At 62.7% G+C, this 57,671-nt stretch carries 49 protein-coding genes and 1 pseudogene (1 of these 50 only partly in view); 16 read left to right on the forward strand and 34 right to left on the reverse strand.

All coding sequences use genetic code 11. The features are described from left to right. The first annotated feature begins 53 nt into the window (after positions 1-53). Positions 54-974, forward strand: a complete 921-nt coding sequence (locus CNX70_RS27310) for an AraC family transcriptional regulator (RefSeq protein ID WP_096238120.1) — start codon at positions 54-56, stop codon at positions 972-974. 35 nt (positions 975-1,009) lie between these two features. Here the strand turns inward: CNX70_RS27310 and CNX70_RS28650 are convergent, their stop codons facing one another. From CNX70_RS28650 to CNX70_RS27325, 4 genes are all read right to left on the reverse strand, one after another. After that, positions 1,010-1,171, reverse strand: coding sequence for a hypothetical protein (locus CNX70_RS28650; RefSeq protein WP_167389727.1), 162 nt, complete (start codon positions 1,169-1,171; stop codon positions 1,010-1,012). 70 nt (positions 1,172-1,241) lie between these two features. Next, entirely contained in the window at positions 1,242-1,517 is a 276-nt protein-coding gene (locus tag CNX70_RS27315) for a hypothetical protein (protein WP_096238121.1), read from the reverse strand. 9 nt (positions 1,518-1,526) lie between these two features. Continuing rightward, positions 1,527-3,428 (reverse strand): ferrous iron transporter B, encoded by a 1,902-nt coding sequence (gene feoB / locus CNX70_RS27320; RefSeq protein ID WP_096238122.1) that lies wholly within the window; start codon positions 3,426-3,428, stop codon positions 1,527-1,529. A 2-nt stretch (positions 3,429-3,430) separates the two neighbouring features. Next, the gene (locus CNX70_RS27325; protein WP_071075209.1) at positions 3,431-3,715 is read right to left on the reverse strand and encodes a FeoA family protein; all 285 of its coding nucleotides are present in this window, start codon (positions 3,713-3,715) and stop codon (positions 3,431-3,433) included. Positions 3,716-4,127: 412 nt separating this feature from the next. Here CNX70_RS27325 and CNX70_RS27330 point away from each other — a divergent pair, with 412 nt between their 5' ends. Next, positions 4,128-4,343 (forward strand): (2Fe-2S)-binding protein, encoded by a 216-nt coding sequence (locus CNX70_RS27330; protein WP_071075208.1) that lies wholly within the window; start codon positions 4,128-4,130, stop codon positions 4,341-4,343. A 17-nt stretch (positions 4,344-4,360) separates the two neighbouring features. Next, positions 4,361-5,062, forward strand: coding sequence for an energy transducer TonB (locus tag CNX70_RS27335; protein WP_096238707.1), 702 nt, complete (start codon positions 4,361-4,363; stop codon positions 5,060-5,062). Between the two features lie 222 nt (positions 5,063-5,284). On the opposite strand, the gene CNX70_RS27340 is transcribed toward CNX70_RS27335, so the two are convergent. Continuing rightward, entirely contained in the window at positions 5,285-5,965 is a 681-nt protein-coding gene (locus CNX70_RS27340) for a Fe2+-dependent dioxygenase (protein WP_096238123.1), read from the reverse strand. A gap of 398 nt (positions 5,966-6,363) precedes the next feature. Between CNX70_RS27340 and bfr the strand changes: the two genes are divergently transcribed. Next, positions 6,364-6,840, forward strand: coding sequence for a bacterioferritin (gene bfr, locus CNX70_RS27345; RefSeq protein ID WP_034745609.1), 477 nt, complete (start codon positions 6,364-6,366; stop codon positions 6,838-6,840). 55 nt (positions 6,841-6,895) lie between these two features. Here bfr and CNX70_RS27350 read toward each other — a convergent pair whose 3' ends face one another. The 5 genes from CNX70_RS27350 to CNX70_RS27370 all read right to left on the reverse strand — a co-directional run bounded on the left by CNX70_RS27350 (position 6,896) and on the right by CNX70_RS27370 (position 14,366). Further along, on the reverse strand, positions 6,896-8,224 hold the full coding sequence (locus tag CNX70_RS27350) for an MFS transporter (RefSeq protein WP_096238124.1): 1,329 nt from the start codon (positions 8,222-8,224) through the stop codon (positions 6,896-6,898). Then, entirely contained in the window at positions 8,221-10,095 is a 1,875-nt protein-coding gene (locus CNX70_RS27355; RefSeq protein WP_244198974.1) for an alpha-amylase family glycosyl hydrolase, read from the reverse strand. The genes CNX70_RS27350 and CNX70_RS27355 overlap by 4 nt, the downstream gene beginning before the upstream one ends. A 15-nt stretch (positions 10,096-10,110) precedes the next feature. Further along, positions 10,111-12,405, reverse strand: a complete 2,295-nt coding sequence (locus tag CNX70_RS27360; protein ID WP_096238125.1) for a TonB-dependent receptor — start codon at positions 12,403-12,405, stop codon at positions 10,111-10,113. Positions 12,406-12,715: 310 nt separating this feature from the next. Next, positions 12,716-13,744: a LacI family DNA-binding transcriptional regulator gene (locus CNX70_RS27365; protein WP_096238126.1), complete on the reverse strand. Its 1,029-nt coding sequence runs from the start codon at positions 13,742-13,744 to the stop codon at positions 12,716-12,718. Positions 13,745-13,751: 7 nt separating this feature from the next. After that, entirely contained in the window at positions 13,752-14,366 is a 615-nt protein-coding gene (locus tag CNX70_RS27370; RefSeq protein ID WP_096238127.1) for a glutathione S-transferase N-terminal domain-containing protein, read from the reverse strand. A gap of 277 nt (positions 14,367-14,643) precedes the next feature. Between CNX70_RS27370 and purB the strand changes: the two genes are divergently transcribed. The 6 genes from purB to CNX70_RS27400 all read left to right on the forward strand — a co-directional run bounded on the left by purB (position 14,644) and on the right by CNX70_RS27400 (position 20,833). After that, positions 14,644-16,023 carry an adenylosuccinate lyase gene (gene purB, locus CNX70_RS27375; RefSeq protein WP_096238128.1) on the forward strand — a complete coding sequence of 460 codons (1,380 nt, stop codon included), beginning with the start codon at positions 14,644-14,646 and terminating at the stop codon, positions 16,021-16,023. Positions 16,024-16,209: 186 nt separating this feature from the next. Further along, positions 16,210-16,734, forward strand: a complete 525-nt coding sequence (locus tag CNX70_RS27380; protein WP_070311507.1) for a cytochrome b — start codon at positions 16,210-16,212, stop codon at positions 16,732-16,734. Positions 16,735-16,775: 41 nt separating this feature from the next. Then, positions 16,776-17,330 (forward strand): YceI family protein, encoded by a 555-nt coding sequence (locus tag CNX70_RS27385; RefSeq protein WP_096238129.1) that lies wholly within the window; start codon positions 16,776-16,778, stop codon positions 17,328-17,330. A 33-nt stretch (positions 17,331-17,363) separates the two neighbouring features. Beyond that, a complete protein-coding gene (locus CNX70_RS27390; protein WP_096238130.1) occupies positions 17,364-17,939 on the forward strand; it encodes a YceI family protein in 576 nt (191 codons plus the stop codon). 166 nt (positions 17,940-18,105) lie between these two features. Continuing rightward, positions 18,106-18,375, forward strand: a complete 270-nt coding sequence (locus CNX70_RS27395) for a GlsB/YeaQ/YmgE family stress response membrane protein (protein ID WP_096238131.1) — start codon at positions 18,106-18,108, stop codon at positions 18,373-18,375. Between the two features lie 304 nt (positions 18,376-18,679). After that, entirely contained in the window at positions 18,680-20,833 is a 2,154-nt protein-coding gene (locus tag CNX70_RS27400) for a S46 family peptidase (protein ID WP_096238132.1), read from the forward strand. Between the two features lie 29 nt (positions 20,834-20,862). On the opposite strand, the gene CNX70_RS27405 is transcribed toward CNX70_RS27400, so the two are convergent. Then, positions 20,863-21,480 (reverse strand): hypothetical protein, encoded by a 618-nt coding sequence (locus CNX70_RS27405; protein WP_096238133.1) that lies wholly within the window; start codon positions 21,478-21,480, stop codon positions 20,863-20,865. 150 nt (positions 21,481-21,630) lie between these two features. Between CNX70_RS27405 and CNX70_RS27410 the strand changes: the two genes are divergently transcribed. Both CNX70_RS27410 and CNX70_RS27415 read left to right on the forward strand, forming a co-directional pair. Next, on the forward strand, positions 21,631-23,319 hold the full coding sequence (locus tag CNX70_RS27410; protein WP_096238134.1) for a M14 family zinc carboxypeptidase: 1,689 nt from the start codon (positions 21,631-21,633) through the stop codon (positions 23,317-23,319). Positions 23,320-23,409: 90 nt separating this feature from the next. After that, complete coding sequence (locus CNX70_RS27415; protein ID WP_096238135.1) at positions 23,410-25,560, forward strand: FUSC family protein; 2,151 nt, start codon at positions 23,410-23,412, stop codon at positions 25,558-25,560. A gap of 11 nt (positions 25,561-25,571) precedes the next feature. Here CNX70_RS27415 and CNX70_RS27420 read toward each other — a convergent pair whose 3' ends face one another. From CNX70_RS27420 to CNX70_RS27445, 7 genes are all read right to left on the reverse strand, one after another. Further along, the gene (locus tag CNX70_RS27420; RefSeq protein WP_244198975.1) at positions 25,572-27,533 is read right to left on the reverse strand and encodes a S9 family peptidase; all 1,962 of its coding nucleotides are present in this window, start codon (positions 27,531-27,533) and stop codon (positions 25,572-25,574) included. Positions 27,534-27,600: 67 nt separating this feature from the next. Continuing rightward, complete coding sequence (locus CNX70_RS27425; RefSeq protein WP_096238136.1) at positions 27,601-29,073, reverse strand: amino acid permease; 1,473 nt, start codon at positions 29,071-29,073, stop codon at positions 27,601-27,603. Between the two features lie 286 nt (positions 29,074-29,359). Further along, on the reverse strand, positions 29,360-30,790 hold the full coding sequence (locus CNX70_RS27430; RefSeq protein ID WP_096238137.1) for an amino acid permease: 1,431 nt from the start codon (positions 30,788-30,790) through the stop codon (positions 29,360-29,362). A 129-nt stretch (positions 30,791-30,919) separates the two neighbouring features. After that, positions 30,920-31,378: a RidA family protein gene (locus tag CNX70_RS27435; RefSeq protein ID WP_096238138.1), complete on the reverse strand. Its 459-nt coding sequence runs from the start codon at positions 31,376-31,378 to the stop codon at positions 30,920-30,922. Between the two features lies 1 nt (position 31,379). After that, positions 31,380-31,508 (reverse strand): hypothetical protein, encoded by a 129-nt coding sequence (locus CNX70_RS29170; RefSeq protein ID WP_257561118.1) that lies wholly within the window; start codon positions 31,506-31,508, stop codon positions 31,380-31,382. A 99-nt stretch (positions 31,509-31,607) separates the two neighbouring features. Further along, on the reverse strand, positions 31,608-33,227 hold the full coding sequence (locus tag CNX70_RS27440; RefSeq protein WP_096238139.1) for an ABC-F family ATP-binding cassette domain-containing protein: 1,620 nt from the start codon (positions 33,225-33,227) through the stop codon (positions 31,608-31,610). Between the two features lie 153 nt (positions 33,228-33,380). Continuing rightward, on the reverse strand, positions 33,381-34,493 hold the full coding sequence (locus CNX70_RS27445; RefSeq protein ID WP_096238140.1) for an NADH:flavin oxidoreductase/NADH oxidase: 1,113 nt from the start codon (positions 34,491-34,493) through the stop codon (positions 33,381-33,383). A gap of 161 nt (positions 34,494-34,654) precedes the next feature. Here CNX70_RS27445 and CNX70_RS27450 point away from each other — a divergent pair, with 161 nt between their 5' ends. Then, positions 34,655-35,260 (forward strand): glycine zipper 2TM domain-containing protein, encoded by a 606-nt coding sequence (locus CNX70_RS27450; protein ID WP_157751314.1) that lies wholly within the window; start codon positions 34,655-34,657, stop codon positions 35,258-35,260. A 6-nt stretch (positions 35,261-35,266) separates the two neighbouring features. On the opposite strand, the gene CNX70_RS27455 is transcribed toward CNX70_RS27450, so the two are convergent. From CNX70_RS27455 to CNX70_RS27500, 10 genes are all read right to left on the reverse strand, one after another. After that, complete coding sequence (locus tag CNX70_RS27455) at positions 35,267-35,776, reverse strand: DUF1993 domain-containing protein (RefSeq protein ID WP_086138669.1); 510 nt, start codon at positions 35,774-35,776, stop codon at positions 35,267-35,269. 109 nt (positions 35,777-35,885) lie between these two features. Next, on the reverse strand, positions 35,886-36,854 hold the full coding sequence (locus tag CNX70_RS27460; RefSeq protein ID WP_096238141.1) for a DUF2167 domain-containing protein: 969 nt from the start codon (positions 36,852-36,854) through the stop codon (positions 35,886-35,888). 147 nt (positions 36,855-37,001) lie between these two features. Beyond that, positions 37,002-38,021 carry a succinylglutamate desuccinylase gene (locus tag CNX70_RS27465; RefSeq protein WP_096238142.1) on the reverse strand — a complete coding sequence of 340 codons (1,020 nt, stop codon included), beginning with the start codon at positions 38,019-38,021 and terminating at the stop codon, positions 37,002-37,004. Next, a complete protein-coding gene (locus tag CNX70_RS27470) occupies positions 38,021-42,736 on the reverse strand; it encodes an NAD-glutamate dehydrogenase domain-containing protein (RefSeq protein WP_096238143.1) in 4,716 nt (1,571 codons plus the stop codon). Before CNX70_RS27470 ends, CNX70_RS27465 begins: the two co-directional genes overlap by 1 nt. Before the next feature lie 149 nt (positions 42,737-42,885). Continuing rightward, positions 42,886-44,226 (reverse strand): N-succinylarginine dihydrolase, encoded by a 1,341-nt coding sequence (gene astB, locus CNX70_RS27475; protein ID WP_096238144.1) that lies wholly within the window; start codon positions 44,224-44,226, stop codon positions 42,886-42,888. Positions 44,227-44,235: 9 nt separating this feature from the next. Beyond that, positions 44,236-45,717 (reverse strand): succinylglutamate-semialdehyde dehydrogenase, encoded by a 1,482-nt coding sequence (gene astD, locus CNX70_RS27480; RefSeq protein WP_096238145.1) that lies wholly within the window; start codon positions 45,715-45,717, stop codon positions 44,236-44,238. Then, complete coding sequence (astA, locus tag CNX70_RS27485; protein WP_096238146.1) at positions 45,710-46,774, reverse strand: arginine N-succinyltransferase; 1,065 nt, start codon at positions 46,772-46,774, stop codon at positions 45,710-45,712. The genes astD and astA overlap by 8 nt, the downstream gene beginning before the upstream one ends. A gap of 13 nt (positions 46,775-46,787) precedes the next feature. Continuing rightward, a complete protein-coding gene (locus tag CNX70_RS27490; RefSeq protein ID WP_071075183.1) occupies positions 46,788-47,819 on the reverse strand; it encodes an arginine N-succinyltransferase in 1,032 nt (343 codons plus the stop codon). A 107-nt stretch (positions 47,820-47,926) separates the two neighbouring features. After that, positions 47,927-49,168, reverse strand: coding sequence for an acetylornithine/succinylornithine family transaminase (gene astC / locus CNX70_RS27495; RefSeq protein WP_096238147.1), 1,242 nt, complete (start codon positions 49,166-49,168; stop codon positions 47,927-47,929). 140 nt (positions 49,169-49,308) lie between these two features. Continuing rightward, positions 49,309-50,253, reverse strand: coding sequence for a GlxA family transcriptional regulator (locus CNX70_RS27500; protein ID WP_071075181.1), 945 nt, complete (start codon positions 50,251-50,253; stop codon positions 49,309-49,311). A gap of 131 nt (positions 50,254-50,384) precedes the next feature. On the opposite strand from CNX70_RS27500, the gene CNX70_RS27505 reads away from it, so the two are divergent. From CNX70_RS27505 to CNX70_RS27515, 3 genes are all read left to right on the forward strand, one after another. Continuing rightward, positions 50,385-50,819 (forward strand): MarR family winged helix-turn-helix transcriptional regulator, encoded by a 435-nt coding sequence (locus CNX70_RS27505; protein WP_167389728.1) that lies wholly within the window; start codon positions 50,385-50,387, stop codon positions 50,817-50,819. 45 nt (positions 50,820-50,864) lie between these two features. Then, the gene (locus CNX70_RS27510; RefSeq protein WP_071075179.1) at positions 50,865-51,149 is read left to right on the forward strand and encodes a hypothetical protein; all 285 of its coding nucleotides are present in this window, start codon (positions 50,865-50,867) and stop codon (positions 51,147-51,149) included. A 153-nt stretch (positions 51,150-51,302) separates the two neighbouring features. Then, positions 51,303-52,148 carry an HDOD domain-containing protein gene (locus CNX70_RS27515; RefSeq protein WP_071075178.1) on the forward strand — a complete coding sequence of 282 codons (846 nt, stop codon included), beginning with the start codon at positions 51,303-51,305 and terminating at the stop codon, positions 52,146-52,148. Here CNX70_RS27515 and CNX70_RS28655 read toward each other — a convergent pair. From CNX70_RS28655 to secD, 6 genes and pseudogenes are all read right to left on the reverse strand, one after another. Beyond that, complete coding sequence (locus CNX70_RS28655) at positions 52,145-52,309, reverse strand: hypothetical protein (protein WP_167389729.1); 165 nt, start codon at positions 52,307-52,309, stop codon at positions 52,145-52,147. The genes CNX70_RS27515 and CNX70_RS28655 overlap by 4 nt on opposite strands. 185 nt (positions 52,310-52,494) lie before the next feature. Further along, positions 52,495-53,121, reverse strand: coding sequence for a glutathione S-transferase family protein (locus tag CNX70_RS27520; RefSeq protein WP_096238148.1), 627 nt, complete (start codon positions 53,119-53,121; stop codon positions 52,495-52,497). A gap of 74 nt (positions 53,122-53,195) precedes the next feature. Next, complete coding sequence (locus CNX70_RS27525; RefSeq protein ID WP_167389730.1) at positions 53,196-53,906, reverse strand: helix-turn-helix transcriptional regulator; 711 nt, start codon at positions 53,904-53,906, stop codon at positions 53,196-53,198. Next, complete coding sequence (locus CNX70_RS27530; RefSeq protein ID WP_157751316.1) at positions 53,903-54,652, reverse strand: hypothetical protein; 750 nt, start codon at positions 54,650-54,652, stop codon at positions 53,903-53,905. Before CNX70_RS27530 ends, CNX70_RS27525 begins: the two co-directional genes overlap by 4 nt. 75 nt (positions 54,653-54,727) lie before the next feature. Beyond that, a pseudogene (gene secF, locus CNX70_RS27535) lies at positions 54,728-55,749 on the reverse strand (protein translocase subunit SecF). Between the two features lie 90 nt (positions 55,750-55,839). Beyond that, positions 55,840-57,671, reverse strand: partial view of a protein translocase subunit SecD gene (secD, locus tag CNX70_RS27540; protein WP_096238150.1) — the 3' portion only. 34 nt of this gene lie beyond the right edge of the window; the window shows 1,832 of its 1,866 coding nt (coding positions 35-1,866); its start codon lies off the right edge, out of view; the stop codon is at positions 55,840-55,842.

Genomic DNA, 57,671 nt, shown 5'->3' on the forward strand with positions numbered 1-57,671 from the left:
GAATGGCGTAAAATCTTTAATACTATCGCCATCGTCCAGAATTGAAGCCCACCATGGATTTGCTCTCCGACGTACTCTCGCTATTTGATACGCGCAGTTCCTACTTTGCCGGCCTGAAGGCGGGCGGCGACTGGGCCATCGACTTTCCGCCGCCGGACGGCATCAAGTTCAACGCCGTCATCGAAGGCGGCTGCTGGCTGACCGTCACGGGCATCGACGCTCCCGTGCAACTGCGCACGGGCGACTGCTTCCTGCTGGCGCCGGGGCGCGCGTTTACCCTGGCCAGCACACCCGGCTTGCCGGCCGCGCCGGCGCTGGACGTGTACCGGCATGCGCAGCACGGCGTGGCCCACCACGGCACGCCGCAGCACGATTTTTTCCTCATCGGCGGACGCTTCAGCTTTGGCGACGAAGCGGCCATCCTGCTCGACTGCCTGCCGCCGCTGCTGCACGTGCGCGGCGATACGGACCAGGCCAGCGTGCTGCACTGGGCCTTGCAACGTCTGGCGCAGGAACTGCAGGCGACGGCGCCCGGCGCGGCGCTGATGACGCGCCACCTGGGCCACATGATGCTGCTGCAGATGCTGCGCCAGTATCTGGCAACGCAAGCGTCGCACCCGGCAGGCTGGCTGTTCGCGCTGGCCGATCCCCGCCTGCGCGCGGCCATCGAGGCGATGCATGCGCAACCGGCGCAGCGCTGGACCTTGGCGCAACTGGCCGCCGTCGCGGGCCAGTCGCGCTCCGCCTTTGCGCTGCACTTCAAGAACAGGGTGGGCGTGACGCCGCTCGACTACCTGCTACGCTGGCGCATGCGCCTGGCCACGCGGCGCCTGAAGGACAGCGGCGCACCCATCGCCGCAATCGCGCAGGCGCTGGGCTACGATTCCGACAGCGCCTTCAGCCATGCTTTCAAGCGCGTCATGGCCTGCTCGCCGCGCCAGTACCGGCTGCGCCATGCGGGCGGGCAGGCGTAAAAAAACCCGCATCTGCGGGTTTTGAAAATACAGGGTCAGGCTGTCGGCACAGGCGGCAGAGCTGCCACCGCCAGCAAGGCAAACGGCCCGAGGAACAGGCCGATACCGAACCAGACGCCGCCATTGCGCCCACGCCGGCTGGCCAGCAGCCAGGAGGCGATCGCAAACAAAAACATGAAGATCAACAGTATCGCCATTGCCACTCCTTGCCATGTGGAAAGCCCAGTGTAGCCCACGGGCGCACCCGTGCCTAGACGTATATCAGATCTAGCGCTGTACCTGCATCAGGATCACGCGCTTGCTGCTGCCGTCGGCCGGCGGCGTGGCCGATGGCGGCGGCGGACTGTCGCAGGAGCCGCAGGAACCGCAGCCGCTGCCGCAGCCGGGCGCCACCTTGAAGAAGGCTGACATTTTCGCCTCATCGAGGCCGCAGCGCACCAGGCCCCGCACGATGGCGCGGCGCACGCCCGCCGGCAGGTACTTGGTCGAAAAATGCAACAGCGCGGCTGCGACGATCAGGGCGACGATGAGGGTTTGCCACATGCTTTTCTCCTAAGCGCCCAGCATCAGGGCGACGCGATACGTGATGAACGAGGCGGCATACGCCAGCGCGAACATGTAGCCGGCCATCAGCAGCGGATAGCGCCAGCCCCCCGTCTCGCGTTTCACCACGGAGAGCGTCGACAGGCACTGCGGCGCGAACACATACCAGGCCAGCAAGGACAGCGCGGTGGCCATCGACCATGAATGGGCGATCAGCGGCTCCAGGGTGGTGGCCAGCGCGTCGCCCGTTTGCGACAGCGCATACACGGTGCCCAGGGCGCCGACGGCCACTTCACGGGCCGCCATGCCGGGCACCAGCGCGATGCAGATCTGCCAGTTGAAACCGATGGGCGCGAAGATCACTTCCAGGCCGCGGCCCAGGATGCCCGCCAGGCTGTAATAGATCGGCGGATGGATCGCGTTGTCCGGCGCGCCGGGGAAGGTGCTGAGGAACCACAGGATGATCATCAGGCTCAGGATGATGGTACCGACGCGCGTGAGGAAAATCTTCGCGCGCTCCCACAGGCTGACGGCCAGGTTGCGCAGGTGCGGCCAGTGGTAGGCCGGCAGTTCCAGCATCAGCGGCTGGTTGCCGCGCACGCCCATGCCGCGCTTCATGACCCAGGCCACGGCCATGGCCGAGATGATGCCGGCGAAGTACAGCACGAACAGCACCAGGCCTTGCAGGCTCAGATAGCCCCACACCTCGCGCTGCGGGATGAAGGCGGCGATGATCAGCGCATACACGGGCAAACGCGCCGAGCACGTCATCAGCGGCGCGATCATGATGGTGACGAGGCGGTCGCGCGGGTTCTGGATGGTGCGCGCCGCCATCACGCCGGGAATGGCGCAGGCAAAACTCGACAGCAGCGGGATGAAGGCACGGCCCGACAAGCCCACGCCGCCCATCAGCCGGTCCAGCAAAAAGGCCGCGCGCGGCAGGTAGCCGCAGTCTTCCAGGCTCAGGATAAAGAAGAACAGGATCAGGATTTGCGGCAGGAAGACCAGCACGCTGCCGACACCGCCGATGATGCCTTCCACCAGCAAGCTTTTCAGGTGGCCATCGGGCATGTTCGCCGTCAGCAGGGCCCCCAGGTGGCCCACGCCATCGGTAATCATTTCCATCGGCGTGGCGGCCCATGCAAACACGGCCTGGAAGATCAGGAACATCAGCACGGCCAGGATGAGGGGGCCGAACACGGGGTGCAGCACCACGTCGTCGATTTTTTCCGTCAGGTTGCCCGTGTCGCTGCTGTCATTGCTGACGGCGGCCAGGATGCGGCGCACTTCGCGCTGGGTTTCTTCGACGCTGACGGCATCGATGGCCGCCAGCGGTTTCGCTTCCACGGCCGGCAGGGGCAGCATGGCGTCGATGGCGTTCAACAGGGCTTTTTCGCCATCGTGCTGCACCGCGACGGTTTCCACCACGGGCATGCCCAGTTCCTGCGACAGCCTGGCCGTATCGATCAGCATGCCGCGCTTGCGCGCCACGTCCGTCATGTTCAGCGCCAGCAGCATGGGCAAGCCCAGGCGTTTGACTTCCAGCACCAGGCGCAAGTTCAGGCGTAAATTGGTGGCATCGACCACGCAGATGATGGCGTCCGGGCGCGGATCGCCCTTGCGCAATCCCCCCACCACGTCGCGCGTGATGGCTTCGTCGGGCGTGGTAGCCGACAGGCTGTAAGCGCCCGGCAAATCGAGCAGGCGCACGGGCGTGCCGGCGGGCGAAGTGAAATGGCCTTCCTTGCGCTCGATGGTCACGCCGGCGTAGTTCGCCACTTTCTGGCGCGCGCCCGTCAAACGGTTGAACAGGGCGGTCTTGCCGCAGTTCGGATTGCCCAGCAAGGCAATTTGTGGCTGATGCGGCGGCTTGTGCACGCCCGCATCGACGATAGTTTCGACAGCACCCATGGTTATTCCGGTTGAAGCAGCGGTTGAATCGTGATCAGCGCCGCTTCGAAGCGGCGCAGTGCGAACGTGGCATTACCCACCTTGATGGCCAGCGGGTCGCCGCCGGGAATACCGCGCTTGAGCATGCGGATATGTTCGCCGGGAACAAATCCCAGCTCCATCAAGCGGCGGGCGAGGTCCACGCCATCTTCCGTCTGTCCTGCCGTGTGGGGCGTGATATGCAACACCGTGCCGCTTTGGCCGACTGCCAGCGCGTCGAGCGTCATCAAGGGTGGAACTAGAGTCATGAGCAAATTCCGTTCAAATTAAGAACACCGGGACAAACTGCTGCGCGTGGCGCATCGCGTTTGACTGGGGTGTTGTGAGGTAAAACGCAACTGTTGCGCATTACCGACAAGCGGCCTTTCAAACTGTCCGGACGGCGACCGTCCGAGACAATACCAGCATTATAAACATGAATGCGAATTGTTTTTATTTAGCCCGGAGAGTGGCCCCTGTCAAGGGCTACGCCATGCGCACGCAGGCCATATCCACACGCCGCGCCCAGCCGCCAGGCGCCGCACACTTGAGCAAAATCGCTTGCATTGTCCCTCGCTTTGCGCGACAATGAAACGTAATGATAATGATTCTCATTAAAACACTAGCAACAATGCTTCAAAGCACTAGTGTCTGTTCATCCTCCAGCCAGAAGGTGTAGCTATGATTGTATGTGTCTGCAACAACATATCTGATCGTGAAATCCGTCAAGCCGTCGATCTTGGCCTGTCCAGCATGGCCGAACTGCGCCGCGACCTGGGCGTGGCCACCTGCTGCGGCAAATGCCATACCTGCGCGCGGGAGGTGCTGAACGATCACCTGAGCGCCACCGTAGTGCTGCAAGAAACCGTATTGATGCGAGCTGTACTGACAAACTAAAGAAAGCGATGAACGCCATGACGATGATGCCCCCGCCCGTAACGGTGCAGGCCGTGCAGCAATTTGCCGACTTCGACAAGAAGCGCAACAAATTCGCGCCGCTGATGGCCATCCTTGTCCTGCATCTCGCCGGCTTTTACGCCATCCAGAGCGGCTTGCTGAGCCGCGTCGTCACGGCGGCCATGCCGACCATCACCACCATCAGCATCATCGCCCCGCCGGCGCCACCCAAGCCGCCGGCACCGTCGGTGCCGAAAACCGTGGAACTGAGTGCTCCCGTGCCGCGCGCCGTCATCCCGCCGCTGCCGCTGATCGCCGTGGCACCGAGCGAACCGACGATCACGCCGCCGCAGCCGACGCGCGCCGAAGCTGCCCCCGTGGCCACTGCGGCGCCGACTGCGCCAGCCGCACCGTCGCCGACGCCACCGGCGCCGTCCACGCCGCGCACCGTCAGCAGCGTCGAATACATCAAGGCACCGCAACTGATCTACCCGAATTTGTCACGCCGCCTGGGCGAAAGCGGCACCGTGGTATTGCGCATCCTGATCAATGAAAAGGGTTTGCCGGAGCAAATCCTGGTCCATAAATCGACCGGCTACGGCAACCTTGATGAAGCGGGCCGCCAGGCGGCGCAGCGCGCGCTGTTCAAGCCGATGATCGAAAACGGCAAGCCCGTGCCCGTCTACGTTTTAGTACCGCTGACCTTCCAGCTGAGCTAGCCTTCCGGCGGCCTTCGCGCCGCTGCCAGCCCGCAAGCACCGCACCCTGTGCCCTGCTTGCTTTTTTGCGCCCTGTTTTCTGTACCAGTCAAGCAACTGCTTGTTTCAGTCTGCCAGCCTACATCCCCGGGCCAGGCAGACTTTTTTTTGCCGGTGCTTCACGCAGTATCGTAGGTCGGATTAGCGCAGCCAAAGGCCACGCGTAATCCGACACCGCCACGATCACATCTCCGCCCACATCCGCAGCAGGTTGTGATAATGCCCCGTCAGCCCCACCGTCGCGGGCGAATCGCCGTGTTCTGCGCGCACGCTCTGGATGTTCTGATCGAGCTCGAACAGCATGCTGCGTTTCCAGTCCTCGCGCACCATGCTTTGCGTCCACAGGAAGGAGCAGATGCGCTCGCCGCTGGTGACGGGCAGCACCTGATGCACGCTGCTCGAGGGATACACGATCACGTCGCCGGCCGGCAGTTTTACCTCATGCGTGCCGTAGGAATCGACCACCACCAGCTCGCCGCCTTCGTACTCGTCCGGCTCGCTCAGGAACACGGTCGAGGAGACGTCGGCGCGCATCGACTGCAGACCGTTTTTCGGCGTGCGGATGGCGCCGTCGATATGCAGGCCATAGTGCTCGCCGCCCGCATAGCTGTTGAAGAACGGCGGCAAGATGCGCAGCGGCAGCACGGCGGCAAAGAACAGCGGATTGGCCATCAGCGCGCGGCTGACGATCTCGCCCAGCTCCAGTGCCAGCGGCGAACCTTCGGCCAGCTGGCGGTTGCGCTTGACCTGCGCCCCTTGCGCCCCGACGCTGGCACGCCCGTCGACCCAGTCCGTTTGCGCCAGGCGCTGGCGAAACTGCGTCACCTGTTCCGGCGTCAGCACGCCGGGTATATGCAGCATCATCTTGCTATCCTTTTCAGTAAAAATCGCTGCCTGATTATCGCATCGCCGGCAGCGGCCAAGAAGACACAAAAGCAAGAACGGAGCAACATTTCCCGCCTTTTCAGCGCAGCCAAATAGCAGCATGAACGCGAATGAGAATGGCCTGCATTTTCCTTAACAAATAAAAAACGGGAAAATGTGGCAATCCATTTGAGAATGGGTTTTATTCGCACGATATTTAGGTTAAAAAGACGGAAAGACACCGTTTCGCAGCAAAAAACGCCCATATTTTGCGCTATCATGCGGGCATAGCGAAACCGGCAACCTGCGCGCCACCAGGCAGCCCTGCGCCACCCGGCAGTGAACGCCAGCAGCCTGCGGTTTCATCATCGAACGCGACACAGAACAAAGGAATTCCCATGAAGGGCGATAAAGAAGTCATCCGCATGCTCAACGCACAGCTCACCAACGAACTGTCGGCCATCAACCAGTACTTCCTGCATGCGCGCATGTACAAGCACTGGGGCCTGGAAAAGCTGGGCAAGAAGGAATACGAAGAATCGATCGGCGAAATGAAACACGCCGACAAGCTGATCGACCGCATCCTGATGCTCGACGGCCTGCCTAACCTGCAAGCGCTGCACAAGCTGCTGATCGGCGAGAACACGCCGGAAATGCTGGAATGCGACTTGAAGCTGGAGCGCGCCGCGCACGCCACCGTCAAGGAAGGCATCGCCATCAGCGAAAAAGCGGGCGACTACGTTTCGCGCGACCTGTTCCTGATGATCCTGGAAGACACGGAAGAGCATATCGACTGGCTCGAAACGCAGATCGACCTGATCGCCAAAGTCGGCATCCAGAACTACCTGCAAAGCCAGATGGCGATTGAAGAGTAATCGTTTCGCAGCATCGTAAAAAAACCGGCAATTGCCGGTTTTTTTACGTCCGTCCTCAAGTCTTTGTGGCCTGCTGCGGGCGCAGCTTGACGAACAGCACCGCCACCGCCGCACACAGCAACAGGGCGCCGGCCAGCCGGATGACGTTTTCCGGATTGCCGCCCAGCCAGCTGCGATAGTACAGGGGCAGAGTAAATATCTGGATGATCATCGGGATGACGATGAACATGTTGAAGATGCCCATGTAGACGCCCGTGCGCTCGGGCGGAATGCAGCCGGCCAGCATGATGTAGGGATTGCCCATGATGCTGGCCCAGGCCAGGCCCACGCCCAGCATGGGCAGCAACAGCAGCGCCGGGCTGTGGATCAGCGGGATGCTCAGCATGCCGATACCGGCCGCGCACAGGCACAGGCTGTGCATGCGCTTGGGGCCGAAACGCCGCGTGAACGGCACCAGCGCAAAGGCGGCGATAAAGGCGACGAAATTGTAGAAGGCGCCCACCTGCCCGTTCAGCAGGCCCGCGTCGCGAAAGCCTTGCGACGCCGGGTCCGTCGTGTGGAACAGGGTCGCCGCCAGCGACAGCGCAATGTACTGCCAATAGCAGAACATGGCGTACCACTGGAACAGGTTGACGAGGGCCAGCTGCTTCATCGTCGGCGGCATCTCGCGCAGGGCCGCGCCGATATCGGCCAGCGTATGGCGCCAGCCCGGCGGGCGGCTGCGGATGGCCGCCAGCTCGCTGGCAGTGAGCGGGTTTTCCGGCGTCGTCTTCAGGGTCCACAGCACCGAGGCCAGCGAGAACACGGCACCGATCAGGAAGGCGGCGATGACGATGTGCGGGATATGGCTGCCATTGACGGCATCCTTGTTCATGCCCAGCATGACCAGCAGCGATGGCGTCAGGTAAGCCAGCGTTTGCCCCAACCCCGTAAACGCACTTTGCGTGAGAAAGCCCAGCGAATGCTGCTTCTTGTCGAGCTTGTCGCTGACGAAGGCGCGGTACGGCTCCATCGTCACGTTGTTCGCTGCGTCGAGTATCCACAGCAGGCTGGCGGCCATCCACAGGGTGGGACTGAAGGGCATGGCCAGCAAGCCCAGGCTGCACAGGATGGCGCCGATCAGGAAGTACGGCGTGCGGCGGCCCCAGCGCGTCACCGTGCGGTCGCTCATGGCGCCGATCAGCGGTTGCACGAGCAGCCCCGTCATGGGACCGGCCAGCCACAGGTACGGCAGGCTCGCTTCATCAGCGCCCAGGTATTTGTAGATGGGGCTCATGCTGCTTTGCTGCAACCCAAAGCTGAACTGGATGCCGAAAAAACCGACATTCATGTTGACGATCTGCCAGAACGACAGATGCGGACGGTGCGTGCTGGCGTCGCTCATGGCTGCTCCCGATCTTGCTCCCGCTCCAGCCACAACATATGCCAGGGTTGCAGGCCCACCGTGCCGGCCAGCACGCTGCCATCGAGGCAGCTGCGCCACTCGCCTGCGGGCAAAGTGAAACGCTGGCTGGCGCCGCTGAAGTTGCTCAGGTTGAGAAAGGCGTCGCCGCGCAGCAGCGCCAGCACGGCCGGCGTGTCGGCGGGCAGCACGCTGCGCGGCGCGGCGGCGGTCAGGGCAGGCAAGCGCCGGCGCACGTCGATCAGCTGGCGCAGCGCCGGATACAGCCGGCCGCTGGCGCTCACGCCATCGTGGCGCCATGCCAGCAGGCTGTCGTCGAACGCGGGACGCTGCAGCCAGCGGCTGTCCATCGCCCGGTCGGCGCGCTGCGTGTAGCTGTGATCGTTGGTCATGCCCAGTTCATCGCCCATGTACAGCACCGGCAAGGCGCCAAAGCTCAAGGCCAGGCCATGCAGCAGCAGCAGGCGCCGCAATGCATATTCCTGCTCCTGCACCGTGGTGGCGCTTTCCAGGCCGGCCAGCGAGGCGGCCATGCCGTTGCTGCCATGCGCCTTGTCGGCACTGCTGCTCTGGAAGGCGGCGCCGCGCGCATAGCTGCCGGGCGCACCGGCAAAGAAGCGGGCGATGCGCGCCAGGCGCGCCGGCCCGTTCGCACCCGCTTCGTTGAGCAGCACGTTCCAGCCGATGTCGTCGTGGCAGCGCACATAACTGAGCCAGCTGGCGGCCGGTGGCAACGGCGGGGTGGCGGCGATCACCTGCTGCAGCAAGTCCGTGCTTTCCTCGGCCAGCGCGCCCCAGCCGGCGGCCATCAGGCTGCTGTGATAAGCGATATGGCATTCGGGCGCGGCATCGCTGCCAAAGTAGGCAGGCAGCTTGGGCGTGGGCACGATGGCTTCGGCCTTGAGCAGCGCACCCGGCGCGACGAGGGCGGCAATCGCCCGCAAGGCTTGCAGCAGGCTGTGGGCTTCGGGCTGGTTCATGCAATCGCTGCCTTCGCGCTTCCACAGGAAGGCCGTCGAATCGAGGCGGAACACCTCGATGCCCTTGTTGGCCAGGCCCAGCATGGCGCCGGCCATGGCCGCGAAGACGGCCGGATTGGCGTAGTTCAAATCCCATTGATACGGATAGAACGTGGTCCAGACCCAGCGCTGGAGCTCCGGCACGAAGGTGAAATTGCCGGGCGCCGCCTGCGGGAAGACCTGGCCCACGGTGCGCTCGTAGCGGTCCGGCTGCACGCGGTCGGGATAGGTATGGAAAAAATCGCGCAGCAGCGGGTCGCCCGCCTTGGCGCCAATTGCCCATGCATGGTCGTCGGCCACGTGGTTGAGGATCAGGTCCGAGCACAGGCTGATGCCGGCCGCGCGCAGCTGCGCCGTCAACGCCAGCAAGTCGGCATTGCTGCCCAGTGCGGGGTCGACTTCCTCGAAGCTGGCGACGGCAAAGCCGCCATCGCTTTCGCCGGCGCGCGCACGCAAAAAGGGCAGCAAATGCAGATACGTCACGCCCAGTTCACGCAGGTGGGCAATGCGTTCGGCCACGCCTTGCAGGTTGCCGCCGAAGCGCTGCACATACGCGCTGTAGCCCAGCATGGACTGGCTGGCAAACCAGTCCGGCTGCGCTTCGCGCTGCGCATCTTGCCGCCGCAATTCGGGCGCGCGCGCCGCGTACAGCCGGCCCACGCTTTCCATCAGGTCGCCCAGCCAGGGCAGGAAGTCCGGCCGCTGGCCATACAGGCTGCCCAGGCGGTCGAGCAAAACCGCCTCCTGGCGCGCATAGCGGCGCGCCGCATCGGCGCGCAAGTGCGTGGGGAGCGGCGCCAGCAGGCGCGCCAGGGGGCTGCGTATCGACATCATGAATCCTATCCTTGCTTAAAATGCGTATTTCAGGCTGACCTTGACGGCGCGCCCCGTGATCGAGCGGGCCGCATGGCCATCGCCCTCGACTTCCGTGTAGCCGATCTTGTTGAACAGATTGTTCGCCGTCAGCGCCACCTGCATCTGCGGCGTCAGCTGGTAATTGACGAAGGCATTGAGCACCTGGTAGGCGGGCAAGGTGATCGTATGCGCATCGTCGCCCCATGACTTGCCCGTGCCGACCAGGCTGGCGCCGAAGGTGGCCGGTCCCCATTCATAGGTGGGCGCGAGCTGGTACACGACACGCGCCTGGCGCCGCGGCGTGTTGCCGATCAGTGCCACGTCAGCCGCCGCCGTGCCCGTGATCTCGGCATCCGTGAACGTCAGGCCGCCATTGATGCGGAAGTCGCCGGCGCTGTAGGCCGCTTCCAGCTCCACGCCCTTGGCTTCATAGCTGTTGGCCGTGCGCAGCTGGGTGGTCGCCTCGTAGTTGCTTTCCTTGGTCTTGGCCTGGAACACGGTCACAAAAGTGCTCAAGGGGCCTCGCCGCCATTTCACGCCCCCTTCAAGCTGGCGCACGGTGTTCATCGCCACCGGCACGCTGCCATCCAGGGGAGTGCCGAACAGGATGCGGTCGGCATTGAAGGCCACGCCTTCACTGACGCGGGCAAACACGGCCAGGTTGGCTTGCAGCTTGTAGTTCGCGCCCAGCGAGTACGAAGTGTGGCCCAGGGTGTAATCGACCTGCTGCAGCGTCGACGGCAGATAGGCTTGCGCGCCGGTCGCCTGATTGGCCGTGCCGCTGGCATGCTGGCGGTCGCGCCGCAAGCCGCCGTCGAGGTTCAGCGCGCCACTTTCCCAGGCCAGGTTCAGGTAGGGCGACGTCGTGCGGTACTCCATGTCGACGGCGCGCGAGCAGCAGGCGCCGAAGGCGGGGCCAATGAAGCCTGGCGTGCTGCTGGCCGTCTGCAGCAGCGCGGGCTGGTCGCCCGTGGCCTGCATCAGGTATTCATTGAAGTTCCAGGTCAGGCCCAGCTTTTGCTGCGACAGGTACAGGCCTGCCGTGGTGGTCAGCTTGCCGCTGTCAAGAACAAACGTCTTGGCCAGCTTGGTGTCGCTCAGGGTATTGCTGGCGTCGTCGATCGAGGTATTGAACACCACGGCGGAAAACGCGCGGCCCGTGTAAGGCTTGCCCTGATTCGGGCCGCTGGCAAACACATAGCTGCCGTCGCTGCCGTTATTCGACGGGAACACGCCCGTGAAGCGGCCCGAATTGTCCGCGTAGCGGAAGTTTTCGCTCACGCTCCAGCCCTGCCCCAGCTTGAACGATGCTTCCAGGCCCACGGTATCGCTTTTGACGTGCAAGCCGTCGTTGACGCGGGTGGCCACGCGCTGGTTATCCTTGTTCAGCACCATGTCGGGCACCCAGTACGGCGAATAGAAACTGGCCTTGCGCGGGTCAATGCCGGCGATTTCCGTGATGCGGCCATTGCGCACGCTGACCGGCACCGGCAGGGCTGTGGGCGACTGGTCGTCGAGGTGCTTGAACGACAGGCGCACGAAGCCGCTGTCGAATTCATGCGTGACATTACCGCGGATCTGGCCGCCCTTTTCGCTATTGACGCCACTGTGGCGGATGCCTTCGCCCGTGCGCCAGGAGCCGCCGATGAAGAAGCGCGTGCGCTCCGAAACCGGCGCGCCATAATCAAAATCGACGCGCGTCTGGTCGTAGCCCAGGCCACGGCTGATGGCCACGCTGCCACCCTGCTCCTTGCCATTCTTGCTGATGAAATTGATGATGCCGCCCGGCGAGTTGGTGGCCAGGGTGGAGGCCGAACCGCCGCGCACCACTTCCAGGTGGTCCAGCGTGGAATCGATTTTCACGAAGCTGTCGGGGGTGGTGAAGTTGAAGTCGCCGAACTGCAGCACCGGCAAGCCATCTTCCTGGATCTGCACATAGCGCGCGCCGCCGGCGGAAATGGGCAAGCCGCGCACGGTGATGTTGGCATTGCCTTCGCCACCCGAGGATTCGGCCCGCAAACCCGGTACCGAGCGCAGGACTTCGGCGGCGCTGGTCGGCGCGTTGTGCAGGATGGTGTCGAGTTCCATGCTGCTGACGGAATTGCTCGATTTCATTTTGGACGTACCGCCGGTGGTGCCCGTGACCACGATGCGTTCCAGGTTCAGGCCATCGGCGGGAGCGGCGCTGGCGGTGTCGCCGGCGGACTGTGCCTGGGCGGCGCCCAATTGCAGCATGGCCAGGGCGACGGCGGCGGCCATGCAGCCGCGTTGAGCAGTACGTGTTTTCATCTTGTCTCCAGTGTTGTATGCCGATACATCGAGGTATCGGCTTGTTATGAGTCCTGGCCGCTGCATGCCGTGGCGCGCTGGCTGAGCCGGTACGTCATTATTCAACGAATAAGAATTTATTGCAATCGATTGCAATCGAGCGCTGCAACATGAAAATATTGTTGTTTTTAAGAGAATATTACGGGCAAATCAGAGGGAAACAAGCGGGATGCAAGGCAAATGCAGCGTTTTTTATGCTGCGATGCAGCATAAAAATAGATGGGGAAATTTGAAATTATTGCAATCGGTTGCAGCCGCTGGCAATGGTGCTTCAGCTGCCCGAGGCGCGTACGATCAGCTCGGTTGGCAATTGCCGCGATGGCGCAGGCGCGCCGTCGACCAGCGCCAGCAGCGAGGCCACCAGCGCGCGCCCGGCGGCGCGGATCGGCTGGCGCACGGTGGTCAGCGGCGGGTGGAAATACGCGGCCAGTTCGATATCGTCGTAGCCGACCACGGCCACCTGTTCCGGCACGGCCACGCCGCGCGCGCGCAGGGCGCTGATGGCGCTCATGGCCAGCAAGTCGCTGCAGGCAAAGATGGCATCGAACGGCAGGTGGCGGTCCAGCAATTCCTGCACGTCCGTCGCGCCGCCCTGCGGCAGGAAGGAACCGGCCACGTACAGCTGCGGGTCGGGCGCCAGCCCTTGCGCGGCCAGCGCCTGCGCATAACCCTGGTGGCGCTGCGCCACTTCGGGCAGCTTGGCGTCGCCAAAGAAGGCGATGCGCGTGCGCCCCGCCGCCAGCAAGTGTTCCGTGGCCAGCCTGCCGCCGGCGACGTTGTCGCCGCCGACGGTGCAATACAGCTGCTGCGGCAATTGCGCGCCCCACACGACGATGGGCACCTGGCGCGCGGCCAGCTGGTTCAGCTGTTCATGGTGGCGCCACTGGCCGATCAGGATGATGCCGATCACGCGGCCGCTATCGAAGGACTGGGCGGCCGCATCGAGCGTTTCGGCATCCACGCGCGAAATGAGCATGTCGAAGCCCTGCTCCGTCAGCGCATCGGCCAGGCTGCCCAGCATGCTGAGGAAAAAAGGATCGGACAGGTGCTGGCGCGTGGCAGCGTCATACGGCACCACCACGCCGACCGTGCGGTTCTGTTTCAGGCGCAGGTTTTGCGCGCCGATATTGATGGAGTACTTGAGCGAACGGGCCAGCGCGATGACGCGCGCGCGCGTCTCTTCGTTGACCAGCGAACTGCCGCTCAGCGCGCGCGACACGGTGGACGTGGACACGCCGGCCAGGCGCGCGATATCGGCCATTTGCAGGCGTTGCTGCGCCTTTGAATCGGTACCGGTCATCGTGCGCTCACTGCGGCACGGTGTCCTTGAACGATGGCCGCTCGGACAGTTTGTCGAACAGGCGCGCCAGCGCGGGATGCTCGGCGCGCCAGTCGATTTCCGGGAAGCGGAAGCTGAGCCAGCCCAAGGCGCAGCCCACGGCCACGTCGGCCAGGGTGTAGTTCTTGCCGGCGCAATACGCGCTCTCGCCCAGGCGTGCTTCCAGCGCGGCCAGACCCAGCGTGATTTTGTCGAGCTGGCGCGCGATCCAGGCCGCGCTTTGCTGCTCGGGCGGGCGCTGCGTGCGCTCCAGGCGCACCAGCACGCCCGCGTCGAGAATGCCGTCGGCCAGCGCTTCCCAGTTCTTGATATCGGCCCGCTCGCGGCCATTGCCGCCGGCCGGCAGCAGCTTGCACACGGGCGTGAGCGTGTCGAGGTATTCGACGATGACTTTCGAATCGATGAGCGTGCTGCCGTCCTCCATCACCAGGCAGGGCACCTTGCCCAGGGGATTGGCCTGGGCGATGCGGGTTTCCGGCACCCACACGTTTTCCAGCTCAAAGACATAGTCGAGCTTTTTTTCCGCCAGCACGATACGGGCTTTGCGGACATACGGGCTGGCGAGGGAGCCGATCAGTTTCATAGGTACTTTAAGGTAAAGGAGCAGCAAGCAGTATAGCATCGGCGGCAGCGGCGTTTGGCAGCACGCACCCGGCGCTCCCCGCAGTGTGGCAGGCATGCAGCATCGGGGCCGGATTCGGCCAGATTGCGGTGCGCTGGCGGCCGACGGGCGGCTGGCCAGCGGCCAGCGGTGGTAAAATCGCCCTTTACTGTGGCGCCGTCAGTGTTGCTGTATTGCAATAGCCCTGCCCTCCCCGCGCGCCACACGCCAACCGTTTCTTTAACTTGCGTCCGCTCTCATGACTTCTACACCTCCGTATTCCACGCTGTCGGCCCTGTCTCCGCTCGATGGCCGCTACGCCAGCAAGACCGATCTGCTGCGCCCGATCCTGTCCGAAGCCGGTTTCATGCACCACCGCGTGAAAGTGGAAATCTCCTGGCTGCAAGCGCTGTCGCAAGCCGGTTTCGCCGAGATCAAGCCTTTCTCGGCAGAAGCGAGCGCCCTGCTCGACAAGATGGCAGCCGACTTTTCGGAAGCCGACGCGGCCCGCATCAAGGCCATCGAAGCGGTCACCAACCATGACGTCAAGGCTGTCGAGTACTGGCTGAAGGAACAAGTGGCGGACGTGCCGGAACTGGTGGCGGCGTCGGAATTCATCCATTTCGCCTGCACCTCGGAAGACATCAACAACACCTCGCACGGCATGATGCTGAAAGCCGCGCGCGATGGCGTGATGCTGCCGGCATTGACCGGCCTGGTGGCCAAGCTGACGCAGATCGCGCACGACAATGCCGACGTGCCGATGCTGTCGCGCACGCACGGCCAGACGGCCAGCCCGACCACCCTGGGCAAGGAAATGGCCAACGTCGTGGCCCGCTTGCAGCGCGCCGTGAAACGCATCGAGCAAGTGGAAATCCTCGGCAAGATGAATGGCGCCGTCGGCAACTACAACGCCCACCTGTCCGCCTACCCAGGCTTCGACTGGCCGGCATTCTCGCAGGCCGTCATCGAACAGCGCCTGGGCCTGGTGTTCAACCCGTACACCATCCAGATCGAGCCGCATGACTACATGGCCGAGCTGTTCGACGCCTTTGCGCGCGCCAACACGATCTTGCTGGACTTGAACCGCGACATCTGGACGTATGTCTCGCTGGGCTACTTCAAGCAGAAGCTGAAAGCGGGCGAAATCGGTTCGTCGACCATGCCGCACAAGGTCAACCCGATCGACTTTGAAAACTCGGAAGGCAACCTGGGCCTGGCCAACGCCGTGCTGAAACACCTGTCGGAAAAACTGCCCGTCTCGCGCATGCAGCGCGACCTGACCGATTCGACCGTGCTGCGCAATATCGGCGTGGGCCTGGGCTACACCCTGCTGGCCTATGACAGCTGCCTGCGCGGCCTGAACAAGCTGGAAGTGAACCACGCGCGCCTGGCGCAAGACCTGGACGCCACCTGGGAAGTACTGGCCGAGCCCGTACAAACCGTGATGCGCCGCTACGGCATCGAAAACCCGTACGAGCAACTGAAAGAGCTGACGCGCGGCAAGGGCATCTCGAAAGAAGCGCTGCAGGAATTCGTCAACGGCCTGGCCATCCCGCAGGATGCCAAGGAAGTGCTGCTGACCATGACGCCGGGTAACTACATCGGCATCGCGGCGCAATTGGCCAAGGCAATCTAAGCCACAATCTGTACCTGGATCAAGCAGATCCACATCCACGGGGCGGCCGGCACACAAATGCTGCCCGCCCCGCAGTTTTTCCGGCAATCTTTCTTGTAGAATCTGCAGCACGCAGCGTAAATTGCTTTTCTTTGGTATATTAGGCCGAATTAGTCCTAATACGTACTACATTCAAGAAAGCCGCCGATGCAACGCTACACCACCACCGCCATCATCTTGCACTGGCTGACCGCCCTGCTGATCATCAGCGCCTTCGTCATGGGCCTGGTCATGACGGACATTCCCGGCCTGACACCCACCAAACTCAAATATTTCTCCTGGCACAAATGGCTCGGTGTGACCGTGCTGGCCATCGCCGCCATCCGCCTGCTGTGGCGCAAGGCCAACGTGCCGCCGCCGCACCCGGCCAGCATGGTTGCCTGGCAAAAGAAGGCGGCCGACGCCATGCACGTGCTGCTGTACATCCTGATTTTCGCCGTGCCCATCTCCGGCTACCTGTACACCCTGGCCGCCGGCGTGCCGGTGGTCTATCTGGGCCTGTTCCAGTTGCCGGTCATCATGGCGCCGAACCCGGAACTTAAGCCACTTTTAAAAGAGATTCATTATGTTCTGAACATGACGATGGCCGCCGCCGTGGCCGCCCATGTGCTGGCGGCGCTGAAGCACCAGTTCATCGACCGCGATGGCGTCCTCAAGCGCATGTTGCCGTAACACCGACTTCCCTTGCTCACTGAAACTCCAGGAAAAATAAGATGAAAACCACCCAACGCATCGTCCTCGCTTCCCTGCTGGGCCTATCCGTGGCCGCCACCGCCGCCACCTTGCTGAAAGTCGATCCCGCCAAGACCAGCGTGTCGGCCGTGTTCAAGCAAATGAACGTGCCCGTGGAAGCGAAGTTCAAAAAATTCACTATCGCCATCGATTACAACCCGGCCACGCCGGACGCCTCGAAGGCATCGGTGGACATCGAGACGGCCAGCATCGATATCGGCGACCCCGAGTACAACAAGGAAGTGGCGAAGAAAGAATGGTTCAATTCGGCCCAGTTCCCGAAAGCCACCTTTGTCTCGAGCAGCATCAAGGCCGCCGGCGCGGGCAAGCTGACGGTGACGGGCAAGCTGAGCATCAAAGGCAAGACCACCGACGTGACCTTCCCACTGACGGTGAAGACCGACGGCGGCAAATATGCGTTCGACGGCGCCCTGCCGATCAAGCGCCTGACCTACAACATCGGCGAAGGCGAGTGGAAAGACACGAGCATGGTCGCCGATGAAGTCACCATCAAATTCCATGTTTCTGCTCAGTAATCGCTATACCCCTTGTTCAACCTTAGGATATTCATGACATTCAAGCATTTGATGATCGCCGTGCTGGCAGCCGCCGGCGCGGGTTCGGCCATGGCCGCTACCGACACCTACAACCTCGACCCGACGCACACCTTCCCCAGCTTTGAAGCCGATCACATGGGCATGTCCGTCTGGCGCGGCAAGTTCAACAAGACCAAGGGAACCGTGACCCTGGACCGTGCCGCCAAGACGGGCAGCCTGGACCTGGTCATCGATGCCGATTCGATCGATTTCGGCCTCGACGCCATGAACACGCACGCGAAAAAAGCGGACATGTTCAATGTGGAAAAATTCCCCGCAATCACCTACAAGAGCAAGTCGTTCAAGTTCAATGGCGATCAGCTGGTGGAAGTCGATGGCGAACTGACCCTGCTGGGCGTGACCAAGCCCGTCAAATTGAACGTGAGCAAATTCAAGTGCATCATGCACCCGCGCTACAAGCGCGAAGTGTGCGGCGCCGATGCCAGCGCTGAATTCAAGCGCAGCGACTTTGGCCTGAACTACGGCATGCCGGCGTTCTCGCCGGAAGTCAAGCTGGCCATCCAGGTAGAAGCGATCAAGGCCGACTAAACACGGCCTTGCCGCATGCCTAGCCCGCCTCGCTGCCCGCAGCCAGGCGGGCTTTTGCATGCGCGACGCAAATCCGCTGGACTTTTCTATCGTGCGGCATCAGTATCACCTGGCATGATGTTTTTCTAACATGACACCCCCACTCACCCATCGCGCGGAGGACTACATGAATTTCATTATCTGGATCGTTATTGGCGGCGTCATCGGCTGGCTGGCCAGCATGGTCATGAAAACCGATGCGCAACAAGGCATCTTCCTCAATATCGTCGTCGGCATCGTGGGCGCCTTTCTGGGTGGCTGGCTGCTGGCGCCACTGTTCGGCACGGGCACCATCAATAGCGACAATTTCAGCGTGTCTTCGCTGCTGGTCTCGTTCCTGGGCGCCGTGATCCTGCTGGGCATCGTGAATCTTTTGCGCCGCGGCAAAATCCGCTAGACCGGCGACACGCCGTGCCTCACGAGGTGGTCGGGCCGCGCAAGCGCCGGGCCACTTTTATTGCTGCTAAGACACGTATGGACAATACGACAGTCGCCGCACGGAAAAATGCGGGCTGGCGGCCGGTTCCTGCCCCTACATCACCGAAATTCATGCTATTTATACAATTATGCAAGAACATGCCGCCCGGAAAATGTGATTGACTAGTGCGAGTTCGATACGGATACTCTAGGTCGCCCGCTGAAAAAAACACTGGGTACACGTTGGTTCCGACTTCCCACCATGTAAAAAGACTAGAACTCGAATGAAAAAATCGTTAATCGCGCTCGCCATCCTGAGCAACTTCGCACACGCCGACGAAGGCATGTGGATGCCCCAACAGCTGCCACAAGTAGCCAAGGAACTGAAAGCGGCCGGACTGAAACTCGATCCGACCACCCTGACCAAGCTCACCGAGTTCCCGATGGGCGCCATTGTCAGCCTGGGCGGCTGCTCGGCCTCGTTCGTCTCGCCGCAAGGCCTGGTTGCCACCAATCACCATTGTGTCTACAACAGTGTGGCGGTCAATTCGACCAAGGAACGCGATTTGCTGGCCAACGGCTTCCTGGCCAAGACCTTCGCTGAAGAATTGTCGGCCGCCCCAGGCAGCCGCATCTTCGTCACCTCGGCCGTGACCAATGTCAGCGACAAGATCATCACCGCCGACGTGGCCAAGCTGCAAGGCAAGGCACGCATCGACGCGATCGAAAAAAATCAGAAAAAACTGGTCGCCGAATGCGAAAAAGAAGCCGGCTTCCGCTGCACCGTGTCGAGCTACTACGGCGGCCTGGAGTTCTACCTGATCAAGCAACTGGAAATCCGCGACGTGCGCCTGGTACACGCGCCTCCAGCGGGCGTAGGCAAATTCGGCGGCGACACCGACAACTGGATGTGGCCACGCCACACGGGCGACTACGGTTTCTACCGCGCCTACGTCAGCCGCGATGGCAAGGCTGCCGACTTCAGCAAGGACAACGTGCCGTACCAGCCAAAACACGTGCTGAAACTGGCCAAGGATGGCTTGAAAGAAGGCGATTTCGTGATGGCGCTGGGCTACCCTGGCCGCACCAACCGTCACCGCCTGCCATCGGAAGTGGCGTTCACGTTTGACTGGAACTATCCGGCCTTCGTGAAAGCGTCGGGCGAAACCCTGGCCATCATCGCGCGCGAAACCCGTGACAACAAGGACGTTGCCCTGAAATACGCGGGTCAGGTCGCTGGCGTGAACAATTACTACAAGAACCGCCAAGGCATGCTCGATTCCTACGCCGGCAGCGACTTCCTGGCGCGCAAGACGACGGAACACGAAGCCCTGAAAACCTGGGTCAACGCCAATGCTGCCCGCAAGGCGGAGTTTGCCGGCGACATCGAGCAAGTCGAAAAGCTGATCGCCGAACGCGATGCCGACACCAAGCGCGACTTCTTCCTGGGCTACGCACAGCCACGCCTGCTGAACACGGCACGCAGCCTGTATCGTTTGTCCAACGAAAGCACCAAGGCCGATACGGAACGCAAGTCCGGCTACCAGACGCGCGATTTGCCACGCATGGAGGCGGGCATCACCTCGGTCGAGCGCACCTACGATGAAAAAGTCGACAAGGCGCTGGTACTGAACAGCCTGACCAAGTACGCCGCGCAACCGGCAGCACAGCGCCGCGCCAGCTTTGACGCCGCCATCGGCATCAAGGATGGCATGTCGCCAGCCGACTTGTCCGCCGCCCTGGACAAACTGTATGCGGGCAGCAAGCTGGCCGACAAGGCCGAGCGCGCAGCATGGCTGAAACGCACGCCAGCCGAATTCCAGGCCAGCAAGGACAGCTTCATCCAGGCAGCCGTCGCCATGTATCCGGATTCCCTGAAAAACGAAGCGGAAGACGAAGAACTGGCCGGCAAGATCCAGCAAGCCTACGCCAACTACATGAAAGCAAAAATTGCCTTCATGAAGAGCAAGGGACTCGCCGTCTACCCTGACGCCAACAGCACCTTGCGCGTAACGTTCGGCAAAGTTGCCGGCCGTGACCATGGCGCCGACGGCACCACCTGGACTGCCTTCACCACCGTCAATGGCGTCGCGGCCAAAGCCACGGGCGAAGGCGAGTTCAATGCACCAGCGAAACAACTGGCGGCGATCAAAGCCAAGGACTTCGGCAAATTTGTCGATGCTAAGCTGAAAACCGTGCCGGTCGACTACCTGGCCACCCTGGATATCACCGGCGGCAACTCCGGTTCGGCTGCCTTGAACTCGAAAGGTGAATTCATCGGCCTGGCCTTCGACGGCACCTTGGACTCGATCATCTCCGATTGGGACTACAACAAGGCCAACACCCGTTCGATCCAGGTCGACCTGCGCTACATGCTGTGGAACATGAAACACATCGACCACGCAGACAACCTGCTGAAAGAAATGGGCGCTGAATAACAACAAGCCATAACCCGGCAACGGGCGCTTTAGCCTGAGCCACTCCCGCGGGAGTGGCTTTTTTTCGCCTGGCGTTTGATCTTTGAAAACCGGTAAGGCACGGCTTGCTCCGCGCCAAACACTGGCGCGCGACCGCTTCCCAGCGGCAACATGACCCGCCGGCCATCCTGCAGCAGCAAGGCCAGGTCGGCGCCAGGAAAGCGCTGCGCCAGCAGCGAATAGGCTGGCCGGGCTATGCTGGCGGCGGGAATCACGATGCGATAATCGGCCTCGCCAAAATCGAGCAGCAGCGCGGGAAGTTCATCCGGTCCCGGCAGCGCCGTGATGCGCAAGCGCGTGCCTCCCTTGACGAGCTCGAAGGCTGACCACAGGGGCAAGCTGCGCCGCATGGCGCCGACCTGCAGCTGCGGCGCCTGGCCCGCAGCGGCCGACGTCAGCAAGACATCGGGCCGCTCTTCCGATACGGCCCCATCGACGGCCAGCAGCCAGCCCCGGTAGCGTATCAGCGCCCCTTGCGCAGCGGCCATCACGGCCCCGCCCTGCGCCACCGGCCCCTTGCTTGCTGGCAAGCGCAATGGCGCCGCCTGTGCCGCCAGGCAAGCCCACCACACCAGCGCCACCAGCGCTGCCATCACTGCCTTGCCCATGCCGCCTCCCCTTGCGCGTGAAACGTACTCATAACACAAGTACTGCAGCAAGCCCCTGCGGCGCCTCAAGGCAGAAGCGCCGGTGCTACAATTGGCCCCTAACGGGCGTACTTACCCAGCGCGCCTTCCCCCTCCCAGACTCAGACCGCTATGCCACCAGACTTGCGCACGACCTACGAACTCGGTAACCACAACCAGACCACGACCTGGCTGGAATGCATCACTTTCTACAAGGATCTCGCCGCACGCTACCCGCACGTGCTGCATTTCGAACAGATCGGCCTGTCCGACTCGGGCGTGCCCATCCACGCTGGCGTCGTCAGCGCCGATGGCGTGTTTGACCGCGAGCAAATCAAGCGCACAGGGCGCACCGTCTTTTTCAACAACAACGGCATCCACCCGGGCGAACCGGAAGGCATCGACGCCTGCATGGCCATCGTGCGCGACCTTTGCACGCAGCCGGAGCGCCTGGCGGCGCTGGGCAGCACCGTGCTGCTGTTCATTCCGATCTACAACGTCGATGGCAGCCTGAACCGCGCTAATACCTCGCGCGTGAACCAGGATGGGCCGGAGCAATTCGGTTTCCGCGGCAACAGCCGCCACCTGGACTTGAACCGCGATTTCATCAAGTGCGACAGCCTGAACGCGCAAGTGTTCAACCGCCTGCTGGCCAGCTGGGACCCGGACGTGATGGTCGACACGCACACGTCGAACGGCGCCGACTATCCGTACACGATGACCCTGATCCACACGCAGACGGATAAGCTGGGCAATAGCCTGGGCCCCTTCCTGCAAGACACCATGCTGCCGCACATCTTTGCGGCCATGGAAGGCGCCGGCTGGCCCACCTGCCCGTACGTGAATCCCGTCAAGGATAGCCCGGAGCACGGCATCGCCGAATTCCTCGAAGTACCGCGTTTCTCGACCGGTTTTGCCGCCCTGCATCACGTCATCGGTTTCATGCCGGAAACGCACATGCTCAAACCGTTTGCCGACCGCTACGCTTCCATGCGCGCGCTGCTCGACATCACCATGGCGTTTACCATCGAGCATGGCGAGACAATCCGCCAATTGCGCGCGCAAGCCAAGGCGGCTGGCCGCACGCAAGCCGAGTGGCCGATCCACTGGGCCATGAACGAAGAGCAACCGTCGACCTTCCTCTTCAAGGGCTACGCGGCGCAATACACGCCGAGTATCCTGGGCGACTACCAGCGCCTGTCCTACGACCGCTCGCAGCCGTGGGAGCGCGATATCGCCTACTACAACCGCTTCGATGCGGACGTCACCGTGGCCGCGCCGAAAGCCTATGTGGTGCCGCAAGCCTGGCGCGAAGTCATCGAGCGCCTGCGCTGGAACGGCGTAGAAATGAGCCGCATCACCGCCGAACAGACGCTAACGGCACGCTACTACCACATCACCAACGTCGGTACGCGCGCCACCGCCTACGAAGGCCATATGTTCCACGATACGGTGGACGTGGAAGCGCGCACGGGCCAGTTCACCTTGCAGGCGGGCGATTATGTCATCAGCCTGCAGCAGGACAACGCGCGCTACGCCGTGGAAACGCTGGAACCGCAGGCGCACGACAGTTTCTTCCGCTGGGGCTTCTTCAACAGCGTGCTGGAGAAGAAAGAAGCGTTTTCCGATTACGTGTTCGAAGACATGGCATCCGAACTGCTGCGCGATGAGCCGGCACTGGCGGCCAAGTTTGCCGAGTGGAAAGCAGCCAACCCGGCCCTGCTGAGCAATCAGGAAGCCGTGCTCGATTTCATTTTTGAGCACTGCCAGCGCTTTGCCGAGCCGGAATGGCGGCGCTATCCCGTCATTGCCCTGATGTAATTCGGGGCTGTAGCGAATGCAACATCCTGGCGCCGCATCGGAGACCCCGGTGCGGCGCCTCTTTCTGTGCCCTGCCCACAAGGTAATCCCATGCACTACGCACTGAACCTGCGCACCTTTATTTACAGCCATTATTTTTACCTGGGCTTGCGCGTGGCCATCGGCCTGGTCGGCCTGACCCTGCTGACGCTGGAAATCAGCGACAGCGCCACCGCCATGACAGTATGCATCGGTGCCCTGTGCACGACCCTGATGGACATGCCCAGCCCGCTGCGCCACAAGTTCAACGAAATGCTGGCTTCCGTGCTGCTGTGCAGCGCCGTCACCTTGCTGATCAGCCTGTGCGGACCCGTGCAGTGGCTGTTGATGACGGTACTCGTCCTCGTGAGTTTTCTCGCCAGCATGATGGTGGTGTACGGCAAGAAATCCATGCCCTTGCAACTGGCTGCCCTGTTCATCATGACCATGTCGATGGAACACCAGATGACGTGGCAGCAATCGTTTCACCACGCGGGCCTGTTCATGCTGGGGGGCTTGATTTATCTGGCCTATGCCATGGCCATCGCCTGGGTCTTGCGCCACCGCATCAAACAGCAAGTGCTGGCCGAAGCCCTGTTCGAGCTGGCCGCCTACATCGACATCAAGGCCGATTTCTACGACACGCGTTTCAACCTGACGGAGCAATTCAACAAGCTGGTGCGCCATCAAAGCATTTTGGCCGACCGCCAGCAAGCGTCGCGCGATTTGATCTTGCGCAGCCACAAGAACAGCAAGGATGCCATCGTGGTGCAAGTGCACGTGTGCATGCTCGATTTATATGAACTGATCCTTTCCACGCACACGGATTACGCGCTGCTGCGCCAGCACCTGGCCGACTCCGAGGTACTACAATCCTTGCATGACCTCGCCTATAAGGCGGCGCGCGATATCGAAGCCGTGGCGTATGCCGTCACGCGCAAGCGCGCCTCGTATGCGCAGATCAGCTACGACAAGGAATGGGCCGATATCGAAGGAGAAATTGCCCGCCTGCACGCACAAGGCGACGCTGCGCAGGAAGCGCTGGCGACCCTGCGCGCGCAGCGCAACAAGATCCGCGCCATTTTAAAAATGATCGCGGAGCTGCACCTGGCGACGCAAAAAGTCTATGCCGACGTGCCGTTCTGGAGCGGCGCGGACATGGCGCCATTCTTGTCGCAGCAGAAATACGAACTGAAGACCCTGCTGTCGAATTTGCGCCTGGACTCGCCCGTGTTCCGCTTCGCCCTGCGCGTCTCGATGGCCATCTCGGTTGGATTGCTGATCGGCCACTGGCTGCCGTATGCGGCGCACAGCTACTGGATCGTGCTCACCATCGTCATCATCCTGCGCCCCACCTTCAGCATGACGCGCCAGCGCCGCGCCGACCGCATCATCGGCACCATCATCGGCTGCGTGGTCACGGCCATCGTGATCCGCTTTGTGCACAGCAATATCGTGCTGATGGCCATTTTATTTCTCTCCATCGTGGCCACGCCCACTTTTATTTACTTGCGCTACCGCTACACGGCCATCGCCGTCAGCCTGATGATCTTGCTGCAAATGCACCTGGTGGCGCCCAGCAACCCGAACCTGGTCAGCGAACGCCTGATCGACACGCTGATCGGCGCGGCGGTCGCCACCGTGTTCAGCTTCGTGCTGGCCAACTGGGAATACCAGAGCCTGCCACGCCTCGTGCGCCAGGTGCTGAATGTGAACCTCAGTTATATGCAGGCCAGCTTCGCGCTGCTGCAGGGAAAATGTTTCGATGATTTCGCCTACCGCATCGAGCGCAAGCGTTTGATGGACAGCCTGGCCGCGCTCAGCTCGGCACTCGTGCGCATGCTCGATGAACCGGCCAGCAAGCAGCGGGCAGTGGAAGACATCAACCTGTTCATCGTGCAAAACTACCTGCTGGTGGCCCATGTGGCGGCACTGCGCTCGATCCTGGGCCGCCACGCCAGCCAGTTACCCGTCGCGCCCGTCAACGCCTTGCTCAGCCACAGCCACACGCAAGTGTGTTTGACCCTGTCGCGCGCGCTGGAGCAACTTGACGACAAGGCGGCCATCAGCGCCCCGCTGGCCGCTCCTGCCGCGCCGCCCGTCAGCGACGTAGCCTGGTCGGGCTGGCCACTGGTCAAAAGACGCATCCGGTTGTTGCAGGCAGATGCGGACAAGATCGTGATACATAGCGCAGCGATCGTGCATATCGTTTCGCCACGCTAAACCGCAGCGATTTATTTCAGATAGCGTTCAAACCAGCCGATGGTGCGCTGCTGCAAGTCGCGCTGGTGTTCGGGCTTGCGGAAGGAATGGCCTTCGCCGTCGTAGATGAACAGGCTGGACGGCACGCCCATGGCGCGCAAGCCGTGCCAGAATTCCAGCGACTGGGCGGCCGGCGTTTCCACGTCGCGCTCGCCCACATAGATCAGGGTCGGCGTCTTCGCCGCCTTGATCGATTCGATGGGCGAGGCACGGCGGTAGACGGCAGGATCGTCATAGGCGGAGGCGCCGAAGAACGGGATCATCCACTGGTTGATGCCGTTCTGGCCGTAATAACTGATCCAGTTCGACACGCCCGCCCCCGCCACGGCCGCCTTGAAGCGGTCGCTGTGCGTGACGCCCCACATGGTCATGAAGCCGCCATACGAATGGCCGATCAGACCCAGGCGCTGGCCGTCGACGGGCGCCACTTTTTCCACCGCATCGATGCCTGCCAGGATATCGCGCCAGTCGCCGCCGCCAAAATCGGCCATGTTGGCGCGCGTAAACGCCTGGCCCTGGCCAAAGCTGCCGCGTGGATTAGGCAGGAAGACGAAATAGCCTTTTAGCGTCAATTCCTCGATCACGGTGCTCGCAGCCACATAACGGGGCGAGGCGGCAGCGCCCGGGCCGCCATGCACGTTGACGATCATCGGGTAGCGCTTGCCGGCCTCCACCGACAACGGTCCCAGCAACCAGCCCTGCACCTTGTATTGCTCGTTGGTCCAGCCCACGTTCTGCACCGTCAGCTGCGGCGCAAAACCGTCATTGTCGCGCGTGATCTTTTTCAGCTGGCCCACCGGTCCCGCCACCAGGTAGCTGGCGTGCGTAAAATCTTCCTGTGCGGCAGCCGCTTGGCGCCCATCGGCGCTGAACGACAGACGGCCATCGCTGCCGCTGCTGCTGATCTCACCGAGCAGCACAGGTTGGCTGGGGCCGGTCTGCGCATCGACGGGCACCAGCGCCAGCTGCGAATCGATCAGGGCAGTTGCCAGCAAGCCGGTGCCGCGCCAGACGACGCCATTGAAGGTGCCACGGTAGTCTTGCGTGAGATTGCGCGGCGTGCCGCCGGCCAGCGGTACGGTATAAATATCGCCGCCGATGGAGCCGAAGTCGCTCATCAGGCCACCGATGAAGGCCACCGTCTTGCCGTCCGGCGAGACAGAAGGCAGGTTCAGCTGCATGGCCGGTGATGCGATCACGCGCAGGGCGCCCGTGGCCGCGTCAATATGGCTGAGTTTGGCGACCCACCAGTTGCTGTCGCCATTGCCTTGCGCGCTGGTGGCGACAAAGCCGCGGCCATCGGGCGTCCAGCTGTATTCATACACATAGGTGTCGCCTGGTGACAGCAAACGCGCTTCGCCGCCGCTGGCAGGCACGACGGCGATGCGCTGGGCATCGTCTTCGCTGCCCACTTCACCCACCTGGCGCGCGCCCGCCTCCACGGCGCCGGCCAGCTTGCGCGCGCCCACCGTGGCGAGCAAGGCCAGCTGCATGCCATCGGGCGACCAGCGCGCCGTGCTGGCTACACCCTTGATACTGGTCAACATCCGCGCTTGAGCCTGCGACAGGGTGGCCAGATACAGCTGCGCCGTGCCCGCCTTGGCATCGTAACCCACGAAGGCCAGCTGCCTGCCGTCCGGCGACCAGCTGGGCTTGTCGTAAGAGCACACGGTGCAAGGATCGAATTGCTGCACGATGGCGCCGTTGGCGGCGTCACGCACGACGATGACTGCATGCGGGCGCTGCGGCTGCGGCTGTGGCTGTTCCGCCGCCTTGCTCGATTCGATGGCGGCGATGTGCAGGCCATTGGCCGACAGGGCTACGGCGCGGTAATCGCGCAATGCCGGCTCGGTTGCCGGGGCGGCCTGCGCCACGCTCCCCAGAAGGCTGCTTGCCAGCAAGCCGCAGGCGGCCAGATCAGTTATTTTCATCATGTAAATTCCGGTTAGAAATAAAAAAAACCGCCGGCAAGCGCGGCGGTTTTGGCTGGAACAGGCGGCACTAGCGGGCCTTCTTGCCCAGGTGCGAATGCCGCATGCTGTACAAGAAATAAATGGCCACCGTTACCGCCATCCACACGCTGAACACGACAAACGTCGTATGCGGCAAATCGCGCATGATGTACAGGCAAGCCAGGATGCTCAGGCCGGGAATCACGTACGGGCCGAACGGCACGCTGAAGCCTTCGATGCGGTTGGCGCCCTGCTTGTGGCGCAGCACGGGCACGGCAACCGAGACGACCATGAAGGCGGTCAGGGTGCCGATGCTGACCATGTCCCACAAATAAGTGGCATCGATGGAGCCGGCCACCACGGCCACCACCAGGCAGACGATGATGGTATTGCTGACCGGTACCAGGGTGCGTGGGTGGATCTTCTGGAACGACTTCGGAATCAGGCCGTCGCGGCTGACGGCAAACAGGATACGCGTCTGGCCATAGATCGTCACCAGGGTTACGCTGAAGACGGAAATGACGGCGCCGGCCGACAGCACCAGCGCGGGCCAGGTCTTGCCCGTGACGTTTTGCAGGATCACCGCCAGGCCCGCTTCCTGGCCTTCGAACAATTTCGCCTGTTGCGCACCGAGGGCGGCCACGGCCACCAGCAAATAAAACACGGTGACGATGAGCAAGGCGCCGAGGATGCCGCGCGGCACATTGCGCGTGGGATTTTTCACTTCGTCGCCTGCGGTGGCCACCGTATCGAGGCCGATGAAGGAAAAGAAGACGGTGCCGGCCGCGGCGGTGACGCCCGTCATGCCGGCAAAGCCCTTGCTATTGTCAGTATTAAAGAAGGGAAAAAAATTGTCGGCATTGAATCCGGAAAACGCGATGACGACAAAAAACACCAGGATCGCCAGCTTGATGATGACCATGATGGCGTTCATCAGGGCCGATTCCTTGGCGCCACGCAGCAGCAAGAAGCCGCACATGCAGATCAAAAAGATCGGCGGCAGGTTGATGTGGCCGGCATGAAACTCCATGCCATGCGGGCCGGAAACGATCATCGGCGTGCGCAGCATCTCGGGAATATGCCAGCCGAAGGCATTTTCCAGGAAGTTGTTCAGGTAGGACGACCAGCCGATGGCCACGGCACTGCCCGCCAACCCGTATTCGAGCAGCAAGCAGGCGGCCATGATGAAAGCAAGAAACTCACCCACGGTGGCGTAGGCAAACGAATACGAGGAGCCGGAGGCGGGAATGCGGAACGACAGCTCCGCGTAGCACAAGGCCGTCAAGCCGGCCGTGATGGCGGCGATCAGGAAAGACAGGACGACCGAAGGGCCCGCCTTGGGCACGGCTTCGACCATGGTAAAGAAAATGCCCGTGCCGATGGTGGCGCCGACGCCGATCATGGTGAGGGAAAACAGGCCGATGGACCGGCTCAAGCCACTGCTGCTGAGGCCTTCACCATAGTCGACCGTGGTATCGATCGGCTTGGTGCGGCAAAGTTTCTGGACCAGGGTTTGGCTCACTAGCATTCCTTTATGAGGCACACATATTCGTATGACGGGTAAAAACAAATAGCGCTCCGGCCCTACCTGGCAAAAAACCGGAAAGATCGCGTCCATTTTCAAAACTAAGCGATTATAGGGCTTTCATCGGCTCAGCTAAACAGAACTTTGATGCAAGGAAACAACGCCAGGCGTGCGCCGGTAAAGCCACAGGAGTGCTGGCGAAGAAGAAATTGCTTATATGAAAGAAAAAGCGCGCCGCTGCAGGAGCAGGGGCGCGCTTTTGACTCAGCTCAACTACGCTGGCTTACTTCTTGACGTGTGGCGCATCGGCCGGCGGCCAGCCTGCTTCATAGCCTTGCGGCACGTCGTCGCGCCGCTCTTTCGGCGCCAGACCCAGCACGTAGTACAGCACCGTCAGCAGGATCAGCCAGGCTGGTCCGACCATCAGGGCGATGCGTGTATCGGGGAAATACGCCATCAAGCCGATTACCAGCGCCAGGAAGGCCAGCGAAATCCAGGAACCGTAGGGTGCGAACGGCATGCGGAAGGCCAGGTTCTTGATTTCCAGCGGCGTCAAGGTCTTGCGGAACTGGATCTGCGTGACCAGGATCACGCCCCAGGTCCAGACGGCGCCGAAGGTGGAAATCGAGGTGACCCAGATAAACACTTTTTCCGGCACCAGGTAGTTCAGCAGCACGCCCAGCAACAACGCGAAGACGGACACCAGGATAGCGCGGCGCGGCACGCCGCTGGCCGTGGTTTCCGCAAACGCCTTCGGCGCCTGGCCTTGCAGCGCCAGGTTGTACAGCATGCGACCGGTGCTGAAGATGCCGCCATTGCACGACGACAAGGCTGCTGTCAGCACGACGAAGTTGATGATGCCGGCGGCCGTCTTGATGCCCAGGCGTTCGAACGTCATCACGAAGGGGCTGCCGGTGGTGCCGATTTCATTCCATGGGTAAATCGACAGGATGACGAACAGCGCGCCGACATAGAAAATCAGGATGCGCCAGAACACCGAATTGATGGCGTCGGGAATCGATTTCTTCGGGTTGGCCGCTTCGCCGGCCGTCAGGCCGATCATTTCCACGCCCAGGTAGGCAAACATCACCATCTGCAGCGACATCAGCACGCCTTGCGCGCCATTCGGGAAGAAACCGCCATGCGTCCACAGGTTCGAGATGCCGATGGCCACGCCATCGTTGCCCAGACCGAAGACGATCATGCCCGTGCCGCCGATGATCATCAGGATGATGGTGACCACCTTGATCAGGGCGAACCAGAATTCGAACTCGCCGTAAGCTTTCACGGCCAGCAGGTTGATCGCGCCCATGGAGCCGAGGGCCGCCAGGGCCCAGATCCAGCGCGGCACGTCGGGGAACCAGATGCCCATGTAGATGGCGACGGCGGTAATTTCCGCCACGCACGTGACAAGCCACAGGAACCAGTAGTTCCAGCCCGTCAGATAACCTTGCAGGGGACCCAGATAATCCTGGGCATAGCGGCTGAAAGAACCGGCCACGGGATTGTGCACGGCCATTTCGCCCAGCGCGCGCATGATCATGAAGATGACCGCGCCACCGATGATATACGACAGCATGATGCCTGGACCGGCCATCTTGATCGCGTTGCCAGAACCCAAAAACAGGCCCACGCCAATCGCGGCGCCCAGCGCCATCAGGCGGATTTGCCGCTCGCCCAGGCCGCGGTGCAAGCCTTGTTCACTCGTTTTCATTACGTGTCTCCGTTTTTTTCTTGAATACACCGATCCCTCGCCCCAGTGGCGGTTCCGCTCTTGCTGGAAAGGAGGAAAGGGCTGGCCGGCGGCTGAGCGCCGGCATGCTCATGTGGTCAGGCTACTGCGTCAGGCCAGTTCGGCGATCAGTTCGATCTCGACGCAAGCACCCAGCGGGATTTGCGCCACGCCGAAGGCGGAGCGGGCATGCTTGCCGCTGTCGCCGAAGACTTCGACGAACAGTTCCGAGGCGCCATTGGTCACCAGGTGCTGTTCCGTGAAGGTGGAGGTGGAATTGACCAGGCTCATGACCTTGACGATGCGTTTGACCTTGTTCAAGTCGCCGCCGCACGCGTCTTGCAGGGTGGCGATCAGTTCGATGGCGATGCCGCGCGCTGCGATCTTGCCTTCTTCCGTGGTGACGTCCTTGCCCAGTTGACCGACCCAGACCTTGCCATCCTTCTTGGCCAGGTGGCCGGACAGAAAAACCGTGTTGCCCGTACGGGCATGCATCACGTAAGCAGCAGCTGGTGCGGCAACGACTGGCAATTCGATGTCGAGGGCCTTGAGTTTTTCGTAAAACGACATGCTATTTCTCCAAGAAAACAATATAAACGAAACCGAAATTCATCAACAGCAGGAACAGGATGATGGCGGGATGACGGCGCCCTGGCAGCGCGGCAGTGACCGACAACAGCGCCAGATTAAACGTCATCATATTGGTGAACGAGCAGTTTTAGTTCACAAATAGGCCCGGTTATTCAGTGGATTATACCGACAATCAAACAAAATTCAGCATTGCTTCATGAAGCATGCTCTACAGGCATCGAGCGTGACTATTTTCACTTGATTGTCTTTTATGCATTGTCAAGCCCTCTGGGTCAAGCTTCAGGCCATCCAGAAATGCGCGGTCGTGCGATACCACAAGTAACGCCCCCTGATATTGCAGCAGCATCTGCTCCAGCGCCTGCAGGCTGGCCAGGTCCAGATGATTGTCGGGTTCATCGAGCAACAGCAGTTGCGGCGGCGCCTGCGCATACAGTTCGGCCGCCAGCGCCACCTTCATGCGCTCTCCGCCGCTGAGCAAACGGCTGGGCATGGTGGCGCGCGCGCCGGCAATGCCCAGCAGCGCCAGCCGCGTGCGCAGCTCGCCTTCCGGCAAGATGCTGTTGCGTTCCTGCAAGCGTTGCACGGCGCTCCGCTCGCCTTCCCGCAGGCCCGCGTGCTGGTCCAGCCAGGCCACCTGCGCATGGCAGCGCAGCTCGCCGCTGGCCGGTGCCAGCTGTCCGGCGATCACGCGCAGCAGGGTTGACTTGCCGCTGCCATTGTCGCCCGTCACGGCCAGGCGGCGCGGCCCGCTGAGCAGCAAGTTGATCGCGTGCGCCTGGCCATGCGGCAAGACCACGTCGCGCAATTCCAGCAGCAATTTACCATTCGGCACCAGGCTCCCGGGCGCCAGCAGCAGCCGTTCGACCTCGGGCGCACAGCGGGCGCTGGCATCCATCACGCGCTGCTGGCGCGCCTGCTGCGCCTCTTGCGCACGCAGGCGCAGCTTGCCCTGGCTATCCTGGCTTTTCTCCTTTTTCGCGTCGAGCAGCAGCTTGCTTTGATTGCCTTCGCGGCCCTCGCGCTCACCGCGCGTCACCCGTTTATGTTGCCGTTCTGCCTGCTGCTGCGCCTCGCGCTGTTCACGTCTGGCACCGGCCTTTTCCGCTTGCAGGGCAGCAACGTAGCCGGCCTGCTCCAGTTCCCGCTGCTGCGCATACAAGGCGTAGTTGCCGCCATAGCTGCGCAAGCCCTGCGGCGACAGCTCGACGATGGCATCGACGTGCTGCAGCAAGGCGCGGTCGTGGCTGATCAACAGCAAGCCGCCGGGCCAGCGCGCCATCTGCGCCACCAGGCGGGCGCGCTGCTGAGCATCAAGGTGGTTGCTCGGTTCATCGAGCACCAGCCAGTCCGCCTGCGACAGCCAGGCGCCTTGCAAGGCGATGCGCTGGCGTTCGCCACCGCTGAGGCGACTCGTCGGCGTGTCCGCATCGACATGGCGCAAATCGAGCGCATCGAGCGCCTGGCGCAGGCGGGCGGAGGCATCCCAGCGCTCGCCCACCAGGGCGTAGTCGGCCTCGTCGATGCTGCCGGCGGCGATGCGCGCCAGCGCCGCCAGCACCTCCTGCATGCCGGCGAGCGCCGCCACGCTGGGGTAGCGCTGCGGATCGAGCTCCTGCGCCACGTAATGCACGCTGCCGTCGCAGCGCACGGCGCCAGAAGACGGCTGCGCCTGGCCCGCCAGAAGGCGCGCGAGAACGCTCTTGCCCACGCCGTTATCGCCGACGAGGCCGATACGTTGCGGGGCAAAGGCAAATTGCAAATCGGAAAACAGGGTGCGGCCATCGGGCAGCACGAAGGAAAGACGGTCGAGTTGTAGTAATGCAGGCATGGATACTCCTTGAGCAAGGCTGGCGAACCCGCGCGGCGCAATGCTGCGCTGGCGGGAAGAGCGAGGCCGTGCACAGCACGGCAGTATCAATGGCGCATGTCGAAGCGTCCTGGAGAAAGGGGGAAGAAGCGTCAGTGTAGCAGAGCTGGCTTGTCAGCGCTGGCCCAGGGTCGTGTCGCCGAACAGGTTCTTGAATTCGCGCGGCTGCGAGCGCCAGTACTGCGGTGGCGCCTGCACCTGTGCACCCAGCTGGGCCGCCGCATGCCAGGGCCAGCGCGGGTCGAACAGGATGGCGCGCGCCAGCGCCACCATGTCGGACTGGCCGTTGGCGATGATATCTTCCGCCTGCTGCGCCTCCGTGATCAAGCCGACGCTGATGGTGGGTAAACCGCTGTCGCGCTTGATGCGTTCGGCAAACGCCACCTGGTAGCCCGGTCCCACGGGAATCTGCTGCTGCGGCGAAATGCCGCCGCTGGAGACGTGGATGAAATCGGCGCCCAGTTGCTTGAGTTCCTGCGCGAAGCGCACGCTTTGCTCGATTTCCCAGCCGCCCTCGACCCAGTCTGTGGCGGAAAGGCGCACGCCCACGGCCATGCTGGCGGGCACGGCGGCGCGCACGGCTTCATAGACTTCCAGCGGAAAGCGCATGCGGTTCTCCAGGCTACCGCCATACACATCGGTGCGGTGATTCGACAGGGGCGACAGGAACTGGTGCAGCAGATAGCCGTGCGCCGCGTGCAGTTCGATGCCTTCAATACCGAGCGCATGCACGCGCTGGGCGGCCGCGACAAAAGCGCCCTTGATTTGCAACAAACCCATCTCGTCGAGGGCGATCGGCACGGTTTCGCCGGGCGCGTGGGCGATGGCGGACGGCGCCACCGTTTGCCAGCCACCGTCGGCCAGGTGCACGCAAGCGCCGCCCTGCCATGGCGCGCGGCTCGACGCCTTGCGTCCCGCGTGGCCCAGTTGCACCACCAGCGGAATCGGAGCGTGGCGGCGGATCGCCTGCACCACGCTGGCCAGCGCAGCCTGATTCGCATCCGACCACAGGCCCAGGTCATCGGCCGAGATGCGTCCCTCGGGCGAGACGGCCGTCGCTTCCGTCATCAGCAAGCCCGCGCCGGACAGGGCCAGGTGGCCCAGGTGGATCATGTGCCAGTCGGTGGCGTTGCCATTGTCGGCCGAGTACTGGCACATGGGCGCGATGGCGATGCGGTTGGCCACCTGCAGCGGCCCCAGGGCATACGGCGTGAATAGCTGGCTCATGGCGGACTTTCGGAAAGGGGGAAGCACCGATTCTACTGCGCTTTGAAAAGCGCGGCTTACACCTGCTTACGTTTGATACAGCGCAAGGGCTAGCCTTGCGCAGGCGCGGCCGCTAATCTGGACACATCAATAACACCCGCAATACCACCCCAGGAGAACACATGAACACGACGACCACCGCCAGCCGCATCCACCCCTTGATGGCCGGCGCCGCCATTTCCGTGACCGTGCTGTGCCTGGTGGGCGCGGCGTCCATCGCCGGCATCCTGCCCAATTCGCGGGCGAATGTGCCGGCCGCAGCGGCCGTACCTGCCGAAGTGGCGGCCCTGGCAGCGCCCGCAACTGCTCCCGTGACTGCACCGGTTGCCGCGCCCGTCGTCGCGCAAGCTGCCCCGGCACCAGCCCCGGCGCCCGTCGTGCACAAGCGCGTCGTGCACCACACGCAAGTGGCGCAAGCGCGTCCTGCCTACAATGACAACAATGATGGCTACCGCGACACAGCCTACCGCGAACCCGCACGCCAGCAGCAGCCACTGCCTGCGCCAGCACCCGCCCAGCCCAATTACGTGGGCATCGGCACGGGCGCCGTCATCGGCGGCTTGATCGGCAACCAGGTCGGTGGCGGCCGCGGCAAGGCGCTGGCGACCGTGGCCGGCGTCATCGGCGGCGGCATGCTGGGCAATGCGCTGGCGACCGTGGCCGGCGTCATCGGCGGCGGCATGCTGGGCAATGCGGTGCAGAACCAGGTGCAGCAGCCACAGCGATAATCAGTCTCAGTCGTACGGTCCCAGATAGTCAAGCTTGCCCACGGCCACGCCATTGTTTCTCAGGATGGCGTGGACCATGGAGACGTGAAAATAGAAGTTCGGCAAGGCAAAGCTGAGCAGGTAATTGTCGCCCGAGAATTTCTTGCCCTCGTCAGTCCAGTTCAGCACCACTTCCTTCTGCGCGCTGCCGGCCATCTGGCCCGCGTTGACGCTGTCGATGTAGGCGATGGTGTTGGCGATGCGTTCCTGTAACTGCTCGAACGACGCTTCGTTATCCTCGAACTTCGGCGCCGGCACGCCGCTCAGGCGCTCCACCGACATCTTCGACGTATCGCTGGCGCGCTGCACCTGCGCCGTCAAGTCCAGCATGTCGGGCGCCAGCTGCGCACCCAGTAAAATCTCGGGCACGATGCCGTCTTCCTCGACATGGGCTTGGGCTTTTTCCAGCAAGGCCGAGACGACCCGCAAGCCGCGGATGAAGACGGGAATGGTTGCCTGATACATGGACACGGACATGGCGAACTCCTGATAGTGAACGATGAGCCAGTGTACCCGAGGCGCTGTTTTCCGGCCGCGCGCGCAATGCCACTCCTGTGCGCCAGCGCACCGAACGGCCCAGTTGCTCTTACTTGTCCAGATTCACCTTGCCATCCGGCGTATGGCCGGGCTGTTCAACCGGCTCCTGCGGCAGTACTGGCTGCTGCTTTTCCTTGCGCTTGCCAGTGAAAAACTTGACGATGGCCGCGCCGCCGCCCACCACGGCCAGGAGCAGCACCTTCTTGAAGGCCAGCAGCAGCGCCAGCAGTTTGCCAAACAGGCCCAGCTTGCTGGCCACGCCACCGGCCACCAGCGCCGCCAGGCCATATTCGGCCACCTTGTCCGTCTTGCTGTCGAAATCCGTGTAGCGGTTACCGTCGGTAAATTCCGTGAACGCCGTCACTTGCTGCATTTCTTTCTTGATCGCTTCGATCTGCTCCATGCTGGCAATCGCGTTCAGGTTCAGCACGCCTTCGCGGCCCAGCACGCGCACGTTGTAGTTCAGCGAGTGCTCGCCGCCATCGACCATCAGGTCCTTGGCCCAGTACAGCTTGTGCGTATCCTTGGCATAGCTGGGTTTTTCCGCCCAGCCCATCAAATGGATGCCGGGATAACCCTGCTTCTTGCGCTCCGCGTTATGTTCCAGCACGGATGCCTGCATATCCTTGAGCAATTCGTCATATTTGATGCTGTCCGCATCGTCATCCTTGATATGGCCTTCCTTTTCATACGTGACGATGACACCCCAGCTATCGCGCTCGAGCACGCTGGTCTTGGCGGGTACGATCATGCCCAGCAATACCATGCCCGGTGGATTGCCCCAGGCATCGACCAGCACCCGCTCGGCGTCCGTCGGCGACAAATAGCGGAAGTTGGCGGGCAAATCCAGGGTGGCGATGCCACCCGGCAAAGTGATCTTGCCGCGTTGCAGGTGCAACTGGGCAAGGAATTGCTCGGCCGTCATTTCCGGTGCGGCTGCCTTCTCTTCGGCAGGGGCGGCAGCCGTCAGGCCGGAGAGGGTCAGGCACAGCAAGGCTGTCAGCAGGCGTTTCAACATGATCGGTCCAAAAAATTGCAAAGGGTAAATATTCTAAATCAATTGATTGCTTAATGGATAATTATTTCCGTGCAGCATTTTTCCCATGAAAAAAGCGCCAGGCGGGAAATCCCGGCTGGCGCCTGAGGCGATACGATTACTGGACAATCAAGAAACGCGCACCACCATCAGACCGGCGCGCAAGCCCACGCGCACGTCCGGGTTGGGGAACACCACCAGCTCTTCCGCGTGCTGCACCGTGTAGACGTGCTCGCCATCGCTGGCAATCACGGCGTGCTGCGGCAGCGAGGTGAAATTCTGCGTGCTGCGATCAAACGCCATGCGGAATTCATCGCTGTGCTTGATGATTTCCTGCGCCACCTTGAACACGTGCGGTTGCGCCTTGACGGGCTGCGCAGGCAGCCCACGCAGCAAGCCGTCGAGCGCCCGCGACACGTCGTCGAACAGGGACAAATCGTTCTGTCCCAGGGTGCCCACGCGGCCCAGCTCCACCGTGCTGGCGGCCGCACCGCAATGTTCGGCCGAATAATAGCTGTAGGTGCCGGCCGACTGCGGGTTCATGATGATGGCGCCGATGGCCGCCTGGCCCAGCCAGGCTATCAGCTGCGCCTTGGCGTCGTCGGCCACCAGGTCCGGCACGATGGCAAACGTGGGGTACACGGAAGGCCGGATGGCCGTGTGCAAATCCAGGTGCCAGCGCACGGGACCGGCCGCTGCAAAGAACGCTGTTGTGGCAGCGATCATTTCATCGGCGCGCGCGCTTTCCGCCGCTTGCGCCAAGCTGCCCCGCACGGGGCGGAACATGCGATTCAGGTCGGCGTCGATGAAACGCTTGCCGGCCCGGATCGCATCGACATTGCCCACGCAAACGAGCAGGTCGACGGCCAGCTGCGACGCATCGCGCGACAGCGCATCGAGCAGATGCGCCAGCACTTCGATCGGCCCCGTCTCGTCGCCATGCACGCCCACCGAGACGGCCACGCTGGCGCGCCCCGCATCGGCCTGCGGCTTGACGACTTGCAGCATGCCCGGCGCCGGCAAGGCCACCGTGAAACCGGCGTTGGCAAACAACTGTGCCACGCCGCTGAAATCGGCCTGCGCCAGCGCCTGCACGGCTGGCGGCAAGCCGCCAGCCCCCGGTCCAACTTGTCGTACTTCTTGCGTCATTACACCGCCGCTTCCACTGACACTTTATTCACAGCCTCGGAGAGCGTCCACACGTCCAGCATGGCTTGCTCCAGTTCCGTCGCCGCCACATACGCCGACAAGCCCAGCGCGCCCGTCACCGCATCGACGGCCTGGCCCGCATTGCCTTGCTCGGCACGCGCCAGCACCTGCGTCAGCAGACGCTGTTGCGTGCGGCGCAGCGCTTGCTGCGCGTAGTTGCGCAACTGTTCCTGCGACTTGCCTTGCGCGGCCAGCTTCAGGCCACGCTCCAGCGTATCGATGCCCGCCTGGCTGCGCAGGGCCAGGCCCACTTGCAAAAAGGCCGCCAGGTCCATCGCCGCAGGACGCGGCACGGACAGGGCCGGGAACAGGAAGCCGGCGACGACTTCCAGCGCATCGACCGCATCCCACGCTTGGACGAAGGCAGGCGTCAAACCCGGCACCAGTGCCGCTTCGGACTTGATGCCAACGGCTTGCAGCAGTTCGCGCTTCGATTCCGCACCAAACAAGCGCGTCAGTTCGGCCAGGCCGGCGCCACGCAATTGCTCGGCCGGCACGGACAGCACACCAGTGATCATCGTTTGCTGCAGCACGCGCGTTTGCGCGTCGACCTTGATCGACACGGCACGCGGAATCGTCAAAGCATCCGCATCAAGCGCGTCGAAGACGGGCGCCAGGTTCAGCGCCACCCAGGCCTGGCCCCATGCCAGAATCACTGCCGACTCGTCCACGCCATGTTCCGCCGCCAGGTTGCGGATCATCAGCGGGCCGCAGCGGTTGATCACTTCATTGGCCAGCACGGTGGCCAGAATGGCGTTGGCCAGCGGGTGGTCGAGCGCCGAACGGGTTTCCACCAGCAGCGACGGGAAGTACGGTTTCAAGACCGGTTCGGCCCACGTTTCGTCCGTCAACGGCAAGGCCGACAGAATGCGCTTGAAGCGATTCTTCACGTTGGCGATCACCACCGCCAGTTCCGGCGTGGTCAGGCCACGGTTGTCCAGCTTGCGGCGTGCCAGTTCGGCCACCGAAGGCAGCTGCTCCAGCTCGCGCGACAGGGCGCCCTCTTCTTCCAGGCTGGCGATCAGGGCGGCATAGCCATCCTGCACGGCGCTCTCGCTTTGCGCCTGCAGCTCGCGCACCAGCAAATGCGTCTGTTGCGTGTTGTCGCGCAAGACCAGGCGCTCGACGTCGTCCGTCATCGCATACAGCTCGCGGTTGCGTTCCGCTTCCGTCAGCTTGCCCGCATTGACTTCCACGTCCAGCCAGATTTTCACGTTCACTTCATGGTCCGAGCAATCCACGCCGGCCGAATTGTCGATGGCATCGGTGAAGATGCGCCCACCCGTCAGCGCGAACTCGATGCGGCCGGCCTGCGTCGCACCCAGGTTGCCGCCTTCGGCCACCACTTTCACGCGCAGCTCATTGCCGCTGACGCGGATATGGTCATTCGCGCGGTCCTTCACCTGGGCGTGCGTCTCGGTCGATGCCTTGATGTAGGTGCCGATGCCGCCGTTGTAGAACAGGTCCACCGGGGATTTCAGGATGCGGTGCATCAGCTCTTCCGGCGCCAGCGAGGTTTCTGCGATATCGAGCGCGGCGCGGATTTGCGGCGACAGCTCGATCGTGCGCGCGGAACGCGGATACACGCCGCCACCTGCCGAAATCAAGTCCTTGTTGTAGTCGTCCCACGAGGAGCGCGGCAAGGCGAACAGGCGCGCGCGTTCTTCGAACGAGACGGCGACGTCCGGTGTCGGGTCGAGGAAGATATGGCGATGGTCAAATGCGGCCACCAGTTTCAGCTGGCGCGACAGCAATACGCCGTTACCGAACACGTCGCCCGACATGTCGCCCACGCCGACCATGGTGATCGGCGTGGTGTTCAAGTCGTGGTCCATTTCATAGAAGTGGCGCTTCACGGCTTCGAACGCGCCCTTGGCGGTGATGCCCAGTTTCTTGTGGTCGTAGCCGTTCGAGCCGCCCGAGGCGAACGCGTCACCGAGCCAGAAACCGCGCTGCACGGCGATGCCGTTGGCGATGTCCGAGAACGTGGCCGTGCCCTTGTCGGCGGCGACCACCAGGTAAGGATCGGCGTCGTCGAAGCAGACGGTGTCGACTGGCGGCACGATATTGCCCAGCGAACGGTTGTCCGTCACTTCCAGCAGGCTGGAAATGAACAGGCGGTACACGGCTTCGCCTTCGGCCGCGATGGTTTCACGCACGGCGTCCTGCGGCATCATCTTGCAGACAAAACCGCCCTTGGCGCCGGCCGGCACGATGACGGCATTTTTCACCATCTGCGCCTTCACCAGGCCCAGCACTTCGGTGCGGTAGTCTTCCATGCGGTCGGACCAGCGCAAGCCGCCACGGGCGACAGGGCCGCCACGCAGGTGCACGCCTTCAAAGCGGCGCGAGAAGACAAAAATCTCGCGGTAAGGACGCGGTTCCGGCACCAGCGCCAGGTTGCTGGTGTCGAACTTGAAGATAATCTTGTCGCCTTGTTGATTATTCTGGAAGTAGCTGGTGCGCAGCGTGGCGGCCATCAGGTCGGCCAGCGCGCCGAGTATTTCCTCGGTATCGGCGTGATTCACGGATGGCAGGCCGGCCTTGATGGTGGCGATCGCCTCCAGGGCAGCCGCGTGCTGCGCGTCGGACAGCGAGGGATCGAAGCGCTGCAGGAAGGCGTCGACCAGGGCCTTCACATGGGCCGGCTGCTTGCGCAGGCTTTCGGCAATGTAGCGCACCGAGAAGCGGCTGCCCGTCTGGCGCCAGTAGCTGGTGTAGGCGCGCACCAGCTGCACTTCGCGCGTCGACAGGCCGCCTTCGATGACCAGGCCATTCAGGCGGCCATCTTCAGCTTCATCGTTGAACAGCGCGGCAAACAGTTCCTGCGCCACGGCGACGACAGATGGCTGCGCCAGTTTCGCCGCGCTGGCGGCATCGACCGTCAGGCTGGTGACGAAATAGCGCGTGCCGTCCAGTGGCGAAATCGAGAAGGCCTGCTCGCGGTCGATCGCCACGCCAGCATTGTGCAGGGCCGGCAGGATGGCCGACAGCGGCGGCACCTTGTTGGCCGAATACAGGCGGATGGTGGTAACGGCACCCGTCTCGATGCGCACGGCTACATGCGATGGATCGGTGTTGCGCAAGATGGTGTCGAGGTCGCGGAAGGCGACAGCTGGCGCCGTGGCGGCCACGTAATCGAGCGGCAAGGTGGCGCAGAGTTTGCGCAGGCTGGTGCGCAGGGCCACGTCGGGCACGGCGTCGGCCACGGCGGCAAAGCCGTTATGCCAGCCATCGAGCACGCCAAGCAGCGGCTGTTCGATATCCGTTTCCAGGTCCAGCGGGTAACGAGCGGCATGCGCGATCAGATAGACGCGCGCCAGGGGGCCGTCGGCCACCAGGGTCTGCGTGCTCACGTGCGTGGCGCCGGAACTGGCTTGCAGGGCTTTTGCCAGGCTCGATGCCACGCTGGCGCTATAGCGTTCGCGCGGCAGGTAGACCAGCACGTTCAGGTGGCGCGCATACACGTCGCGGCGCGCAAAGACCTTGGTGCGCGGCTGCTTGTACAGCGAGACGACGGCGCCGCACACTTGCGCCAGCCAGTCGAGGTCCGCTTCCAGCGCTTCGGTGCGCGGCAGGGATTCGAGGATTTCACGGAATTTCTCGGCGCGGAAGCCTTGCTGGCGTACGCCGGCCAGGCTCAGCACCTTGGCCACGCGGCCGCGCGCAAACGGCAGCGCCGCCAGCGGGGTGGAGTTGCCGGCACGGGTAAACAGGCCGACGAAGCAATGCTCGCCCAGGATCGCGCCTTGCGCATCCATGTCGCGCACGCCGATGAAATCGAGCTGCTGGTCACGGTGCAAAGTACCTGCCACGTCGGCCTTGACGATGGACAGCGCCGATTCGCGCTTGGCCAGGGTGTCGAAGTCGCCGGGAATATTCGCCAGGCAGGTGCTGTAGACGGGGTGGGCCGTATCCTGCAGCACGCCGACGCGGCTCGGGATGTCGCGTTCGAGTTCGCGCACGCCCGGCTTGACGCGGTAGTACGCATAGCCGAACACTTCAAAGCCGCCGCTGCGGGCCCATTCCAGGAAGGCGGCGACTTCCGCACCTTCTTCGCCATGCTGGGCGGCAGCCACGGCGACGGAGGCCAGGCGCTCGCCCATGGCGGCAGCATTGCGGCGTACGACGGCGGCGTCACGCGCGACCATCTCCAGGGCGGCGACCAGCGCAGCCAGGGCTTCCGGCGCCAGCTCTTCGTCGAGCAGCACCAGCACATACGATTCGAGCGGGTCGCCCGGCTGGCGCACCGCTTCGACACTGCCGTCAGCGGCGCGGCGCACGGGCAGCACGGTATTCATCACGCCGCGCACGGCCAGGTGCTGGCGGCGCATGGCCATGACGATGGAGTCGACCAGGTAAGGCATGTCTTCGTTCAGGATCAGCAAGGCGCTCGCCATGCCGCCACGGCCATCGGCATAACGCAGGGTGGCGATTTGGCAGCCGCTGCCGGTGCGCTTGGCCGCTTGCGTAAAGCCGTCGACCAGCACGGGCGCCAGGCTGTCGGGCGCGATATCGGCCAGGTCTTCGGCGTCGAGCGAGTCGAGCCATGCCTGCACCAGTTGTACGACAGGCGCTGCCGCCTTGTTCGCATTGCCAGCCGCGTTAATCAGCTCCAGCGTTTGTGTGCGCAAATCTTGTGGCGTGTGATTCATCTTGCATCTCCATTACGGTAATGTGAATGTCCAACGCTGTCGTTCGGGCTTGTGGCTGGGCGGCAGCGGTGTCAAGAGACGGGGGTCGCCCGTCCAATTCTGTGTTGCGGATAGTTTGTCTCGGATTTTTTCTGTGTTTTTTCTATCGCCTACAAGTCGTACAATCCAGGTAAGTTGAGGATGATCGTCAATTCTTCAAGCGCAGCATGCACTTCCAGCGCCAGCTGCGGGTCAGCCAGATCGCCCGGCTCCAGGTGGTCGCGGTAGTGTTTTTCCACCCACTGCACCAGCCGATGGTACAGCGTTTCCGTCATGATCACGCCCTGGTGCATGGCGCGCGCTTCGGTTTGCGTCAAGGCCACGCGCAAACGCAGGCAGGCGGGCCCGCCGCCGTTGCGCATGCTCTGGCGCAGGTCGAAATGAATCAGTTCATCGATGGGTCCACCGCTGGCCACCAGGCCTTCCAGGTAGCGCGACACGGCGCGGTTTTCCTGGCACTCCTGCGGTATCACCAGCGCCATCTTGCCGCCCTCTTTCGTCAGCAACTGGCTGTTGAACAGATAGCTGGTCACCGCATCCTGGATCGGTACCTGGCCCGTATCCACGCGCAGCGCATCCAGCTGCGCACCGGTGGCGGCAACGGCGCGGCGCAGCTGCGACAGGCTCTCCTCTTCATCGGCAAACGCCTGCTCGTGATAGAACAGCACATTGCCATTGCCGACGGCGATGACGTCGTTATGGAACACGCCCTGGTCGATCACGTCCGGATTCTGCTGCACGTACACGCTGCGTTTTGCATCGAGGCCATGCAGGCGCGCCACGGCTTGCGACGCTTCCAGGGTCTGGCGCGCCGGATAGCGCTTCGGCGACGGCGCGGATGGATCGAACTCCACCCGACCATACACGAACAACTCCACCGATGGCGCGCCGTGGCTGGCGCCCAAACGCGTGTGGTTGGCCGCGCCCTCATCGCCAAAGGCGGGCGTCGACGGCAGCGCGTCATGCACGGCGAAGTGTTTTTCGTCACTGAAGATGGCGCGCAGGCTGCGTGCCGACTGCGCGTGCTCGAAGGCGCGGTGCAGCTTGTTATTCAGGTTGGCGGCCGTGAAATGCACGCGGCCATCCTGCGTATCGGCCGACGGGCTGACGGTGGCGGCATTCGCCGTCCACATGGGCGAGGCCGAATAGGCGCAGGCCAGAATCACAGGGGATTCCTTGTAGGCGCGCGCCAGCACCTCGGCGTCCGTGCCCGTGAAACCGATAGCGCGCAGCAGGCGAAAATTGGGGCGGTCCTGCGGCGGCAGCAAGGCTTGCGCAAAGCCGCGCGCGGCCAGCGCACGCATCTTGGCCAGGCCCTGCAAGGCAGCCTGCTTCGGATTCGAAGCACTTTTCACATTGCTGAACGAGGCCACGTTGCCGAACGACAGGCCGGCATAGTTATGCGATGGCCCGACCAGGCCGTCAAAATTGTATTCGCGCGTGCTGTGCATGGGATTTCCTTAAAAATTCAGGCCGGGCGACAGCTTGGCCGGCAACGCCAAGGTGTCGTTCTCGATCGACGCGACCGGGTAGGCGCAGTAATCGGCCGCGTAATAGGCGCTCGGACGGTGGTTGCCCGACTTGCCGATGCCGCCGAACGGCGCCGTGCTGGCCGCGCCCGTGGTCGGGCGGTTCCAGTTGATGATGCCGGCGCGCGCGCGCGTTTGAAACAGCTGCCACAGGGCCGGATCGTCGGACAGGAGCGCTGCGGCCAGGCCGAATTCGGTGGCGTTGGCAACCTTCAGGGCTGCATCGAAGTCGCTCACGCGGATCACTTGCAGCAGTGGACCGAACCATTCCTCGTCGGGAATGCCGGCAGCGTTGGTGACGTCGACGATACCGGCCGTGACAAAGCCTGCCTCGGGATTCAACTGGCGCATCTGCAGCAGGGTGGTGCCGCCCTTGGCAACCATGTCCGCCTGCGCCTGCACCAGGCGCGCGGCCACGGCGCTCGATACGACAGGCCCCATGAAAGGCTGCGGTTGCGCGTCGGACGCACCGATACCCAGCTTCGCCGCCACTTCCACCAGGCGCGCGACGAAGGCAGCACCGGCAGCGTTGTCCTGTACCACCAGGCGGCGCGCGCAGGTGCAGCGCTGGCCGGCCGACACAAAAGCGGAGAAGATCGCGTGGTGCACGGCCGCGTCGACATCCTTCACATCCCACACGACCAGGGCGTTATTGCCGCCCATTTCCAGCGCCAGCATCTTGCCCGGCTGGCCGCCGAACTGGCGGTGCAGGCTGATGCCCGTCTGGCAGGAACCAGTAAACAGCACGCCGTCGAGGTGCGCATTCGCACCCAGAGCCACGCCCGTATCGCGCCCGCCGTTGACAAGGTTGACGACGCCATTGGGCAAGCCGGCCTGCTGCCACAGCTGCACGGTTTTGACGGCCGTGCGCGGCGCATATTCGCTGGGTTTGAAAACGATGGTGTTACCGGCGATCAGGGCCGGCACGATGTGGCCATTCGGCAGGTGACCAGGAAAATTGTACGGGCCAAAGACGCCGAACACGCCATGCGGACGGTGGCGCAGCACGGCGTCGCCATCGGCGATCTTGCTTTGCGTGATGCCCGTGCGCGCGTTGTACGACTGCACCGAGATATCGATCTTGTTGGCCATGGTGGCCACTTCCGTGCGCGACTCCCACAAGGGCTTGCCCACTTCTTCCGAGATCAGCAGCGCCAGCGCTTCCGCATGCTCCTTCAGCAGTTCGCGAAAGCGCACGCAGATGGCGATGCGTTCTTCGACGGGCGTATCGGCCCATGCTTCAAAGGCGGCGCGGGCGGCCTGGCAAGCCTCTTCGACCTGCGTTGGCGTCGCTTCCAGGCTGGCCCAGGTCTGCTTGCCGGTCGACGGGTCGACGGTGAGCAGCTCGCGGCCCGTGCCTGGCAGCCAGGCGCCGTTGATGAAGTTCGATTGCGTGGTATTCACATTAGACATGGGGATGCTTCCTCGGGTTGAGTGACAAGGTGCGCACGGTGTCGCCGTTATGGCAGCGCAGCAGATGCAATTCATCGTCATCGAGCGCGATCTTGCCGCTGTGCGGATTGGCGCTGGTGACGATCATGCGGAAATCTTTCAAGTCGGTGTTCGACACCAGGTAAGGCTCAGCCTGGGCAAGGTCGCCGCACACTTCAGGCGCAGGTACTGGCACAGTCGCGGCATCGAGCACGGCCGGCACGCTGTCGCGCATGGCGCGCAGTTCTGACACGCGCGCCTGCAGCACGGGACCAGCGTCGAAAATGTCGACATAACCTTCGAAGTGCAAGCCTTCCTGTTCCAGCAGGCGGCGCGCGGGCGCTGTGCTCAGATGCACCTTGCCGATCACTTCCTGCGCTTCGTCGGGCAGGTAAGCCACGTACATGGGCTGGCGCGGCATCAGTTCGGCGATGAAGGATTTTTTACCCAGGCTCGTCAAGTCGTCGACGTGATGGAAATCCATCTTGAAAAAGTGACGGCCCAGGCCTTCATAAAACGGCGAGCTGCCGTCCGGCGCCTGGTAGCCGCGCATTTCGGCGATCAGCTTTTCCGTGAACAGGTGCGGGAACTGGGCGATGAACAGGAAGCGGCTTTTCGACAGCAGCTTGCCGTTGTTGCCGCTGCGGTAATCGGGGTGCAAAAACAGCGAGCACAGTTCCGTGCTGCCCGTCAGGTCATTCGACAGGTACAGGGTTTCCATGCGCGTAAACACGTCGAGCTCGCGGCTGGAATGCACCAGGGTGCCGATGCGGTAGTTATAGAACGGCTCTTCCAGGCCCACGGCGCCCTTGATGGCGCACACGCCGGCCAGGCGGCCCGTATCGGTATCCTCCATGACGAACATGTAGTCGCGCTTTTCGGGCGCGATGGTTTCGGCGAACGAGGCGCAGGCGATGGCCAGGCGGTCGCCCAGCATTTTCATGTCCGGCTTGAGGGTGGTCATGCCGGTGCCGACCTGGCTGGCCAAGCCGTACAGGGCGTCCAGGTCAGAAGCGTTGATGGCGCGTACTACTAGCATAATGTTCTCTCGGTTAGATGCGCACGCAAATGACGCTGTCGCCTTCGGCCACAGCCAGCGCTTCGAGCAGCTCGGGCGGCAAGCCGACGGTGTCCTGCGCTTCGAGCGCATCGCAGGTAAAGGTGACGGCGCGGAAGTTGCGCTCCGCGCCCGAAGCGACCGCGTAATGCACTTTCAGGCCCGTGCGGCTGGGCGTGACGCCTGCGACGACGCGGCGCGTGAGCGAGCCCGTAAACGAGCGCAGCGCATGCTTGTGCGCCTGCAGGATCGGACCGCCATCGAAGATGTCGATGTAATCGTCGGCCTCAAAGCCTTCTTCCGTCAGCAAATTGAACGCCAGTTCGCCACTCGGGTGGATCTGGCCCATGGCCGCCTGCGCGTCGCCTGGCAGCAGCGGCACGTACACGGGGTAGTGCGGCATCAGTTCGACGATCAGGGTGCGGTTGCGCGCGCCGCCGATGACTTTTTCGGCATCGAGGAAATCCATCTGGAAGAACTTGCGGCCCAGCGCATCCCAGAACGGCGACTGGCCGTTGGCGTCCGTGATGCCGGCCAGCGGCACGAAAAAGCGGTCGCCGAAACGGTGCGGCGCCAGCACGGCAAACAGCAGCCGCGCGCGCGACAGCAGGGCCGCTTCCAGGCCCGCCTGCTCCATGTTGCGCACGTAAAAGCCGGACAGCTGCGAGTACGCCGTCAACTCCGAACACAGGGTCAGCGCATGCACGCTGTGGCTGATGTTCAGGTCGCGCGAGACTTGCTGGATGACGTCGTTGCGAAAGGAAAAATAGGTGCCGTTCGAGCCGGCCGAGGCGAAGATGGCGGCCGTGCCAAAGATGCTCTTGTCGAGCAGGGATTCAAGCACGAAGAGGTACGACTCTTCGCTGGGGATGTCGACATGGGCGGCAAACGAGGCAATGGAGCGCTCGACGGAGGCGGCGATTTTTTCGCGCGTCTTCGGCAGGGTATGGACACCCGGCATGGTTACCGCGGCCAGCGCTTCGAGGGCTGCGATATCCGCAATTTCTACCGGACGGACAACATACATGGGTACTCCTTCAATGCTGACGATACTTGGGCTGAATACCCGGGTAGAACCAAGCCGGCCCGCAGCAAAGCGGCGGGCCGGTGATGAAACAGGAAGCGAGGCTAGCCTCAGGCTTTCAGCAAGCCGTCGATGGCGGCGCGCAGCAGGCGGCCCGCTTCGGCAATCTGCTCGTCCGAGACGATCAGGGCCGGCGCCAGGCGCACCACGTCCATGCCGGCGATCAGCACCATCAAGCCTTGCGCTTCGGCCGCCTTCTGGATGTCTTTCGCGCGGCCCTTCCAGGCATCGCTGACTACCAGGCCCAGCAGCAAACCGCTGCCGCGCACGATGGAGAACACTTGCGGGTAATCCGTGATCAAGCCTTGCAGCATGGCGATGGTGCTGACGCTGGCTTCCTTCACACGCGCCAGGAACGCTGGCGTGTTGATGGTTTCGAGTACGCTCAAGGCCACGGTAGCGGCCAGCGGGTTGCCGCCGTAGGTGGTGCCGTGGGTACCGACGGACAGGGTTTGCGCCAGTTCATTCGTGGTCAGCATGGCGCCGATCGGGTAGCCATTGCCCAGCGCCTTGGCAGCCGTCAGGATGTCCGGCGTGACGCCATAGCCCATGTAGGCGAACAACGCGCCAGTGCGGCCCATGCCGCTCTGGACTTCGTCGAAAATCAACAGGGCGCCCGTCTTGTCGCACAGGGCGCGCAGCTCTTTGAGGAATTCAGGATTGCCCGGCACCACGCCGCCTTCGCCTTGTACCGGCTCGACGATCACGGCGCACACGTCATCGCCGATGGCGGCGCGCGCCGCTTCGATGTCGTTGTAGGCGATGTGGTCGATCGACGGTGGCAGCGGCTCGAAGCCTTCCGTGTACTTGGCCTGGCCGCCGACGGAGACGGTAAACAAAGTGCGGCCGTGGAAGGAGCTCAAGCACGAGATGATGCGCGACTTGTGCGCGCCGAACTTGGTGTGCGCGTACTTGCGCGCCAGTTTCAGGGCCGCTTCGTTGGCTTCCGCGCCCGAGTTGCAGAAGAAGGCGCGGTCGGCGAAAGTCGCTTCCGTCAGGGCCAGGGCCAGGCGCAGCACAGGCTCGTTGGTGTAGCCGTTGCCCAAATGCCACAAATTATTGATTTGCTTGGTCAGCACGTCGACCAGCACAGGATGGCAGTGGCCCAGGCTGTTGACGGCGATGCCGGAGGTGAAATCGAGGTAATGCTTGCCGGTCTGGTCCCACAGATCCAGTCCGGAACCGCGCACGGGCACCATGGCTGCAGGGGCGTAGGTAGGAACGAGGACCTGGTCAAAGGTATCCCGGGTGACTGGACGAGCCGTTACGGTCGAATCAAGCTTGGCATTCATAGCATTTCCCCATCAATATGTTAGGTACTCCGCAGCTACGACAGCTACGTGTGTACTGCATTATAAAAAGCGGGATGCTAAAACTCTTTTGAATCTGCGACAAGGATTTTCACAATTCATCACAGCTGCCTTGACACCGGCTAGGCCGGCGGCATCAGCTTGCGCTGCCGCTCTTCGCGCGGGGTATTGCCAAACAAGGTGCCAAAGGCCGTGGAAAAGTGCGAACCGGAGGAAAAGCCACACATCAGGCCCACTTGCACGATGGAATAATGTGTATCGAGCAATAGTTGCCGCGAGCGCTGCAGGCGCAGCTCCAAATAGTAGCGCGACGGCAAGCTGCCCAGGTATTGCTTGAACAGCCGTTCCAGCTGGCGCCGCGACAGGCCCACCAGGCTGGCGATGTCATCGGTCGACAGCGGTTCCTCGATATTGGCTTCCATCAGGGTGACCGCTTCGGACAATTTCGGCTGCAGCACGCCGAAACGCGCCTGCAAGGCCACGCGCTGGCGTTCTTCCTTGCCGCGCACCTTGTCCACACACAGCGCTTCCTTGACGAGCGCCTGCACGTCGGCGCCAAAGATGGTCTCGATCAGCGTCAGCGAAAAGTCGATGCTGGCCGCGCCGCCGCAGCAGGTAATGTGCGGACCGTCGATGTCGAACAGGTGCGGCGTCAAAATGGCCCGTTCGGCCTTCGCTTCCGCATCGGCGTACAGGGCCCAGGGCAAGGCGATGCGCACGCCATCCATGACGCCCGCGTCGGCCAGCCACAGCACGGCCGCGCCCACGCCACCCCAGAATGGTGCCGAACGGCAGCGCTCGATCACGGCCCGGCACAGCTCGGCGCGCAGCGGCGCCTGCGTTTCATCTGCCACCAGCAGCGCGATATGCCAGTTGCCGCCCTGCTGGGCTACTTGCTCGGGCGTGCGCACGTCCAGTTGCAGCGCGTCCGGCCCCAGCGCCCTCGCACAGAGGCGCAGCGGTTGCACCAGGCCCGCCCAGGTAATCGACTCGGCATCGCCGGCATGGACCAACAGCAGGCGCAGCGGTTTGTCGAGGCCGATACGGGAAAGATTAGCGAAAGACATCGGCGGGGCGGACCAGGGGCAAGGGCTGAGTTGCCCACATGATACCGGACTTCCGCCCCATCGAACCCTTCATACAATAACGCCGCTGCCCCGGCGGAAAAAAGCGGGATGGAAGGATATAATCACACCCCATGGGTGAACGATATTTAAAAAGTATCCGGCTGCTGGCCGAATGCATGCAAGGCTTCGAGCGGTTTTCGGGCGACTTCGTGCGCCAGTACGGCTTGACGCATGCGCAATTCGACATCATTGCCACGCTCGGCAACACCTGCGGCATGTCCTACAAGGAACTGGGCCAGAAAACCCTGATTACCAAGGGCACCTTGACGGGCGTGGTGGACCGGCTGGAGCAAAAGGGGCTGGTAGTACGCGAACGTTGCAACAAAGACAAGCGCTCCTACTTCGTGCGCTTGAGCTGCGAGGGTGAACAGGTGTTCCATGACGTGTTCCCCAAGCTGACAAAGCAGGGACAGCGCTTGTTTGACGGCTATACCGACGACGATTTCATGCGCTTGGAAACCACCCTGGCAAGCCTGAAACACGCCATCGCCAACGGCCACAGTTGACAATTCACCAAGCACAGACATTCAAACAAGACAAAGGAAACCAAGTTGAAAACCACACTGCTCGACGGCAAAAAGCCCGCTCATTTCGATAAACACATCATCGGCAACCTGCTGCTCAACGCCAGCACGCCGGAACTGGTACGCCAGGAAAAACTGATCATCGGCGTGCGCAACGAAGACGGCGAAATCTACCGCTTGATCGGCGCCACCAAGCACAACAGCTTCATGAATGCCGTCGAGGAACTCTTCGACCTGGGCCTGACCGATGAGCTGGAAGACAGCGACGAGCTGGTCGAAGGCTGCGACGCGATCTTCAGTGAATCTGACTGATAGCGCTCGCATAATCCAAAAAGGGCATGCCGCTGATCCAGTGGCCTGCCCTTTTCCCGTTTACGGGGGTTTACTTGCCTTTTACTCGCTTGTTTGCGAAAAGATCACGCTTAAAAAGTTCCGCACGGAAATATTGCGAGTATAATTTTTTCAATGAACAGACTCGACGCATTTAAAAGCATCGCCGCACAAGCCGCTCGTGGCGAGCTGACCTTTCCTGCCAATGTGAACGCTTCGCTCAAGCTGCAAGAGGCGCTGGCCGATCCCGACTGCCATATCGAGGCCGCTGCCAAGCTGGTGCAAGCCGACCCGCTGCTGGCCGCGCGCACGGTGGCTATCGCCAATTCGGTGGCGTTCAACCGTTCCGGCAACGAAATCACCAGCGTGCGCAATGCCGTGCAACGGCTCGGCGTGCGTACCTTGCAGTCGGTGGTCGCGTCGCTGATCGTGCGCCAGCTGGGCAGCACCATTACCGATCCCGTGCTGCAGGCGAAGGCCAAGCAGCTGTGGGAACATACGGCCCACGTGGCGGCCCTGTCGCAGGTACTGGCGCGCCGCGTCACCAGGGTGGACCCCGATACGGCGCTGTTTGCCGGCATCATGCATGAAGTGGGCGGCTTTTATCTGCTATCACGCGCCGCCGAATTTCCCGGCATCCTCGACGGCGAACCGCAGGACTGGGTCGAACATGGCGAACAAGCCATCGGCCATGGCGTCTTGACCAAACTGAAGGTGCCGGAAGCGGTGATGGGCGCCATCGCTGCGCTGTGGGAAGGCTTGCGCGCCATCCCGCCCGAATCGCTGGGCGACACCCTGCTGCTGGCGAATGACCTGGCGCCGGTATCGTCGCCCCTCAACGAAAGTCCGGCCGCCATCGCCGTGCGCGCCGCCCGCGCCGCCGGCAGCATCGATTGCGTGATCGGCGATGCGACCCTGTCGAGCATCATGGAAGAATCGGACGATGAAGTGCAGTCGCTGCTGAAGGTGCTCGTGCACTAGCCTGCAGGCTTCTTGCTCGCTGGCGGCGGTGCCGCCGGCTTGACCGTTTCGACGATCAGCACATGCTTGTCCATGGCCTGCGTTGCCTGCTTCTGCTGGGCGACTTGCGTAGCGACCGCCCGGGTACTCAAGAGTGGCTTCGGATGGCGTGGCATGAACATGGCGTACCTGCTTGCAGTGGGAGACGCCGCATATGTGCAGCGACGATCGAATTATCAAGCTCCGAACAAAAAAAACCCGCTCGAAAGCGGGTAAAGTCCAAAGCTAGGGATGTCCTGAAAGAGACAGCCCTATCTTATGTGCTGCGCCGCGCCGGCTCCGTGCGCTGGCACACTTAGCGGGCAGATTATCCCGGCAGCAGCTGCACATCCGTTTCCTGCCAGGCGCGCAGCTGCCGCACGCGGGCAAACCAGGCCTCGATATGCTGGTACTGCGCCAGCGGCAGCCGCACGGCCTCGCTGTACATCAGCGGCGCGGCCACGGCAAAGTCGCTCAAGCTCACAGCGTCTCCGCAAAGCCAGCTGCGCCCCGCCAGATGCGCGTCCAGCACAACGGCGCACTCATGCAGGTCGCGCTCGCCGCGCGCCTCTTCCAGCGGGTCCGCCGGACCATTGCCCGTCATGCCCTTCCAGGCGCGTTCCCAGGCCAGCACGCTGATGGCCGGCGCGAAATGCTGCGCCGCCCAGAACAGCCAACGGTTGACGTCGGCGCGGGCCTGCGGCGCCTGCGGATAAATCGTCTGGCCGGGCACCTGCTCGGCCAGGTATTGCATGATGGCGCACGATTCCCACAGCAGGAAATCGCCATCGGCCAGCACGGGCACCTTGCCGTTCGGGTTCAGTTCGGCCAGGCGGCGACGGTCGTCCGCATTCATCAGGTCGACTTCGGCCAGTTCCAGCGGCAGGCCGAGGTGGATCGCCGTCATCAGGGCACGGCGGGCATTCGAAGACATGGGGTGGTGGTACAGGCGCATGGTAGATGGCTCCGGTGAGTAAAGAAGCCACCATCGTAGAACCAGTCACTGACAGTTTTTGTCAGGAGCGCATCTCACGATTCCGGATCAATCTCATGCGCCTTGCGCCAGGTATCCAACAGCACATGGCGGCGCGTGGGATAGCGCTCCTCGTGCCGCTGCACGTCGGCGATGCGGTCGATGCGGAAATGCCGGTAATCGCCACGCAGCTCGCACCAGGCGGCCAGCAGGCGCTTGCCTTCAAAAAAGGCCAGGGCAAACGGCCACACCGTGCGCGAGGTGGCGCTGCCATGCTCATCCTGATAGGCGAGCGTGAGTTTTTGTTCATAGCGGATGGCCTCGCGCACCGGCTGCACATAACGGTCGGCTGGGTCGGCCGGCTGCGTGCCATCGGCGGGACGGCCCAGCGGCACCCACAAGCTGGTCTCGGCCATGCTGTCGCGCAGGTCGCGCGGCGAAGCTGCCGCGATCTTCGCCAGGGCATTGCTGGCCGCCTGCGCCAGGCCCGCATCGCCCTGGCGGCGCACCCAGCGCGCGCCCAGCACCAGCGCTTCCAGTTCATCGGGTCCGAACATCAGCGGCGGCAGAAAAGCGCCACGACGCAGCACATAGCCGATGCCGGCCTCACCCTGCAGGGGCGCGCCCAGTTCGGCCAGGGTCTGGATATCGCGGTAAATCGTGCGCTCGGAAACGCCCAGCTGCTGCGCCAGCTGGGCCGCCGTGACGGGCACGCGTTTGGCGCGCATGGCGTCCATCAGCAGGAACAAGCGGCCGCTGCGGCTCATGGACAGGCCTGCAAAGCCTGGTCGCCCATCACCAGGGCCGACAGGGCCGGCACGTACAAATAGCCGTCGGGCGCCAGGCGCGCCGCGCGCGGGCCTTCGTCCACGCCGGCGATGCCGTAGCAGCGCTGCAGGCGGGCGGCCCCCGGCCACCAATAGACGGCCGCCTCCTGATCGGGAAAGCGCTGGCGCACGCCATCGGCCTGCGCCGCCACTTGCCGGAAGTCGAGGTAGAAGGCGGGGGCGATGCCCAGCTCCGCGGCAAACGCCGCCTCCAGCGCCGCCACCTGCGCCAGTTGCACGGCCAGCGCCGCAGTTTCACGCTCCAGCTCCTCGGCCGGCACGCCCGCCTCGATCAGGCTGCGGCGCATGTGCTGCGGGCCTTCCTGCGCGCGCAGCAAGGCCGACTCCTGCAGTGCCAGCACGGCGGTGTCTGGAATGCTTGTATGTTGCGCGGCCGGGAAAACGTACAGGGCGCAGCTGCCGGCACACACGGTGTCGATGGCGAGGCTCCATTGCCGCTGGCGCAGGTAGCGCCCCAGCAGCATGGCCGCCTGCGGCTCGCCGCCTGCGCTATTGATGCGCAGCACGGTGGTCGCTGGCGTGGCCAGCTGCCGCAGCTTGTCCACGTCGCCCTCGACAACCGGGCCGCGCATGGTGATGCTATCGCTGCCAGTGCGGCTGAAATCGGCGGCGCCGGCCAATGCCGTCACGCCCGCCATCATACCTACGCATAAAAAACGCTTCATCGTCATCCACCACAAAAAAAAACGACCACCGCAAACGGTGATCGTTCTTCATTCAACCTGCAAAAAGCCCTGCGCTTACACCACGGCGCCGTCGGTTTCGTCTTTTTCCTTGACCGGCTTGATCAAGTCTTCGCGCTTGACGCCCAGCCACATGGCGATCGAGGCCGCGACGAACACGGACGAGTAAATACCGAAGCAGATACCGATGGTCAGCGCGAGTGCGAAATGGTGCAGGGTCTGGCCGCCGAAGACCAGCATCGACAGCACCATCATCTGGGTCGAACCATGGGTGATGATGGTACGCGAAATGGTGCTGGTGATCGCGCTGTCGATCACTTCATGCACGGAAGCCTTGCGCTGCTTGCGGAAGTTTTCACGGATACGGTCAAAGATCACCACCGATTCGTTGACCGAGTAGCCGAGCACCGCCAGGATCGCCGCCAGCACTGTCAGCGAGAATTCCCACTGGAAGAAGGCAAAGAAGCCCAGGATGATCACCACGTCATGCAAGTTGGCGATAATCGCCGACACGGCGTATTTCCACTCGAAGCGCACGGCCAGGTAAGCCATCACGCCCAGGATCACCATCACCAGCGCGTTCAAGCCGTTCTGCGTCAGTTCCTCGCCCACTTGCGGGCCGACGAATTCGACTTTCTGCAGCACCAGCGCTTCGTTGCCGGCGGCGTCCAGACAGGCGCTCTTGATCACATGCTCGCCCTTGTCGGTGACGGTATCGATGCCCTTGGTCGTGCCTTGCTCGACCTTGCACAGGGTTTCGAACACGCGCTGCGAGGTGTTCGCGGCGCTGACGCCCTTTTCCACCGGCAGGCGGATCATCACGTCGCGCGCCGTATCGAAGCTGGTCACGCCCGGCTCTTCGTAGCCGAGGCCGATCAGGGTACCGCGTATGCCTTCAAGGTTGGCCGCTTTCGGGTATTTGACCTCCATCACGGTGCCGCCCTTGAATTCCACGGACAGGTGCAAGCCCTTGTGGAACAGGAAGAAGACGGCGGCAAGGAAGGTCACGGCCGAAATGACGTTGAAAATCAACGCATGGCGCATGAAGGGAATATCTTTTTGATCCGGAAAAATTCCATGAAATCCTCTGAGTTCTATTCTGTGCATCCGGCGGCTGGGCCGCCGGATGCGATCGCTGTTGTCGCTATTGGGTGAGTCTGGGCCGCCGCTTATTTGCTCGTGCCCGGCACCCACACCGTGCCGATCGACAAGGTCGTCAGCTTTTTCTTGCGGCCATACCAGAGGTTAACCACGCCGCGCGACACGAACACGGAGGAGAACATCGACGTCAGGATGCCCAGGCAATGCACGACGGCAAAGCCGCGCACGGGACCACTGCCGAAGGCCAGCAGCGCCAGGCCGACGATCAGGGTGGTCACGTTCGAGTCGAGAATCGTGGCCCAGGCGCGGTCGAAGCCGGCGGAGATCGCCGCTTGTGGCGTACTGCCAGCGCGCAACTCTTCACGGATACGTTCGTTAATCAGCACGTTGGCGTCAATCGCCATGCCCAGCGCCAGCGCGATCGCGGCAATACCTGGCAAGGTCAGGGTCACCTGGATCATGGACAGCAGGCCGACCAGCAACAGCAGGTTGGTGGCCAGGGCCAGCACGCTGAAGGCGCCAAACAGCATGTAGTAGGCGATCATGAAGATGGCGATGGCGATGAAGCCATACAAGGTCGAATGGAAACCCTTGGCGATGTTTTCCGCGCCCAGTTGCGGTCCGATCGTGCGTTCTTCGATGACGGTCATCGGTGCGGACAAGGCGCCCGAGCGCAGCAACAGCGCCAGTTCATTCGCGTTTTCCGCGCCGCCCATGCCGGTGATCTGGAAGCGCGAGCCGAGTTCCTGCTGAATGGTCGCCACCGACAGCACTTCCGGCTTGCCCTTTTCAAACAGCACGATGGCCATGCGCTTGCCCACGCGCTCACGCGTCGCTTCGCGCATCTTGCGGCCACCGTCGCCGTTCAGGTCGATCGACACAGCCGCTTGCTGATTCTGGTCGAAGCTGGCCGTCGCGCTGGAGATATAGTCGCCCGTCAGGATCACATCCTTCGACAGGACGACAGGCACGCCCTTGCCAACCGTAAACAGTTCCGAGTTGAACGGGATGGCGCTCGACAGTTCCGTGCCAGGCACGATGCCTTCGTCGACCAGACGCACTTCCAGCGTCGCCGTGCGGCCGATGATGGCTTTCGCGCGGGCCACGTCCTGTACGCCAGGCAATTGCACCACGATGCGGTCAGAACCTTGCTGCTGGATCAGCGGCTCGGCCACGCCCAGCTCATTGACGCGCTTGGACAGGGTGGAGATATTCTGTTTCACGCCTTCGTCGATAGTCGCTTTCAGGGCCGCCGGCTTCAGGGTGATGTTCAGTTTCAAATCGCTGCCTTCGCCCGCATCGGCAAAAGCCAGTTCCGACATCTGGTCGGACAGCACATTCTTGGCCTTCAGGCGCGTTTCCGCGTCACGGAAGTTGATCTGCACGCTGTCACCCACGCGCTCGATGCCGGCGTGACGGATATTCTTGTCGCGCAGCACGCTACGCGCGGCGGACTGGACGCCCTGGATTTTCTTGTTCAGTACGGCTTTCGCATCGACCTGCATCAGGAAGTGCACGCCGCCGCGCAAGTCCAGGCCCAAGAACATGGGCAAGGCATGCAATTTTTGCATCCACATCGGCGTATTGGCTTGCAGGTTGACCGTCACGATGTACGCAGGGTCGCTGGCATCCGTATTCAGGTCCTTTTCCAGCACCAGTTTTGCCTTGAACTGGGTATCGGGATCGGCGAAACGCACGCGCACGGAGGCGAGGTTGCCAGCGCCATCCATGGTCACACCTTCCGACTTGACGTTTTCTTTCGTCAATATTTCCGCGACTTGCGTCATCAGCTCGCTCGTCACTTTGACGGTCGACTTGCCGCTGGTTACTTGCAGCGCCGGTGATTCACCGAAATAATTGGGCGCCGTATAGAGTGCGCCCAGCAATAAGGCGACGACGA

This window comes from Janthinobacterium svalbardense, from assembly GCF_002327145.1.
Lineage (GTDB): Bacteria > Pseudomonadota > Gammaproteobacteria > Burkholderiales > Burkholderiaceae_D > Janthinobacterium > Janthinobacterium tructae.

What these genes read in the sequence shown, in the direction of transcription:
- CNX70_RS27310 (WP_096238120.1), top strand. Translation starts at nt 54, where the DNA reads ATGGATTTGCTCTCCGACGTACTCTCGCTATTTGATACGCGCAGTTCC.
- CNX70_RS28650 (WP_167389727.1), bottom strand. Translation starts at nt 1,171, where the DNA reads ATGGCGATACTGTTGATCTTCATGTTTTTGTTTGCGATCGCCTCCTGG.
- CNX70_RS27315 (WP_096238121.1), bottom strand. Translation starts at nt 1,517, where the DNA reads ATGTGGCAAACCCTCATCGTCGCCCTGATCGTCGCAGCCGCGCTGTTG.
- feoB (WP_096238122.1), bottom strand. Translation starts at nt 3,428, where the DNA reads ATGGGTGCTGTCGAAACTATCGTCGATGCGGGCGTGCACAAGCCGCCG.
- CNX70_RS27325 (WP_071075209.1), bottom strand. Translation starts at nt 3,715, where the DNA reads ATGACTCTAGTTCCACCCTTGATGACGCTCGACGCGCTGGCAGTCGGC.
- CNX70_RS27330 (WP_071075208.1), top strand. Translation starts at nt 4,128, where the DNA reads ATGATTGTATGTGTCTGCAACAACATATCTGATCGTGAAATCCGTCAA.
- CNX70_RS27335 (WP_096238707.1), top strand. Translation starts at nt 4,361, where the DNA reads ATGACGATGATGCCCCCGCCCGTAACGGTGCAGGCCGTGCAGCAATTT.
- CNX70_RS27340 (WP_096238123.1), bottom strand. Translation starts at nt 5,965, where the DNA reads ATGATGCTGCATATACCCGGCGTGCTGACGCCGGAACAGGTGACGCAG.
- bfr (WP_034745609.1), top strand. Translation starts at nt 6,364, where the DNA reads ATGAAGGGCGATAAAGAAGTCATCCGCATGCTCAACGCACAGCTCACC.
- CNX70_RS27350 (WP_096238124.1), bottom strand. Translation starts at nt 8,224, where the DNA reads ATGAGCGACGCCAGCACGCACCGTCCGCATCTGTCGTTCTGGCAGATC.
- CNX70_RS27355 (WP_244198974.1), bottom strand. Translation starts at nt 10,095, where the DNA reads ATGATGTCGATACGCAGCCCCCTGGCGCGCCTGCTGGCGCCGCTCCCC.
- CNX70_RS27360 (WP_096238125.1), bottom strand. Translation starts at nt 12,405, where the DNA reads ATGAAAACACGTACTGCTCAACGCGGCTGCATGGCCGCCGCCGTCGCC.
- CNX70_RS27365 (WP_096238126.1), bottom strand. Translation starts at nt 13,744, where the DNA reads ATGACCGGTACCGATTCAAAGGCGCAGCAACGCCTGCAAATGGCCGAT.
- CNX70_RS27370 (WP_096238127.1), bottom strand. Translation starts at nt 14,366, where the DNA reads ATGAAACTGATCGGCTCCCTCGCCAGCCCGTATGTCCGCAAAGCCCGT.
- purB (WP_096238128.1), top strand. Translation starts at nt 14,644, where the DNA reads ATGACTTCTACACCTCCGTATTCCACGCTGTCGGCCCTGTCTCCGCTC.
- CNX70_RS27380 (WP_070311507.1), top strand. Translation starts at nt 16,210, where the DNA reads ATGCAACGCTACACCACCACCGCCATCATCTTGCACTGGCTGACCGCC.
- CNX70_RS27385 (WP_096238129.1), top strand. Translation starts at nt 16,776, where the DNA reads ATGAAAACCACCCAACGCATCGTCCTCGCTTCCCTGCTGGGCCTATCC.
- CNX70_RS27390 (WP_096238130.1), top strand. Translation starts at nt 17,364, where the DNA reads ATGACATTCAAGCATTTGATGATCGCCGTGCTGGCAGCCGCCGGCGCG.
- CNX70_RS27395 (WP_096238131.1), top strand. Translation starts at nt 18,106, where the DNA reads ATGAATTTCATTATCTGGATCGTTATTGGCGGCGTCATCGGCTGGCTG.
- CNX70_RS27400 (WP_096238132.1), top strand. Translation starts at nt 18,680, where the DNA reads ATGAAAAAATCGTTAATCGCGCTCGCCATCCTGAGCAACTTCGCACAC.
- CNX70_RS27405 (WP_096238133.1), bottom strand. Translation starts at nt 21,480, where the DNA reads ATGGGCAAGGCAGTGATGGCAGCGCTGGTGGCGCTGGTGTGGTGGGCT.
- CNX70_RS27410 (WP_096238134.1), top strand. Translation starts at nt 21,631, where the DNA reads ATGCCACCAGACTTGCGCACGACCTACGAACTCGGTAACCACAACCAG.
- CNX70_RS27415 (WP_096238135.1), top strand. Translation starts at nt 23,410, where the DNA reads ATGCACTACGCACTGAACCTGCGCACCTTTATTTACAGCCATTATTTT.
- CNX70_RS27420 (WP_244198975.1), bottom strand. Translation starts at nt 27,533, where the DNA reads ATGATGAAAATAACTGATCTGGCCGCCTGCGGCTTGCTGGCAAGCAGC.
- CNX70_RS27430 (WP_096238137.1), bottom strand. Translation starts at nt 30,790, where the DNA reads ATGAAAACGAGTGAACAAGGCTTGCACCGCGGCCTGGGCGAGCGGCAA.
- CNX70_RS27435 (WP_096238138.1), bottom strand. Translation starts at nt 31,378, where the DNA reads ATGTCGTTTTACGAAAAACTCAAGGCCCTCGACATCGAATTGCCAGTC.
- CNX70_RS29170 (WP_257561118.1), bottom strand. Translation starts at nt 31,508, where the DNA reads ATGATGACGTTTAATCTGGCGCTGTTGTCGGTCACTGCCGCGCTGCCA.
- CNX70_RS27440 (WP_096238139.1), bottom strand. Translation starts at nt 33,227, where the DNA reads ATGCCTGCATTACTACAACTCGACCGTCTTTCCTTCGTGCTGCCCGAT.
- CNX70_RS27445 (WP_096238140.1), bottom strand. Translation starts at nt 34,493, where the DNA reads ATGAGCCAGCTATTCACGCCGTATGCCCTGGGGCCGCTGCAGGTGGCC.
- CNX70_RS27450 (WP_157751314.1), top strand. Translation starts at nt 34,655, where the DNA reads ATGAACACGACGACCACCGCCAGCCGCATCCACCCCTTGATGGCCGGC.
- CNX70_RS27455 (WP_086138669.1), bottom strand. Translation starts at nt 35,776, where the DNA reads ATGTCCGTGTCCATGTATCAGGCAACCATTCCCGTCTTCATCCGCGGC.
- CNX70_RS27460 (WP_096238141.1), bottom strand. Translation starts at nt 36,854, where the DNA reads ATGTTGAAACGCCTGCTGACAGCCTTGCTGTGCCTGACCCTCTCCGGC.
- CNX70_RS27465 (WP_096238142.1), bottom strand. Translation starts at nt 38,021, where the DNA reads ATGACGCAAGAAGTACGACAAGTTGGACCGGGGGCTGGCGGCTTGCCG.
- CNX70_RS27470 (WP_096238143.1), bottom strand. Translation starts at nt 42,736, where the DNA reads ATGAATCACACGCCACAAGATTTGCGCACACAAACGCTGGAGCTGATT.
- astB (WP_096238144.1), bottom strand. Translation starts at nt 44,226, where the DNA reads ATGCACAGCACGCGCGAATACAATTTTGACGGCCTGGTCGGGCCATCG.
- astD (WP_096238145.1), bottom strand. Translation starts at nt 45,717, where the DNA reads ATGTCTAATGTGAATACCACGCAATCGAACTTCATCAACGGCGCCTGG.
- astA (WP_096238146.1), bottom strand. Translation starts at nt 46,774, where the DNA reads ATGCTAGTAGTACGCGCCATCAACGCTTCTGACCTGGACGCCCTGTAC.
- CNX70_RS27490 (WP_071075183.1), bottom strand. Translation starts at nt 47,819, where the DNA reads ATGTATGTTGTCCGTCCGGTAGAAATTGCGGATATCGCAGCCCTCGAA.
- astC (WP_096238147.1), bottom strand. Translation starts at nt 49,168, where the DNA reads ATGAATGCCAAGCTTGATTCGACCGTAACGGCTCGTCCAGTCACCCGG.
- CNX70_RS27500 (WP_071075181.1), bottom strand. Translation starts at nt 50,253, where the DNA reads ATGTCTTTCGCTAATCTTTCCCGTATCGGCCTCGACAAACCGCTGCGC.
- CNX70_RS27505 (WP_167389728.1), top strand. Translation starts at nt 50,385, where the DNA reads ATGGGTGAACGATATTTAAAAAGTATCCGGCTGCTGGCCGAATGCATG.
- CNX70_RS27515 (WP_071075178.1), top strand. Translation starts at nt 51,303, where the DNA reads ATGAACAGACTCGACGCATTTAAAAGCATCGCCGCACAAGCCGCTCGT.
- CNX70_RS28655 (WP_167389729.1), bottom strand. Translation starts at nt 52,309, where the DNA reads ATGTTCATGCCACGCCATCCGAAGCCACTCTTGAGTACCCGGGCGGTC.
- CNX70_RS27520 (WP_096238148.1), bottom strand. Translation starts at nt 53,121, where the DNA reads ATGCGCCTGTACCACCACCCCATGTCTTCGAATGCCCGCCGTGCCCTG.
- CNX70_RS27525 (WP_167389730.1), bottom strand. Translation starts at nt 53,906, where the DNA reads ATGAGCCGCAGCGGCCGCTTGTTCCTGCTGATGGACGCCATGCGCGCC.
- CNX70_RS27530 (WP_157751316.1), bottom strand. Translation starts at nt 54,652, where the DNA reads ATGAAGCGTTTTTTATGCGTAGGTATGATGGCGGGCGTGACGGCATTG.